This window comes from Azospirillum formosense (genome assembly GCF_013340925.1).
GTDB classification, from domain to species: Bacteria; Pseudomonadota; Alphaproteobacteria; order Azospirillales; family Azospirillaceae; genus Azospirillum; species Azospirillum formosense.
The window spans coordinates 1-40,590 of the sequence record NZ_WHOR01000016.1 but is presented as its reverse complement, the minus strand read 5'-3'; the positions used below and the strand labels follow the sequence as shown (position 1 = coordinate 40,590).

General features: G+C 64.3%; 48 protein-coding genes and 1 pseudogene. 11 read left to right on the top strand and 38 right to left on the bottom strand.

Annotated features, from left to right (window positions below):
* Window positions 1-419: transposase (locus tag GBZ26_RS04125; protein ID WP_211104573.1), on the top strand; the 419-nt coding region annotated here is incomplete at its 5' end.
* A gap of 504 nt (window positions 420-923) precedes the next feature.
* Window positions 924-1,673 (top strand): hypothetical protein, encoded by a 750-nt coding sequence (locus tag GBZ26_RS04120; RefSeq protein ID WP_174437719.1) that lies wholly within the window; start codon window positions 924-926, stop codon window positions 1,671-1,673.
* A gap of 262 nt (window positions 1,674-1,935) precedes the next feature.
* Here the strand turns inward: GBZ26_RS04120 and GBZ26_RS04115 are convergent, their stop codons facing one another.
* Window positions 1,936-2,487: a hypothetical protein gene (locus GBZ26_RS04115; RefSeq protein ID WP_211104572.1), complete on the bottom strand. Its 552-nt coding sequence runs from the start codon at window positions 2,485-2,487 to the stop codon at window positions 1,936-1,938.
* Between the two features lie 545 nt (window positions 2,488-3,032).
* On the opposite strand from GBZ26_RS04115, the gene GBZ26_RS04110 reads away from it, so the two are divergent.
* Window positions 3,033-3,719, top strand: a complete 687-nt coding sequence (locus GBZ26_RS04110; protein ID WP_174437718.1) for a hypothetical protein — start codon at window positions 3,033-3,035, stop codon at window positions 3,717-3,719.
* Window positions 3,720-3,859: 140 nt separating this feature from the next.
* Here the strand turns inward: GBZ26_RS04110 and GBZ26_RS04105 are convergent.
* Window positions 3,860-4,640 (bottom strand): annotated as a pseudogene (locus tag GBZ26_RS04105) (IS5 family transposase); the annotation flags it as partial.
* 588 nt (window positions 4,641-5,228) lie between these two features.
* Here GBZ26_RS04105 and GBZ26_RS04100 point away from each other — a divergent pair.
* The 4 genes from GBZ26_RS04100 (at window position 5,229) to GBZ26_RS04085 (ending at window position 8,129) form a co-directional block, all read left to right on the top strand.
* Entirely contained in the window at window positions 5,229-6,638 is a 1,410-nt protein-coding gene (locus GBZ26_RS04100; protein ID WP_211104571.1) for a permease, read from the top strand.
* Between the two features lie 52 nt (window positions 6,639-6,690).
* On the top strand, window positions 6,691-6,939 hold the full coding sequence (locus GBZ26_RS04095) for a thioredoxin family protein (protein ID WP_174437716.1): 249 nt from the start codon (window positions 6,691-6,693) through the stop codon (window positions 6,937-6,939).
* Window positions 6,940-7,372: 433 nt separating this feature from the next.
* On the top strand, window positions 7,373-7,597 hold the full coding sequence (locus GBZ26_RS04090) for a DUF4160 domain-containing protein (RefSeq protein ID WP_174437715.1): 225 nt from the start codon (window positions 7,373-7,375) through the stop codon (window positions 7,595-7,597).
* Between the two features lie 49 nt (window positions 7,598-7,646).
* On the top strand, window positions 7,647-8,129 hold the full coding sequence (locus GBZ26_RS04085) for a DUF2442 domain-containing protein (RefSeq protein ID WP_343207282.1): 483 nt from the start codon (window positions 7,647-7,649) through the stop codon (window positions 8,127-8,129).
* Window positions 8,130-8,192: 63 nt separating this feature from the next.
* Here the strand turns inward: GBZ26_RS04085 and GBZ26_RS30835 are convergent, their stop codons facing one another.
* From GBZ26_RS30835 to GBZ26_RS03950, 27 genes are all read right to left on the bottom strand, one after another.
* The gene (locus GBZ26_RS30835) at window positions 8,193-9,041 is read right to left on the bottom strand and encodes a glycoside hydrolase family protein (RefSeq protein WP_174437714.1); all 849 of its coding nucleotides are present in this window, start codon (window positions 9,039-9,041) and stop codon (window positions 8,193-8,195) included.
* A gap of 4 nt (window positions 9,042-9,045) precedes the next feature.
* Window positions 9,046-9,282, bottom strand: coding sequence for a hypothetical protein (locus GBZ26_RS04075; protein WP_174437713.1), 237 nt, complete (start codon window positions 9,280-9,282; stop codon window positions 9,046-9,048).
* Window positions 9,283-9,363: 81 nt separating this feature from the next.
* Window positions 9,364-9,879: a gp53-like domain-containing protein gene (locus GBZ26_RS04070; RefSeq protein WP_174437712.1), complete on the bottom strand. Its 516-nt coding sequence runs from the start codon at window positions 9,877-9,879 to the stop codon at window positions 9,364-9,366.
* 12 nt (window positions 9,880-9,891) lie between these two features.
* Window positions 9,892-10,158 carry a hypothetical protein gene (locus GBZ26_RS04065; protein ID WP_174437711.1) on the bottom strand — a complete coding sequence of 89 codons (267 nt, stop codon included), beginning with the start codon at window positions 10,156-10,158 and terminating at the stop codon, window positions 9,892-9,894.
* Between the two features lie 16 nt (window positions 10,159-10,174).
* A complete protein-coding gene (locus tag GBZ26_RS04060; protein WP_174437710.1) occupies window positions 10,175-12,082 on the bottom strand; it encodes a hyaluronate lyase N-terminal domain-containing protein in 1,908 nt (635 codons plus the stop codon).
* Between the two features lie 22 nt (window positions 12,083-12,104).
* Window positions 12,105-12,797, bottom strand: a complete 693-nt coding sequence (locus GBZ26_RS04055; protein WP_174437709.1) for a YmfQ family protein — start codon at window positions 12,795-12,797, stop codon at window positions 12,105-12,107.
* The gene (locus GBZ26_RS04050; RefSeq protein ID WP_174437708.1) at window positions 12,785-13,843 is read right to left on the bottom strand and encodes a baseplate J/gp47 family protein; all 1,059 of its coding nucleotides are present in this window, start codon (window positions 13,841-13,843) and stop codon (window positions 12,785-12,787) included. The genes GBZ26_RS04055 and GBZ26_RS04050 overlap by 13 nt, the downstream gene beginning before the upstream one ends.
* Entirely contained in the window at window positions 13,836-14,282 is a 447-nt protein-coding gene (locus GBZ26_RS04045) for a phage GP46 family protein (protein WP_174437707.1), read from the bottom strand. Before GBZ26_RS04045 ends, GBZ26_RS04050 begins: the two co-directional genes overlap by 8 nt.
* A gap of 3 nt (window positions 14,283-14,285) precedes the next feature.
* The gene (locus GBZ26_RS04040; RefSeq protein ID WP_174437706.1) at window positions 14,286-14,825 is read right to left on the bottom strand and encodes a phage baseplate assembly protein V; all 540 of its coding nucleotides are present in this window, start codon (window positions 14,823-14,825) and stop codon (window positions 14,286-14,288) included.
* Window positions 14,825-15,979 carry a phage baseplate assembly protein gene (locus GBZ26_RS04035; RefSeq protein ID WP_174437705.1) on the bottom strand — a complete coding sequence of 385 codons (1,155 nt, stop codon included), beginning with the start codon at window positions 15,977-15,979 and terminating at the stop codon, window positions 14,825-14,827. Before GBZ26_RS04035 ends, GBZ26_RS04040 begins: the two co-directional genes overlap by 1 nt.
* Window positions 15,976-17,208 (bottom strand): DNA circularization protein, encoded by a 1,233-nt coding sequence (locus GBZ26_RS04030; protein WP_174437704.1) that lies wholly within the window; start codon window positions 17,206-17,208, stop codon window positions 15,976-15,978. The genes GBZ26_RS04035 and GBZ26_RS04030 overlap by 4 nt, the downstream gene beginning before the upstream one ends.
* Window positions 17,209-17,210: 2 nt before the next feature.
* Complete coding sequence (locus GBZ26_RS04025; RefSeq protein WP_174437703.1) at window positions 17,211-19,181, bottom strand: phage tail tape measure protein; 1,971 nt, start codon at window positions 19,179-19,181, stop codon at window positions 17,211-17,213.
* A 170-nt stretch (window positions 19,182-19,351) separates the two neighbouring features.
* Window positions 19,352-19,657, bottom strand: a complete 306-nt coding sequence (locus tag GBZ26_RS04020) for a phage tail assembly protein (protein WP_174437702.1) — start codon at window positions 19,655-19,657, stop codon at window positions 19,352-19,354.
* Entirely contained in the window at window positions 19,654-20,016 is a 363-nt protein-coding gene (locus GBZ26_RS04015; RefSeq protein ID WP_174437701.1) for a phage tail tube protein, read from the bottom strand. Before GBZ26_RS04015 ends, GBZ26_RS04020 begins: the two co-directional genes overlap by 4 nt.
* Before the next feature lie 15 nt (window positions 20,017-20,031).
* Window positions 20,032-21,522: a phage tail sheath subtilisin-like domain-containing protein gene (locus tag GBZ26_RS04010; RefSeq protein WP_174437700.1), complete on the bottom strand. Its 1,491-nt coding sequence runs from the start codon at window positions 21,520-21,522 to the stop codon at window positions 20,032-20,034.
* Window positions 21,523-21,711 (bottom strand): DUF2635 domain-containing protein, encoded by a 189-nt coding sequence (locus GBZ26_RS04005; RefSeq protein ID WP_174437699.1) that lies wholly within the window; start codon window positions 21,709-21,711, stop codon window positions 21,523-21,525.
* A gap of 11 nt (window positions 21,712-21,722) precedes the next feature.
* Window positions 21,723-22,277, bottom strand: coding sequence for a hypothetical protein (locus GBZ26_RS04000; RefSeq protein ID WP_174437698.1), 555 nt, complete (start codon window positions 22,275-22,277; stop codon window positions 21,723-21,725).
* Window positions 22,278-22,279: 2 nt separating this feature from the next.
* Complete coding sequence (locus GBZ26_RS03995; protein ID WP_174437697.1) at window positions 22,280-22,612, bottom strand: head-tail joining protein; 333 nt, start codon at window positions 22,610-22,612, stop codon at window positions 22,280-22,282.
* Window positions 22,613-22,680: 68 nt separating this feature from the next.
* Window positions 22,681-23,703 (bottom strand): major capsid protein, encoded by a 1,023-nt coding sequence (locus tag GBZ26_RS03990; RefSeq protein ID WP_174437696.1) that lies wholly within the window; start codon window positions 23,701-23,703, stop codon window positions 22,681-22,683.
* Between the two features lie 20 nt (window positions 23,704-23,723).
* Window positions 23,724-24,104, bottom strand: a complete 381-nt coding sequence (locus GBZ26_RS03985) for a head decoration protein (protein WP_174437695.1) — start codon at window positions 24,102-24,104, stop codon at window positions 23,724-23,726.
* Between the two features lie 12 nt (window positions 24,105-24,116).
* A complete protein-coding gene (locus GBZ26_RS03980; RefSeq protein ID WP_174437694.1) occupies window positions 24,117-25,148 on the bottom strand; it encodes a head maturation protease, ClpP-related in 1,032 nt (343 codons plus the stop codon).
* Between the two features lie 3 nt (window positions 25,149-25,151).
* Window positions 25,152-26,669 carry a phage portal protein gene (locus GBZ26_RS03975; RefSeq protein ID WP_174437693.1) on the bottom strand — a complete coding sequence of 506 codons (1,518 nt, stop codon included), beginning with the start codon at window positions 26,667-26,669 and terminating at the stop codon, window positions 25,152-25,154.
* 2 nt (window positions 26,670-26,671) lie between these two features.
* Entirely contained in the window at window positions 26,672-26,896 is a 225-nt protein-coding gene (locus GBZ26_RS03970; RefSeq protein ID WP_145701212.1) for a hypothetical protein, read from the bottom strand.
* A 2-nt stretch (window positions 26,897-26,898) separates the two neighbouring features.
* The gene (locus tag GBZ26_RS03965) at window positions 26,899-28,857 is read right to left on the bottom strand and encodes a terminase gpA endonuclease subunit (protein WP_174437692.1); all 1,959 of its coding nucleotides are present in this window, start codon (window positions 28,855-28,857) and stop codon (window positions 26,899-26,901) included.
* Entirely contained in the window at window positions 28,787-29,512 is a 726-nt protein-coding gene (locus tag GBZ26_RS03960) for a hypothetical protein (protein WP_174437691.1), read from the bottom strand. The genes GBZ26_RS03965 and GBZ26_RS03960 overlap by 71 nt, the downstream gene beginning before the upstream one ends.
* A 230-nt stretch (window positions 29,513-29,742) precedes the next feature.
* Window positions 29,743-30,501, bottom strand: coding sequence for a hypothetical protein (locus GBZ26_RS03955; protein WP_174437690.1), 759 nt, complete (start codon window positions 30,499-30,501; stop codon window positions 29,743-29,745).
* A 162-nt stretch (window positions 30,502-30,663) separates the two neighbouring features.
* Window positions 30,664-31,473 carry a DNA-methyltransferase gene (locus tag GBZ26_RS03950; protein ID WP_246653931.1) on the bottom strand — a complete coding sequence of 270 codons (810 nt, stop codon included), beginning with the start codon at window positions 31,471-31,473 and terminating at the stop codon, window positions 30,664-30,666.
* A 267-nt stretch (window positions 31,474-31,740) separates the two neighbouring features.
* Between GBZ26_RS03950 and GBZ26_RS03945 the strand changes: the two genes are divergently transcribed.
* Complete coding sequence (locus tag GBZ26_RS03945) at window positions 31,741-32,094, top strand: type II toxin-antitoxin system PrlF family antitoxin (RefSeq protein WP_174437689.1); 354 nt, start codon at window positions 31,741-31,743, stop codon at window positions 32,092-32,094.
* A gap of 84 nt (window positions 32,095-32,178) precedes the next feature.
* Window positions 32,179-32,652, top strand: a complete 474-nt coding sequence (locus tag GBZ26_RS03940) for a type II toxin-antitoxin system YhaV family toxin (RefSeq protein WP_174437688.1) — start codon at window positions 32,179-32,181, stop codon at window positions 32,650-32,652.
* Here the strand turns inward: GBZ26_RS03940 and GBZ26_RS03935 are convergent.
* The 7 genes from GBZ26_RS03935 to GBZ26_RS03905 all read right to left on the bottom strand — a co-directional run bounded on the left by GBZ26_RS03935 (window position 32,649) and on the right by GBZ26_RS03905 (window position 38,108).
* Window positions 32,649-33,647: a site-specific integrase gene (locus tag GBZ26_RS03935; protein WP_174437687.1), complete on the bottom strand. Its 999-nt coding sequence runs from the start codon at window positions 33,645-33,647 to the stop codon at window positions 32,649-32,651. The genes GBZ26_RS03940 and GBZ26_RS03935 overlap by 4 nt on opposite strands.
* Window positions 33,648-33,680: 33 nt before the next feature.
* Window positions 33,681-34,058 (bottom strand): hypothetical protein, encoded by a 378-nt coding sequence (locus GBZ26_RS03930; RefSeq protein ID WP_174437686.1) that lies wholly within the window; start codon window positions 34,056-34,058, stop codon window positions 33,681-33,683.
* Window positions 34,055-34,312: a hypothetical protein gene (locus GBZ26_RS03925; RefSeq protein ID WP_174437685.1), complete on the bottom strand. Its 258-nt coding sequence runs from the start codon at window positions 34,310-34,312 to the stop codon at window positions 34,055-34,057. The genes GBZ26_RS03930 and GBZ26_RS03925 overlap by 4 nt, the downstream gene beginning before the upstream one ends.
* Before the next feature lie 113 nt (window positions 34,313-34,425).
* The gene (locus GBZ26_RS03920) at window positions 34,426-35,247 is read right to left on the bottom strand and encodes a hypothetical protein (RefSeq protein ID WP_174437684.1); all 822 of its coding nucleotides are present in this window, start codon (window positions 35,245-35,247) and stop codon (window positions 34,426-34,428) included.
* Between the two features lie 22 nt (window positions 35,248-35,269).
* Window positions 35,270-35,566: a hypothetical protein gene (locus GBZ26_RS03915; RefSeq protein ID WP_174437683.1), complete on the bottom strand. Its 297-nt coding sequence runs from the start codon at window positions 35,564-35,566 to the stop codon at window positions 35,270-35,272.
* Window positions 35,567-36,366: 800 nt separating this feature from the next.
* Window positions 36,367-37,536, bottom strand: coding sequence for a reverse transcriptase domain-containing protein (locus GBZ26_RS03910; RefSeq protein WP_174437682.1), 1,170 nt, complete (start codon window positions 37,534-37,536; stop codon window positions 36,367-36,369).
* Between the two features lie 5 nt (window positions 37,537-37,541).
* Window positions 37,542-38,108 carry an SLATT domain-containing protein gene (locus tag GBZ26_RS03905; protein WP_174437681.1) on the bottom strand — a complete coding sequence of 189 codons (567 nt, stop codon included), beginning with the start codon at window positions 38,106-38,108 and terminating at the stop codon, window positions 37,542-37,544.
* Window positions 38,109-38,475: 367 nt separating this feature from the next.
* Here GBZ26_RS03905 and GBZ26_RS03900 point away from each other — a divergent pair, with 367 nt between their 5' ends.
* Both GBZ26_RS03900 and GBZ26_RS03895 read left to right on the top strand, forming a co-directional pair.
* Window positions 38,476-38,715, top strand: a complete 240-nt coding sequence (locus GBZ26_RS03900; RefSeq protein ID WP_174437680.1) for a hypothetical protein — start codon at window positions 38,476-38,478, stop codon at window positions 38,713-38,715.
* Window positions 38,716-38,771: 56 nt separating this feature from the next.
* A complete protein-coding gene (locus tag GBZ26_RS03895; protein WP_174437679.1) occupies window positions 38,772-38,924 on the top strand; it encodes a hypothetical protein in 153 nt (50 codons plus the stop codon).
* Window positions 38,925-39,370: 446 nt separating this feature from the next.
* Here the strand turns inward: GBZ26_RS03895 and GBZ26_RS03890 are convergent, their stop codons facing one another.
* On the bottom strand, window positions 39,371-39,922 hold the full coding sequence (locus tag GBZ26_RS03890) for a hypothetical protein (RefSeq protein ID WP_174437678.1): 552 nt from the start codon (window positions 39,920-39,922) through the stop codon (window positions 39,371-39,373).
* Window positions 39,923-39,930: 8 nt separating this feature from the next.
* Window positions 39,931-40,110: a hypothetical protein gene (locus GBZ26_RS03885; RefSeq protein WP_174437677.1), complete on the bottom strand. Its 180-nt coding sequence runs from the start codon at window positions 40,108-40,110 to the stop codon at window positions 39,931-39,933.
* Between the last annotated feature and the right edge of the window lie 480 nt (window positions 40,111-40,590).

Sequence of the window (40,590 nt, the reverse complement as noted above, 5' to 3'; positions counted from 1 at the left end):
CGGCCTTCACTGCCACCTATCTGGGGCGAACCACGGCCAACTGGCTCGATTTCCTCGGCCGCGTCGAAGCCTGGGTCGATCCAGCCGTCGAGCGGGTCTATGCGGTGCTGGACAACCTGAGCACTCATACCGCGGTGGAGGTGCTGCTGTTCAATCTGGCCCATCCGCGCTGGGAGTTCGTCTTCCAGCCCAAATACGCCGCCTACCTGAACCTGATCGAGCCATGGTGGAAGGTGCTGCGTTCCCTGGCCTTGAAGGGACGCCCCTTCGACGCGTGGGCCGAAATCGAGCAGGCGGTGGAACAGGCCACCGCCTACTGGAATGCTCATAAACACCCATTCATCTGGGGGCGCCGGCGGCGCCACCGGGCGCCAAAACGGTTCGGCGTCGCCGCCCTCTCAAAGGTCGCCCTAATTTAGCGGATGCACCACTAAGTATTTGATTTGAAAGGAATGGCGGAGGGGATGGGATTCGAACCCACGATAGGGGTTTGAGCCCCTATAACGGTTTAGCAAACCCATCCCCGAAGCCGCCCCACCCCACCGAAACCCACTCAAAGCCATTGTTTCTGCGGACTTCGACTAACGCAGCGCGCGCAATACGCGAGAACGAACGCGGTTCGCGAGGGCACGGGAGTCGGCACAGTTTCTCCCACCATGTTTACCATCGGTCTCACAAACCGTCATCTGTCACCCCTGACGTTGGGAGGGGTCAAGGACGGTAATGGACAGCATCGAACAAACCATTTCATTGCGCATGCGTAACGCTTTTTCCGCATCAACCGATGAGAAACTGAATTTGAAAAGAACAATGCAGAGCATATCCCTGTATGCGCTGGAAAAAATGACGCATACCAAACGCAGGGTACGTATGCTAACTAATATGTCAACGTTGGAATCAATATCAAGGTTAGGAAAGAAACAATGGCGCGTGACGTTAAGCCAGCCATACTAGCGGCTTCAGTTATTTTGCTTTCCGGTTGTTTCGCAACAAGCAAAACAGACTTCAAAGACCCAAATGAAACCGCAATCGATTTCACAAAAAGATTATCAGTTGAATTTTCCAACAAATTAGACAAGGTGATTAATAGCACGTTATCGAGCTCGCCGGTTGATAAAGGTGATTATATAGAAAAGAGCGGTTATTTCTTTGCGGTTTCTGCTGGTTTTAATGGAACAAAAGATGCTTTTTGGGATTTCTGCAGATCAAAGGGCGGTAACATGAGCGGAGACTTCTGCGTTGACAAAAATAATAGTGTAATTTTTATGGCAACACTTAAGCCAAGATTGAGCAAAGTACCAGACGGAGTTGATTATACAGTTGCACAGCCTAAAGATCCCGCAGGCTCCGCTACCTTGAATGCCATGGTTGCAAGCGCGAAGAAGGAAACCGAGCAGGCAAATGAAACTCGGCGGATGGCTGTTGAAGCGATCCGAAGAGATAAGGAAATTGAAGAAGCAAGAGGAATGGCCCTCTATGCCAAAACCGGTCGAGGGGATCGAATTTGCGCATCCTCTTCGGTATATTACCAGGAATATTGGGGGTTTGTTGAAGATAAAGCCAATGGAAAATACAAAGTCATGATAAAAGGGGCAAAAAAATATTATGACATGAAGCACTTTCGTCCTGATGAACTTACCTGGGTAGATCCGCGCCAATGGGCGCCCTGCTAGCAAGCGCAGCAGGATCTACTAAATTTTGCGAAACCATCGCGTCCGCTCCAGCACCCTCAAGCGAACTCTGGAGCGGCGCGTGTTCTGGCAAACCCACCGCAGAAGCCGCCCGACACCACCGAGAACCTCTGATACCAGGGGCTTTGAACGCAGTAACTGCGGAATTCCCTTTTGGTACACAACGTGATTCCCTGCCGGCTCGCGGAGGGAGGCGTGCATGGTGGCGGTGGCGATCAGAAAGCTTGAAGGGCCACCCACTACGTCAACTCATACCCGCAGCTTGACGGTTCAGGTCCCAACGGCCAGCCGCCGGCGTTCCGGATACCAGGATGTGAATTTGATCGCTCTGACGAGAGCGAGAATGGTTGCGATTATGCTGAACCGGGGGCGGAAGCCAGGGGATGTAAAGCAGGGCCAAGTCAGCGATCACCAACACAAAAAATGCCAAGGCCCAAGCCCCTGTGATAACGTAATTGGTGCGAATGAAGTCGGGGCTGTCCCACAAATCGGGGGCAACGTGTTCCCGCGCGTATTGCAGCGTGAAAGGGCGATGCAGCACGATCAGCAAAAGCCCTGCATCGACAAGCAGCCGGACTCCTATAATCGACTGCGTCGGCCCGCCCGCCATGGTGTAGAGCGCCAAGCCGCCGAATAGCACCCCAGTACCGACTTCGAGAATTTTTGGCTTTTTGCCGGGTCTTACCCAGTCGCGCAGGAGCAGGGCCGCCGATATGAGGGCGCCGGCAATCAGCCCTTCCATCGGCCCGACTAAACGGTCCAGGACAGCAAAGGTGATGAAAGGGAAGAAAGCCAAGAGTATTCCCATTGCAATCTGGGTTTACTGAGGACGATTTCAAGTCGATTGCTAAGAGTGCCTATCAAAACCCCCGCTGTGCCGAGCAAAATCAATGGCTTGAGCCCATGGAGACGGGGTTTTGATCCGCGCTCTAAGGACATCGGTCTGGATGTAGCGAAGTGGGATGCAGATCGATCATCAAATTACTTGAAAGGCTTGATAAAAGAAGACATGGAATTGGTTTCTAAACTGAGGATCAGCGGAGTGCCGTTTTTCTTTGGATGGGTGCCATTGACAAAATATGCTCTCAATTCGCAGGGTGCGGTGACTGAAGAGAGCTTCGAAAGTATTTTAAATGAGCTTCGGAGCAATAAAGCTATGCGAATCAGGTAAGCTTCAAGAGGATGATAAGTAAGCATCTAAAAAATTAGGTATCTAAGGATAGAGTTCCCCAAACCGATAAAGCAAACCGTTGATTTTTTCAATACGGAGCACGATAATCATCTGCGTCGCAATATGCAGCAGATAATTGCTGCTCCGAGCTTCCAAATCCAGGATAGGAGATGGCGATGAGCGGCGTTTCAAACAATTTCGCTTCAAGCCCTGAGTTGAGTCGTGGTGTATCGAAGCTGTATGCCCAACTCCGGGAGGATATGCAGAAAAATGGTGGGTCCGTTCGAGGAGGATTCGAAAGCGCCTTCACAAGCGCTGACGGCCTCGTGACGGTCACCTTGAGTTCGGAGGCGCTAAGCTCTTATGGCGGAAAGTCCGGTGATCTTGGGCTTCACATGAAGGTGCTCACGCGGTCTGGCACCGGCCCAGACGCTGCGACGTCCGAAAGCAATGCGATGAGTGACGCCATTCGCAACGTCGATGACGTCGCCGCTCACGAAACAGAAGTACAACACAATATGGGGAAAACGGAGTTTGTGGACAACCGTGGCATAGGCAATCAAGCGCTTCCGCAGATGTCTCAAACTTTATCGGATAAAGCGGATAAACTGTTTTCAGCGGCATCCGAAGAGTCTCCTCTGAAGCAAAAACTACAAAGTTCTGCCACCTCCAACGGATCGATCATCGATATGTTGAAGGCCCGGAGCGAGGACGGTGCACGCCTTGCCGAGCATCTGAAGAAGAACCTCGATGATTCGAAGGCAAACCGTTCAGAAGGGGGAAATAATTGGGTTAATCAACCGAAGCCAGGGCAAGATAATAAGGAAATATTTAAGCCTGTTGACCTAAAGGCATAATTCGGCATCGGCGGCGAAACGTTTTATTAAGGCTCTGAGCCGGAGGTTGCCGATTCATCATAAAAACAACCGTCATTGTTTTTGTGAAGCACTGCTATCCTCCGGCGTCGCGGTCTGAATCTAGGTTTTGTCGCCAAAGCTCGTAGCCAGACCATGACGGAAGCGATCTGGACGAAGGCAAGGTAGTGGGCGTCGAGCTTGTCGTAGCGGGTCGCCACGCGACGGAACTGCTTCAGCTTTCCGACCAGACGCTCAACGAGGTTCCGCCGCCGGTATAGCGCGGTCGAAGTCTGGATTCCTCGGCTGGTCGGCGCGACTGGGAATGATCGGCACGATGCGCTTGCGGCGCAACACGTCGAGCAGCCAAGCGGTCGAGTACGCCTTGTCGGCGATCACCGCATCTGGTTTCCAGCGCGGGCGCCCACGTTTTCCGCTGCGCAAGGCGCCTTGCTCGAACAGTGGGCCGAAGCCCAGCAGGTCGTGGCGTTCGCCACCGGTGAGATGCAGCGCCACCGGCCGTCCCTCGGCGTCGGCACGCAGGTGCAGCTTGGTCGAAAAGCCACCGCGCGAACGGCCAAGCGCCCGCTCGCCCGACGTATGACGTGCCCCGGCGGCATGGGCGTGGGCGCGGATCACACTGCTGTCGAGCAGGTGCGCATCCCAGCCCGCGTTCGGTGCCATGGCGCGCAACTCTGCAACGATGCGGCCCCAGATCCCGGCAGCCGTCCAGCGCTGCAGGCGACGCCACGCGGTGCGCCAATTCATCACATCCTCAGGCAGGTCACGCCAGGGCGCCCCGGTGCCGGCCAGCCAGAGGACTGCTTCGAGATTGCATCGGTGATCGAGTGAGGGCCACCCGGTCCTGGGCTTCTGGGGCGGAAGCAGGGGCAACAGCCGACGCCACATCGCGTCGGTCAACATGGTTCTGATCGGCACTCGGACCAAATGCGATCAGATCGGCTCTGCGCAAGTCCCTTTGGCGACAGAACCTAGATCGTCCCCAATTCGTCGCGGAGATGGAGAACGGCATTGCCCTTGGGAAAGGCGGCCCGCGCGACGGTCGCGGTCTGGTCGGGCACCGGCGAAATGGTCTGCGGTTTGAGCGACATGATCAGCCCTCTGCTTTGAGGATGTCGCCTTCAACAGCCGCCGTTCCCGTACCGTACCGAGGCCCCGGAATTCCCCAACAGTGTCCGCTGCTGAGGCTATTAGCGCACTCGATAACTGTGACCAGTAACGCCTGAAAGCGGATCGGAACAATCATCCGGACAGGATGCCTTGCTCGTCGAAGCGCTTCTGACCGCCATTTCGGATTTCGCCAAAAGGACCTGCTGCTACCCAGACCTATCATCCGAAATAGCCATCCTGGTTGACCCCCGTGGTTGACGTGTGTCAGGGCGGTTAACGCTCCACCACGGCATACTATTTCCAGACCTCGCTAAACGAAGGGAAGGCACCATGGAGACATCCACCCTTCCTGTTCAGATTGTTCAAAGTGGACTTGGCAGCTTGGCCACCTATCTGGCCGCTCATGTGCTGTTGTGCCTCGTCCCGGCATTCTTCATCGCAGGTGGTTTGGCCGCACTGATACCCAGATCGGCAATCACACGCTATCTGGGGCTCGGCGCGCCAAAAGCCGTCGCTTACCCGGCGGCGGCGGCCGCGGGAAGCCTGCTGGCCGTCTGTTCGTGCACCGTCGTCCCGTTGTTCGCCGGCATCTACAAGAAGGGGGCCGGGCTGGGACCGGCCGTCACCTTCCTATTCTTCGCGCCCGCCGCCAACATCTTGGCGCTGACCTATACGGGCGCGGCGCTGGGCGCAGAATTCGCGGCGGCGCGCCTCGTGCTGTCTCTGGCCTTCGGTGTGGGCATTGGGATGATCATGGCGCTGATCTTCAGCGAGGACGACCGCGTCCACGCCAGCGAGGCCGACAGCAGCTTCGCCGGGAGCGATCGCCTGCGACCCGCCTCCTTCATGCTGATGGTGCTGTTGGTGGCGCTGCTCATCGCCGGAACACTGAAGGTCGACATCCTGCTCGACAGCTACGCCAGCGTCACACTGCCGATCCACGGCATGGACGCGTTCGAGGCGACGCTGCACCGGCTGATCCCCTTCGACTCCGCGAAAGGTGAGGAAGGAATTGGCGCGCAGGGGGTGATCCTTATCCTGCTGCTCGGTATCATTGCGGCGGTGGCGCCCCGCGGCCTGGGACGGGTGGACGAGGGCTTCAACCGCTGGACTTGGGCGGCATTGGCGCTGGTCATGCTGACCCTGGCGGTCGCCGCAGTGGGCATGCAGCCGCACGCCAATGGCGTCGCGCTGCACCTGACCGGCAAGCTGGTCGGTGTCCTGGCGACAATGGCAGCGATCGCCTGGGTCGCGCATCGCTCCATCGATCGGTTCGAGGTGCAGCAATGGCTGTGGGAAAGCTGGCGCTTTGTCCGGCAGATCTTCCCGCTGCTGATTGTCGGCGTCTTCGCGGTGGGCGCACTGCGCGTCTTCATCCGGCCGGAGTGGGTGGAGGCGATGGCCGGTGCCAACAGCGTGCTCGCCAACCTAGTGGGCGTCGTCTTCGGCGTGTTCATGTATTTCCCGACCCTGGTCGAGGTGCCAGTCGCGCAGATGTTCTTGTCGCTTGGCATGCACCCGGGGCCGCTGCTCGCATACCTGATGGCGGATCCCGAGCTGAGCCTGCAGAGCATCCTGATCACCGCCAGCATCATCGGCCGCACGAAGGCCTGGGCCTATGTGGGACTGGTCGCGCTGTTCAGCACGGCGGCGGGCCTGACCTTCGGCGCTTGGAAGGACGGAACCCGTTTGTGGCTGCTCGGTGGATGGCTTGTCGTTTTCCTTGTGGCCCTTGCCGCAGCCCTCTACGCCATCCATCGCCGGAACGGTCCGATGGCGAAGGCCGCCTGACCAAGCAAACCGCTTTTATCACCAACCATTTACCGGAAAGGAGGATCGAGCCATGCACGTCAAAGTCCTTGGGCCGGGCTGCGCCCGCTGCAAACGCCTGGAGGAACTGACACGGAAGGCGGCGCAGGAGACCGGTATCCCCGTTGAAATCGAGCACGTCACCGATCCGGCCCGATTCATCGACTACTCGGTCATAATCACGCCGGGCCTCGTTGTCGAGGAACAGGTCAAGATGTCCGGCCGGCTGCCGCGCCCGGAGGAGATCGTAGCGTGGCTGAAGGAAGCCGCCAGTAGGCGATAAAGGAGGCCAACGCCGAGGCCCTTCGGATTGTCGTTTTGGAATTCGCCAACGGTGTCAGTTGCGGGCCAGCATGGCGGAAAAGGTGGCCAGCACCGAGAGCCGGTGCTCGATCTCCTTCATGCGGTTTTCTTCGTCGGGTGGCATCGGAACAAAGCTAGAGCACGAGAGGCGCGCCGTCCTCGGCGATTCCGCCGGTGGCTTGGCCGCGAACGGCTGTGAACGGTCCCTTTGTCAGGGACCGCTTTTTTCGGAAAAGCCGTTGAACCAAACGGCTTTTTTCGCGGGTGTCGGCGTTACCGTCAGCGCATCGAAACGCCCGACAAGTGGCAGAACGGCGACGCTCCTTTCCCATCCCGCGCACTGAAAACACAATTTCTGTGTTTACATCACACAATTATTGGGGTGGGTTTAGACATCAACGACGGGGGACACGATGGGCAAGCTGGCGACGATCGGAAAGGTGACCATCCGGGTCTTCGGCAACGACCACCTCCCGCCGCACTTCCACGTCAAGGGCACCGACTTCGAGGCCCTGGTGGCCATCGCCGGCGACCTCCCGACCGCCACCCGCAAGGAGGTCCTGGCCTGGGCCACCGCCAACCGGGACGCCCTGGTCGCCGAATGGAACACCTGGAACCCCACCATCCCCTTCGCCTGAAAGGAGGCGCGCCATAATCCCCCCGACCCTGCCGCAAGGCCCCCGCACGGTGCCCCGCTTGACGGCGGTGGCCACCGCCCCCGGCGCCGTCCTGCTGGCTACCTGGGACGACGGCCGCCGCGACGCCGTGGATCTCTCGGGCTGGCTGGAATCCGGCCACCCCCACTTCCACCGCCTGCGCGACCCGGCGCTGTTCGCCACCGCGGCCCTGGCCGATGCCACCACCGTGGAGTGGGGCGGTGACGAGGACTTGGCCATCGACAGCCTGAACCTCGCCCTGCTGGCCGAACAGCAACGCCCGTTCGGCGCGGCGGAGCTGGCGGCGTGGCAGCAGCGCCTCGAGCTGTCCAACCAGGAAGCCGCGGATCTCGTCGGGGTCCACGTCAATACCTGGAGCAACTACCGCACCGCCACCACGCCGGTACCCCGCGTCGTCGCCATCGCCTGCCGGGCGGTGGTGGCCGACCCGCTGCTGTTCGCCGCCCACTACCGTCCCCGCCGGCCCGGGCGCCCGCCGGCGGCGGCGGAGTAGCGCAGGCGGGAATCCGTGCGCGGTGGCGTCCGGACCCGGCGCCACCGCGAAACGTAATCGCACTCAGCGGCTGGAGCGCAGCCGCTCCCACACCTGAAGCCCCAGCGTGACCAGCAGGCCGCCGCCCAGCAGCAGGGTCGAGACGCTGGGACCGGCGCCGATCGCCTGCACCGCGGCAACCGCGCCTGCGACCTGACCCTGCGCGGTGGCCACCTGTTCGGCCACCGCTTGCACCTGCGCGGCGGTGCCGGCGACCTGCTGGGCCAGGCCGACCGCCTGTGCCCCAACGTCGCCGACCGGCCCCAGCGCGTCCAGCAGCGCGGCGACGGTGCCCAGCCCCAGGGTGGCGGTGCCGGCCAGGGCCGGGGCGGAGCGGACCAGCGGCACCGGCACCGGCGCCGCCTCGACCTTCTGGGCGATCGGCGCCGGCGCCGCTCCCGCCGGGACCGCGGCGCGCCAGTCGCCGCCACGAAACAGCGCCTCCTCGGCCGCCCGCCGGGTGACGAGGCCGGGCAGCTTGACCTTCTTGCCCTTGACGGTGGCGTAGACCCAGCGCTCGAACTGGCCGGCGGCGCCCTCGATGTCGCCCTGGTTCAGCAGACGCAGCAAGGTGGACCCCTTGAAGGCGCCGGCGCCCAGGTTGAAAACGAAGGAGGCGAGCGCGCCGCGCTGCGCGTCGGTCAGCGGCACCGTGACCAGCTTGGCCACATCGGCGGCCGCGGCGGCAAGATCGCTGGCCAGCAGCCGCTCGGCCACCGCGGCGGTGATCACCTCGCCTTCGCGGACGCCCTTGGTGTGGCCGTAGCCGATCGTCCACACGCCGGCGGGGCAGCGGTAGGCTGACAGCTTCAGGCCCTCGAAATGCTGCACCAGCCCGGTGGTGTCGGGGTGCAGAGCGGGAATCGTCGACATGGGATCACCCTTTCTTGTGTCGCAAGTTTTCGAAGAAGGTCCGGACCGCGGCGCGGCTGCACAGCGGGGTGTCCGGGTTCTGGCGGCGCCAGTCACCGACGGCGACGGCGAGACGGACCAGCACCAGCAGGAGGCCCAGCACCGCGACGGTGAGCTGCAGGCCAAGCGTCAGGTTGGCCGCCCACACGGGCAGAAGGGCCAGCCCGCCGCCGGCGGGGTAGTCGATGGCGCGTACAGACATGCGGCCCTCCTGCGGGCGTAAAAAAAGCCGCCTCTCGGGGCGGCCTTGGGTCGGTCGGGCTGGAGTGTTGTCGCGGGCCGGTCAGATACCCAGCGCGAACCAGTTGGTATTGATCGCCACCCCGCCGTCGGTGGACGGTCGCCAAGCGAAGAATTTGAAGTCCACCAAGGTCCGCGGCCCGTCGGTGGCAAAGACGGCTTGTGAAGGGGTGGGGTCCGAGCCGTCGATGGGGGTCGGCAGCACGCAAAAAACCGCTGTTGTAAACGGCTTCGGAAACTCTACCGTAGTGTAGCCGACCGCGTTGGACAGCACGGTTCCCCACTGAATCAGCAGGCAGCCGGGAAGGGTGTGATAGCCGTTCCCGGTGTGCGACCAATCACCGATCCGCAGCAGCGTGGCCAGTTGGTTGAACTTCGTCGGGTCGAGCGCAACGCCGCCCGCTTCGATCGTCTGCGCGATCTCCTCCTGCGCCGCGTTGAACCACCCGGCGTTGAGCGAGGTTGACGGGGTGCCGGTGATCGGCGAGCCGTCCGTGAAGCCGTGGCGGCCCGGCCCGAACAGGTCCTGGGCCGCATGCGGCGTGTCGATGCGTTTCATGGTCCGGGTCCTTCAGCAGTCTTCCGCGCCCGCGAAGTCGGGCAGCGCCTTCAGCAGCGCGTAGGCAGTGGGCAGATCGAGCGGCGCGGCGCTTCCCCATGGGACGTCGTAGGTGGGGGTATGGCGCGGCGGTTCTCCCTCGTGACGGTCCTCGCCGTCGCGGTACGACTTGACGCCAAGCCGGACGAGCCGGTCATCAACGAAGAGATGGAGCCCGACGACGCGGTGATATTCCGCGCTCGTGCCCTGCGGCGTCGTCACTTCGAGTTTCAGTGCCATTTTGCGTTCCACTTCATCAGTCGATGACCGCAAGCTTGCGGAGGTTGCCGCTCGAGTCCTTGATTTCGATGTAGCCGGTGACCGGCGCGTCGGCGGTGGCGGTGCGGGTGCCAAAACGCACCCGCCCGTTTGCGCCCTGTGGCGCGAGAGCGAGATCCACATGCCCGTCGGTGAAGCTCTGCGCGGCGAGGACCGGGGCCGCGCCGGCGGCCCCGCCCACCGCGGCGACCCATGAGGCCCGCTGGGCGTCCAGCAGGACGCCGTAGCCGGCGCCGGACGGAAAGAGGGCCAAGTTGCCGTTTCCCGTGCCGGTCATGGCGACGACCGCGTTTCCGCCGGGAGACGAGCCCTTGAGCAGCAGGCGCAAGGTCGCGCCGGCCGCCGTGCCGACGCCAACCTGGACGCTGCCATCGGTGCCGAGGATCTGCACCTCGCCGGTCAGCGATTGCAGCGTGAGGGGACCGGCCGTCTGATACGTCACCGTGTCGCCAAGGTTGCCCTCCCGGACGCCGACCGGCCCCAGCGCCTGCAATTGGATCGCGCCCAGGAGGTTTCCGCGCACATCGTTCTTGCTGACGATGTAGCCGCTATGATTCGTGCCGCCGAACTCGATGCCGTACTTCTGGGTGCTGGCGATGCTGGCCGTCGGACCGCAGCGGGCGCCGAGGATCGTGATGTCACCGACGTAATCGCCGACGTAGATGCCCGAGTAGACCCCGACCGGCCGCCCGAAGTTGGGGGCGCTGTTGCCCGCGAACAGCCCGCCGATGACCCGCGTGTGGGTCGGCGTCGGGGAGCCGATGATGTTGAGGCCGTGCCCCAGGTTGGTGACGCAGACGGCACCGTGGATTTCGGTGTCTTCCACGTCCCCCACGGTCCGCATGCCGTCGCGCGTCATGGCGCTGCCCCAGCAGCCGATCAGGCGCGTGCGGCGGATGACTGCCCCCGCGGCGGTGGCATCGAGCAGCCAGCCGTCGCCGTTCATCGTGGTCATGCCGACGCCATCGGCAAAACAAATCGTCGCGAACAGGTTGTACAAAAATCCGTCCGCCGGGGGCTGGAGCAGGTACCCGGTCTTGTGACTGGTCACCTGAATGCCGCTGAGCTGGTACGTGTCGCCGCCCAGGAACTTGAAACCGGCGCCGGTGTTCGTGGCGAGCCCGAACAGCGACACCCGAGACGCCGAGGACAGGCCGGTGTTGGGACCGAACACCACGCCGTCGAAGGCGAGCTGGTTCAGAATGCAGCCGTGAATTTGGCTCTGCGCGCCGCCGAAGTAGACACCGGACCAACCCCGGAAGGAGTCGACGTTTTCGACGCGCATGTTGCCGCCGGGAGAGGCGAAGTTCAGGCAATAGCCGCTGGTGTGACCGAGCGGCGACTCCATCATCAGATCGCGGATGGTCAGGAAGGAGCCCGTCAGCGTGAACAGGTCGCCCGCGCCGCCCTTGTAGATGTGCGTCGCCCTGCGCCCGTCGCCCACCATCGTGACGTTGCTGGCGTCGCTGATCACCGTGCCGTTGACGACGTACCGCCCGCCGGGGGCGCGGATTTTTGCCCGGCCACGGGCTTTCGCCGCGTTCCAGGCTGCCTGGAATGCCGCGGTGCAGTCATAGGACGACGTTCCGGCGCGGATCGCCGCGTGATAGCCTGGCGGGACAAACACCAGCACGTTGATGGTGTCGCCGAGCCACTCCTTCATGGCGCGCGGGTAGATGGCGCCGGCGACCGCCGCGGCGAGCGCCAGTTCCGACCCGTCGCCGTCCTCGCGCAGCAGCGGGTAGCCGCCCAGCTTCTCGCCGTCGTGGACGGTCACCGTATTTTTGTCCGTGTCGACGATCGTCTCGCCGGGCTGGCCGGCGACCAGGGCGAGTTGCGCCGTCGTGCCGCGCAGCCGCGCGACCCGCTTTACATCAGCAGTCATGTGCGTGGTCTCCTCCGGCCGCTCAGCCGAGCGTGCCCCAATCCTCGATGTCTTCCGCCCCGCCCAGGTCGGCGAGCGTGCCCCAATCCTCCGGAGCGCCGCCCAGCAGCAGCCAGTCCTCATCCGGCAGGTAGCCGAACAGCACCACCGTGTGCGCCGGCGCTGCCCGGCGGATCACGCACTCCAGGACCGCGGAGCCCCAGCCGCGAATGGCTTCGTCGCAGCCGCCGGTCGCCGTGAAGCTGACCGCGCCGGCCCCGACCGGCACGTTGAGCCGCCACGCGTGCGGCCAGCCCGCCCCGGCGGTGTTCAGGGCCGCATCGCAAGGTGAGCCGACCGTGAAGGCGGCGTGTTCGGTGATGGTGCAGCCGGGAAAGCCGAGCGCGCCGGCCAGACCGATGAAGAAGGCCCAACTTTGCCCGCCCCGGCCGGTGAGCTGCGCCACCAGGCGCGAGCGCCGATCCGCCAGCCCGGCCGCAGGGCCGGTGCAGGCGTCCGGCAGTCCGGCCACCCGCTCCCACGCGGGAAGCATCTCCAGTGTGGCCCGCGGGTCCGCCTCGCCCAGAAGCGCAAGCGCCCGGTTGTGAACCCGCGCCAGCCCGTCGGCCACGCCGTACAGCAGCTCGTCGTCCGCCGGCCAGGCCGGGCCGGTCGGCCGCAGCCCCAGCAGCAGGGCATAATAGTCGTCGGGGCCCGCCTGCATCACGCCAGCCATGTGATCACCCCCAACTGTGCGATGTGCCCGGCCGGAGACACCACGTCGGCGGCCGGCGCCACCAGCTCGTGGCGGAACTCGCCGGCGGCCTGCGAAATCGCTTCGCGCAGACGCGACAGGTACAGCGTGCCGCCGGGGATCGCCTCGCGGGCCAGGAAGTCCTGCAGCTCCGCCGCCGCCGCGGCGCGGGTGGCCGCGCTGTCCGGGGTGAGGCGGATCGACAGGGCCACCGGGTCGGCCACCGGCGCGAAGGCCAGGACGGCGGCCGTCACGGGCCGCACCTCGTCCAGGTGCGCCTGCATCGCCGCGACATCGGCGGGGGTCGGGATGATGCTGGCCCGGCCGTCACAGACGAAGGCCACCCCGACAGAGCCGACCCCCTGATGATGCGCATAGACCCAGGCCCGGGTGACGCCCGGCACCTCCAACGCCCACGCCACATAGTCGGCCGCGGCGCCGCCGTGCGGCGGTGTGCGGATGCGGGCCAGCAGGCGCGCCAGCAGATCGGCGTCCGCCTCGATGTCGGCGCCGCCCGAGACATCGACCACGACCGCGGTGGACTGGGCGCCGGCGACCGGGCTGACCAGGGTCAGCCGCGCGCCGGGCGGCAGGTTGGACGCCGCCCCCACGGCCGCGGCCTGGACGGTGGCCATCGCCGTCCCGCCGATCGCCGCCACGTCGGCGGTGACGGTGTAATCCGCGCCGCCCCCCGGCCGCTGCAAAACCGTGCCGGCCGGCACCGTCACGCCCGCGGCGGCGGTGATGCTGACGGTGCCGGCGGCAGCCGTGGCCGCCTTGCGCGCCACGCCCCACAGCGAGGCGTGACGTTCCAGCCATGCGGCGTCGGCGGTGTCGGGAAGGATTTGCCGGGCCAGATAGTCGATGTAGCCATAGACGCTGTGCAGAGCGCCGCCCAGGACGCGGGCCTGCACCTCGCCATCGGCGCGGCGCAGCAGCTCGTCCAGGCCAAGCCGGGCCAGCAGGTCGGCGCGGGTCTGTTCGATCAGCTCGGGCAAACCCGCCCGGGTGAAACCGGTGTCAGCCATTGGCGATCGCCTCCCAAGCGTCGTCGAAGCGGAGATCCACGGGCGTGCCGTCGCGGCGCCAGATGCGGCAGGTGAGCGTCAGGCCGTCGGTGCCGCGGCGGTCGGCGGTCACCTCGACGCGCTGGGCCACCCCGTCGGTGACCAGCCACGCCAAGGCCTCCTGCGCGTACTCGCGGGCGCGGCGCGCCGTCTCCGGCAAAAGCTTCTCGCGCGACAGCAGCCACAGCCGGGAGCCGATGCGGTCACCGGTCACGGTCGGGTAGGTGTCGCCCCACCAGCCCATCCGGCGGTCGGCGGGCAGCACGTCGCCGGGCTGGGCCCGGCCCCAGGTGAACAGGGACATCAGCACGGCCCGGACGAGCGGGTCGCCCGCGGTCTGGTCAAGCGACAGCGTCACGCCGTCGACGACGACGGCACGGTCCTGCACGAAATAGCTCATGGGCTACATGCCTTGGTTGGGCGTCGCGGTGCTGGCGCTGCCGGGCTGCACGCCGCCGTGGGTGTGGCCGTCGTAGGTCTGGCGCATCTCCGCCATGGTCCGGCCGCCGGTGTCGCAGCGGTCGCGCACCTCGCCGGTTACCTCCAGAAAGGGCGTCTCAACCCGGAGCTTCGTGGCCGCCTTGATGACCAGCTCGCCACCGCGCTTGATGCGGATTTCGTCGCCTTCATCGGTGTAGACGCACACCTCGCCGGGCGCTAGGTCGGCCGGGCGGTATCGCGGATCGGACACCACCGCGGCGATCCCGTGCGAACGATCCCCGCCGACGAACACCACCAGGGCGGTGGCGCCGGCATGGGGGTGCGCCGTGAAGCCGTAGGGTTCGGCGTGCTCCACCCCATCCTTGACCTCGCCGGCGAGGAGCGCCACCTGCACGCGCTGCGCCCGCCCCTGCCCCACGGCGGTGACCAGGGCGCGCGCCACCACCATCTGCAGGCCTCGCTTGAGCGGCGCCAGCAGCTTTCCCACGCTGCGATGATCCATCAATCGAACTCCACAATGGGCGGGGTCAAGGTGGCGCCCGTCTTGCCCTTGCCCTTGGCTTGCGGCGTTTCGGGCAGCAGCTCGTAAGCCGCCTTCGGCGCCACCGTCAGGGTGGTGACGCTGCCGGACTCCGACAGGCTGTAACCGACGGCCGAAATCAGCATGTCCAGATCAAAGCCGATGATCGGGTCACGCACCCGCACCAGCTCGTTGGGGACCCAGAGACGGCCGTCGGCTTGGCGCCAGCCCTGCACGGTGTAGCTGGTTTCGAAGCTCTTGCCGGCGCGGTGGGCCGCCTCCCAGCGGGCGCGCTCGCGGGCCGTGCCGCCGTCCGGCTGGCCGTCGGCGACGATCACCAGCACGCGCTTGCGCCTGATGCCGGTGTCGGCCTGCACCGCCATCACCTGCGAGGTGGCGGCCGCATCCCCGGAGATGGCGCCGATGTCCGGCCCGTCACCATCATCGCCGGCGTCCTCGTCCTCATCACCGGCGGCGCCGTCCGCCGTCCGCTGCCCCTTGATGCGGTATTCGGAAAAGCGGTCTTTGCAGTCCAGTGACGCCGAGCCGGTCAGCAGGTTTTCCCCCACCACCAGATCCGTGGCGGCGCGCGTCGAGCCGGCCCGGGTCAGGACGAGCCGCCCTTCGGCGTCGTCGGTGGACAGCAGCGCCCGCAGCTTCAGCATGCGGTCGACGCTCTCGAACACCGATTCCCCCTGCTGCACCTGGTGGTCGGCGATCGGCGCCCCAGTGTCCACCGCCGCCAGCACGGTGACGCCGTAGGGCGCGGCCAGCTCCGCCGCGATCTGCTCGACCTTCCGCCCCTTGAACTGCCCGGGTTCGTGGATCGCCGAACAGTCCACAAGGTCGGCGGTTTTCGACCGGCCCTTGACGCTGACGGTCACCGACTTCGCGTCGTAGCTGATCGGCGTGCCGTCGACGTAGCCGGTCAGCACCAGGTCGGCGCCGATGAAGACCTGGCAGGCGTCGCCCGGCGCGATGCGGCGCGGGACGTCGGAGCCGGGCCAGCGGTCGGTGACGGAGAGGTCGAAGTCGCGGGCCTGCCGGTCGATGCCGGCGGAGATGCTGACCGACTTCCAGCCGCCGAAATCCGTGCCGTTGACCAGCAGCCGCACCAGGTTGCGATCGTCCGTCATGTCAGCACCTTCAGCGGCGCCGGCGGCACGAAGCCGGGGTGAGCCACGCGGTTGCGGGTGACGATCTCCTCGCCGCGCCCGGCGTCCTCGTACAGGTCGTAGGCCAGGACCACAGCGGGCTGCACCGCCGTCGGCGTGACGGTGGCCAGCCGGGCGGCCCCGGCCGAGCGGGCGGTGAGGTCCTGGACCACGGCGACGCGCAGATCCGTCAGCGCCCGGAACGTGTCGTCAGGGACGTCGGGACGCAGGGTCTCGGCGTCGATCCGCGCCGCCAGCTCGTCACGGGCCGCGATGACTTCCTGGTGGACCGGCCAGTCGGCGGCGGCCGACACCTCGGCGGCATGCACCAGGGCGGACCGGCGGACCAGGGCGGCAAGGGCGGTCGAGTTGGTGGCCTGTTGCTGGCGCGCCGGCGTCGCCCGGGTGTAGGCCGGAGCCGGCGCCGTGTAGGAGGCGACGTGCAGCAGGGCGGCCAATGGCCGGGCCGCCGGGCTGGAGCGTGCCACGCCGGTCCAGCCGGTGGCGGCCGACGTGGTGGCCGAGCCGCCGCCGCCCGTGGCCGTAAAGGACCGGATCAGCCCCAGCACCCGTTGCGCGAGCGCCCACGGCGATCCGAACAGCCGGTCGGTGTCACTCAGCAGGCCGGACAGCAGAGAGGAGCCGCCGGCCCCGCCACCTCGCAGGACCCGCTCCGCCAGGCTGACGGCCTTGGTCAGGTCGGCCACTGCGCCTTCGCGGACGAAATCGGCATAGCCCGCCACACCGAAGGCTTTGGCGAAATCGCCCGCCGAAGCGGTCGACAGGGCGTCGGCCTTCAGCTTGGTCTGCGCGGCGCTGTTGACCTTCGCCGCCGGGAAGGACAACTCCCCGGCTTCGACGAAGGACAGGCTGAAGCGGCACATGCCGCCCTCGTCGGCGGAGTGGGCGACCCGGCATTCCCCGTCAGCCGCCACCCGCAGGGTGCCGAAGTGCGGGTGGACCAGCTCGCCCGGCCCGGCCTCCTCCAGCGCGGCCAGCAGGCGGTCCCGCTGCGCCATGTACTGCGGCCCGATGACGTAGGCGGTCAGGGTGACTTTGCGGGTGGCCCGCCCGAGGTCCTCGACGAACGGCTTGTCGCGCTGCGGGTATTCGTGGAGCTGGACGCGCCGGCCCGCCGCCAGTTCGTCCCCGTCCACCTTGAAGGGCACGCCCCGGAAGGAGGCGGGCCGAAGCTGATCACGCCAAGCCATGGTCAGAACCCCAGCGCCAGGGAGCGATAGCCGACGTCCGGGTTGAGAGCCACGCCCTTGGTGTCGGAGCGTGTCTCGACCCGGGTGCCGGGCGGAGCGCCGTTGATGTTGATGTCGACCGCGCCGCGGAGCTGCTGGGCCTGCGCACCGGCCGCCAGGACCGGGCTGGCCCCGGCGCCGGCCACCGCCCCACCGGCGGCCGGCGCCGCCGCCACCGACAGGCCCAGCGTGTCGGTCACCCACGACGGCAGGGCGCCGGTCAGGGCCGCCAGCTTCGCCTGCAGCGCGCCGGCGATGTCGACGTCGAACAGCGACCTGATCCAGTCGGACACCTTGGAGAACACCCCGGCGATGGCGTCGCCCCACCCCTGGAACCAGCCGAGCAACCCCTGCCCGATCGTCTTCAGCCCGTCCATCGCCGCGGCGAAATCACCGGTGAAGACGCCGGACAGGAAGGCCATGAACCCGCTGAACACCAGCTTGATCGCGTCCCACTGCCCGGTGAACCAGGCCGACACCGGCCCCCAGTTGTCGTAAAGCAGGTAGGCGGCGCCGGCGAGCAAGGCCACCGCCGCCACCACGGCCCCGACCGGGTTGGCGGCCATGGCCAGGTTGAACAGCAGCATCGCCCCGCGGGCCGCCAGCAGCGCCCCGCGCAAGGCGAGGACGACGGGGGCGATGGCAATCCGCGCCGCCAGCACCCCGAGCGCCCAGACCAGGCGCAGGACAGAGCCCAAGGTGGACAGGACGGCGCCGCCCAGCAGGGTGATGGCGGCGCCGGCCACGCCGACGGCGCCGGCAACGGCCACCATGAGAAGGGCGTATTTCGTCAGCTCCGGGTTGGCCTTGGCGAAGGCGGCCATCTGCTCGATCAGACCGCCCAGCGGCCCCATCAGCTCGTTGAGCGTCGGCAGCAGCGCGTCGCCCAGGGTGATCTTCAGCGCCTCCCAGCGGTTGGCCATGAGCTGGATGGCGTTGGCCGTCGTCGCGGCGCGGGCTTCATACTCCTTGTTCATCGACCCGCCGAAGCGGGTGGCGTCGGACACCTTGGCGATGTTCTCGCGCAGGTTCGGCAGGTTCTTCAGCAGCGGCACGATGGCCCCCAAGCTCTCCTTGCCGAAGATTTCCGCCATGACGCTCGCCTGCCGGTCCTTCGGCAGCTTCTCGATGGCCGCCAGGACCTTGGTGAAAGCGCCGGTGGCGTCCTTCTGCATGGCCTTGGACAGCTTCACCGTGTCGATGCCCAGCGCCGCGAAGGCCTTCTTCTGGCCCTTGGTCGCGGCCTCGCCGGCCGCCATCGCCAGGATAAAGTTTTTGGTCGCGGTTGCCGCGACTTCGGACTCCACACCGACGCCCGAGATCGAGGCGCCCAGGGCGGCGACATACTTGGCCTGGACGCCGCCGACGTCGCCCAGGGCGCCGACCCGGCGGATGACGTCGCTGATCTGTGCGGCCTTCGCCGGGCCGGTGTTGCCCAGGTAGTTGACCTGGTCGGCCAGCTCGCGGACTTGGTCCTGGGTCATCCCGAAGGCGACGCGCCACTTGGCCATCATGTCGCCGGCCTCATCGGCGCTGAGGTCGAAGGCGATGCCCATCTTCGCGGCGTCTTCGGCGAAGGTGGCCAGTTCCTCCCGCGCGATGCCTGACTGACCGGCCGCCGCGACGATCTGGCCGATGCCGTTGGCCGCCATCGGCAGACTTTTGGACATCGCCAGGATGTCGTCCTTCATCTGCGCGAAGCCTTCCGGCGTGTCGAAGTCCACCACCTTCTTGACGTCGGCCATGGTGGACTCGAAGTCGATCGCTGACTGGGCGATCTGCTGCACGCCGAAGGCCGACGCCAGCGAGCTGCCGGCGGTGCCGATGTCGCCGAACCGCTTGGTCATCCCGCCGATCGCCCGGTTGATGCCCTTCATCGGCCCGGACACCCGGTCGACAACCGAGATGATGGCTTTGAGGTTGAAATTCGCCATGCCCGCCTCCGACGCAGCAAGGGCGGCCACGGGGCCGCCCTATTGCTGTTTCAGCTCCTTGCCGATCCGGATGGCCTGCGCCTCGTAGAGCAGCATCCGGGAGATGGTCAGCGCCTCGATGTCGCAGGGGCCCATGCCCCACGTCCAACCGACGTCACAGAACCGTTCGATCAGTCCTCGTTCGCCGGGGCCTGGTCCGCCAGCCCATCCGTGAAAAAAGGGATGATCGTCATCATGCAGGCCTGGAAGTCCGGAGCGCCCAGTGCCTTGACGCTGCTGGCCGGGATGCCGCCCAAGCGGCTGATGTACTTGCCGCACACGTTGGCGAGCGGCGTGAACGAACCGTCGCCGCTCATCTGCAACGGATAGCCGCAGGTCATGATGTCGTCGCCGTTGGGCTCGCGGAACGTCAGGATGGTGACCTCCTCGCCGTGGGCCTTGATCGGCTTTTTCAGGGTGACGGTGTTGTCGCTCATCGGGATTCCTCGCACTTCATGCCTTCGAAGGTGACGGACACCTGCCCTTCGGTGGTGTCCAGCTCATGCCCGGCCTTGGTCCAGGCGTTGCGCAGCACGTAGACCTTGCCGGTGGCCAACTCCGCGGTGACGGTGGCGTCGGTGATCGCCCGCAGGACCTCCAGCGACAGCCCGTCGGTGTCCGAGATGTCGGCGGAGATGGATGGCACCCGCGGCGTCTCCTTGTAGCCGTGGACGCCGTCCTGGCCGGCGACGCCTTCGCGCTCGATGTCGTCCGGCGACACGGTGAGGGAGCCGCGCAGGGCGTACTGGGTGCCGTCCACCTTCAGGTAGCAGACACCGGCGACTTTCTTGCTCATGGGTCAGGCCCTCCTTCAGGCCGCGTACTGCAGGCGGAACTGGACCAGCACCGCGAAGACGCGGAGCTGGTTGACCAGGTCGGGCGGGTACAGGACGTTGAGACGGTTGGGGTCGCCGGGGTCGCGCTCGACCATCAGGTTCGCCTTGAAGGCAGCGAGGTTCTCCACCAGCCCCAGCGTTTCCATCTCGGAATACTGGGCGATCAGCTCCGCCTTGATGATCCTCGGCGTGACGATGGCCTGCCCGGCGCCGAACGCGGTGCCGTCGTTGGCCAGCTTGTGCCGGGCGTACTTGGTGGTGATGACCGAGCGCAGGCGGCGCAGGACGGTCGCCAGCGTGGCCAGCGTTTCGACGTCCAGGAAGGACGGGTCGGGCTGGCCGTAGGCGTTGACCTGGTAGGTGGTGATGGCCCGCTCGATGCGGACCGTGCCGTCGGTGCCGGTGGAGAAGGTGGCCACCCCGTCGAACAGCAGGATTTGCCGCTCCGACATGGTGAAGCGGGCGGACACCGCCGGCGCCAGGACGCCGACGAGCGGCAGGGTCTGGAGCGGCCGGGCCGGGTCGATGCGAAGCGATTTCGCGGCCTGCCCGGTCAGGGCGGCGGTCCACTCCCACGGTGGCGTCGGACTGCCGGCGTAGCCCAGCACCGTGACGTGGGGATCGTTGCGCGCGTTGCCGAAGGTCGAAAGGTCGGACACCGTGCCGCGGCGGGCCGCGAAGACGTGGCCGTAGAGCTGGCGCGACCACGCCCACCGGCCGGTCTGGTCTCCCATAAGGTCCTTCAGGGCGTCCAGGCTGGCGGTGTCGGTGTAGGGGCAGGCGATGAAGTCGAAGGGTTCATCGCCCAGCGCCGCGATGCCGGCGGCCAGGGCCGGCGCGGTGGCGCCGTTGGCCATCGCCGTGACGGCGACGGTCAGGCCGGCGGGGATCGCCTCGCCGCCCAGCGCGCCCAGATAGTTGACCCGCACGTCGATGTCGTTGCCGAGCGGCCCCTTGTTCTTGGCGGTCAGGGTGACCGCGCCGGCGTTGGCGGTGGCGGTCACCGGCAGGTCGGCCGCCGCGGTGATCGCCGCGGCGAGCGCGGTGGCCACCGCTGCGGCGGCGTTGCCCGACGCCACCGCGACCTGCAGCCGCTGCCCGGCGATGTAGAGGGACAGCGCGCCGGCGGCCGTCGCCGTGCCGGTCAGGGTGACGGTGCCGGTGGCGGCCACCGCGGCGCCGGCGTCAGCGACGGGCAGGCACCAGATGGCGCCCATATCGTCGTTGCGGCGGTACGCCGCGACCATGCGGGCCAGGACGGAGCCGGCGCCGAACAGGGCGCCCGCCTGGTCGGGGGAGGACACCAGGACCGGCACGTCGTTGGCGGCGGTGCCGGCGGGGAGCTGCTGCCCGATCAGCAGGGCGCGCTGGTCCTGGACGAAGTAGCTGGCCTGCGAGCCGTCCACCTCGGCGTGGAACAGGGGCAGGCGCAGCGACGGCGGGATCTGGGTGAAGGAAACGGACATTTACAGGCCCTCCCCGTCCGTCGGCACGGGCAGGGCGGCGACGGTGGGCCGCCCGGCCCGCACGACGTCGCCGTCGGCAAGCCGACGCATCCAGTATTGATTTTCCGGCACCTCGGCCCCTTCGGCGGGCAAAGGCTCTCTCGTCTCCGGGTCGCGCACGAGCGCGCCGGGCTTGGGCTTCACGTACATGCGTGACTCCGTCAGGTGGGGATGGTGAAGACGCCTTCGGCCTCAAGCCGCCCGTCGGGGCCGGGAGAGGTCAGGTTGGGGTCGGCCGGGTCGATGCAGTCGACCCCGACGCGGGTGGCTTCGAAGGCGTCGGGAACAACGGGTTGCCAGATCGTATGAAACTTCCCGGAGATCCCGATCAGCGCCAGCACGAGGGGGTGACGCCCCTCATCGTTGGGGATGATGCGCGTCTTGACGCTGCTGATTTCCTCGAACTGGGCCACCCACTCGGCGTTGGTGAGCAGCCGCTCCAGGATCGCCTTGCACAGCGCGTCGAGGGCGTCCTCGGCGTCCCCGTCCTCGCTCGCCTTCATCCGCACGTCGATGACCATGGTCAGATCGTGCGCGAACTGCGGCGGGGTGCCGCCGCGGCGGGTCATGTCCTCGTCGTAGGTGTAGACGAGAATGGTCGGATAGGTTTCCCCGACCTGGGGCATGAGGCGGGTCGCGTAGACCCGGTCGCCGGCGGTCGTGGCGCCCTTCAGCAGGGCGACCGTGGCCGCCCGGATCTCCGTGCGTTCCAGCATCGTCAGGAATCCTTGAGCAGCACCCGGGCCATGCCGTGCCCGTCCGGCTGGACGTCCCAGACGCGGCGCACCGTCCCACGGACCACGAAGCGGTGGCTCTGCCCCAGCTCCACGCCGACGGGCAGATCGGCCAGCCGGATCAGGAGCGACGGCGAGACGTCGGAGATCTCGGCGCCGTCCTCGACACGGATGCTGACGAAATTCTCGTCGTAGATGCCATCAACGGCCTGATCATCGGCGCCCGGTCGGCGGAAGAGGACCTCGCGTCCATGCGCCCGTTCGCCGAACTCGTCCAGGCAGGCCGCGTTGATGTCGTCGTCGGTGTCGTCGAACATGGGGGCCTCCAGACACGCGAAAGGCCGCCCGAAAGCGGCCCCTCGCGTTGGTGGTCGGGCAGTCAGGATCAGGTGCGCTTGCCCTTGATCAGGGACTTCGGGCGCGTGCAGTACTGAAGCGCGTTCATCTGCACATCGAGGTTCCGGCCCTTGCCGTTGGGCATCGGGAACTGCTTGGCGTACAGGCGCTGCCCCATCGTGTTGACCGTTTCCTCGTAGTCGGCCGGGGCGTAGACGGTGCGGAACAGGCCGGGCGCGCCCTGCGGGAAGATGTGGCAGTCGTCCGCGCCGATGAACGACGTGTCGCCGACGGCGCCGCGGTAGTTCTCCCACACGATGCCGCCGAACTCGAACGCGCCGTAGATCTTGTCGCCGTTGGGAAGCACATAGCCCTCCCGGAGCACCTGGGCCATCGGCGTGCCCTTGTAGGACTCCACGACTTCCGGGTGCGCCAGCAGATCGTCGAAGAAGGCATCGCCGCAGAAGCAGTGGATGCCGGTGTACGGAACGCCGTCCAGGTTCTTGGCGATGGTGCGGGCAACGGCCGCGCACTTCTTTCGCAGCACACCCTCGGCCGGGCTGGCGTTGTCCAGGTCAAAGTCCACGACGGCCTCCTGGGCCACCTCGAAGGCGGCGAACAGGTTCAGCGTCGAGCCGTCGGCGTAGGTCACGATGCCCTTGATGGCGCCGATGCGGGCGTATTCCTCGGTGGCCGCCATGGACTGCGAATGGATCGCCATGCGCTCGGCGACCTTGCCCTGGACGGTCTCCAGTTGGCTTTCCGATCCCCAGGCGCGAACGTTCTGAACCTCCTCCGCCATCACGGCGTCGTTGATCTCGAAGTGGGGGACCACGAAGGGCCGGGCGACGCGCTTGCCCTTGTCGATCGTCTGGCCGGCGGCGCCGCGCGGCGACGGCTTGACCAGCGACAGGACGCCGTTCTTCTCCTCGACCATGATCATGGTGGTGGAGACGGACGATTCGGCGAAGATGCCGAGCTGGCCGATGCGGCCCGGCACGAACTTGATCTTGTTGATCGCGTCGGTGAGCGAGCGGACGCTGAAGGCGTCCTGATTGAAAACGTCCAACATCCCAGGATGTCCTTTCAGCGTTAACGGGCGATGATGCCGACGACGGCGAGCTGGGCGATCTTGGCGGCCCGCTTGGCGGCGTCGTTCACGGTCTCGTCGTAGGTCAGCAGGGTGGTGTTGACCTCGGCGAAGCGGGTGATGGCGGCGGCCGACACGTCGGCCGCGGTGGCGTCCACAGGGTAGAGCAGCACCGCCACGGCGGTTTCGGACCCCGTGGCCGGGTCGGCGGCGGCGGCCGTGGCCGGCTCGTATTTGCCGGACGCGGCGATCTTCCCAAGAACGGTGCCGGCGGCGAGCGGGCCGGCACCGGAAACGATGGTGACGACGTCGCGGGAAATGCTCCGGTTGCCCTCGGACAGGACGAATTCGGCCGCGTGGCGGCCCTCGGTCAAAGCGGCCATGATGATCTCCGGTTAACGCGCGGTGCGCTGGTTGACGGTGTTGATGGCCTTGTCCCAGCCGTTGGCCTGGGGCTGGCTGTTCGGGCGCGAGGTGTCGGTGACGACCGACTCGTCGCGGTCGGCGGCGGCCTCGTTGGCGATGGCGCAGGCCGCATCCACCGTCAGGCCGGAGGCGACGGCGGCGATCAGGTTGCGGGCCATGTCGGGCCGGCGGAAGCGCGCGCAGGCGTCCTTGACCTTGCGGGCGTCCTCGATCCGGCGGGTGACGTCGGCCTCCGTCGCCGTGCCGGTGAGCAGGCCGGCGGTCAGCTCGGGGAACCCGGCCTTGGCGCAGAGGTCCGCGATCTGCCGGGCCTCGGCGGGCTTGGCCTGGTCGGAGGCGGCCGGTGGAGGCGCGTCCGGCGGAGGCGCCGGTGGCGGCGGGGCGAGCTTGGCGGCGATCGCCGTCGGCACCTTGGCGAAGCGGGCCGGGTCGACACGGGCGAAGTTGGTGGCGTCCACCGCGTCGGTGACGACATCGCAGAAGCCCAGTTCCTTCGCCTCCGCGGCGGTCATCCAGGTGCCGCCGTCGGTCAGCAGTTCGTCGAGCTTGGCGTCGTCCAGGCCCGTCTTGGCACGGTAGGCGGCGATCAGCGACTTGCGCATCTGGTCCATCACATCCGCGGTCTCGCGCAGATCCTCGGCGGTGCCGGACGCCCACCATGAGACGTTGTGGACCATCATCATGGCGTTGCTCGGCATCTCCACCGTGTCGCCGGCCATGGCGATGACGGAGGCGATGCTTCCCGCGAAGGCGTCGATCTTCACCGTCACCTTCGCCGGGTGCGTCCGCAGCAGGTTGCCGATCGCCAAACCGGCGAAGAACTCGCCCCCGCCGCTGTTGATGCGCACGGTCAGGGCGGTGACCGGCCCCAGCGCCTTCAGATCGTCGGCGAAGTCCTTCGCCGTGACGCCCCAGTAGCCGATCTCATCGTAGATGTAGATCGTGGGGGGCTGTTGGCCGCCGCCGTCGGCGGCGGCCTTGATGTCGTACCATTTGGCCATGGCTCACTGTTCCTGCTGGTGGGGGTCCGGATCGTCGGGGGACGGCGCCGGGTGGTTGCTGGCCAGCCCGTGGCGGGTTTCCCGCGCCTGGTCGGCGGCGCGCTGCTCGTCGATGGTTTCGATCTTGTCGCCGCGCTCGTCGGCGATCGCCTTGCGGGAGTTGATCCCGATGGCGAGTTCGGTGCCCAGCGCCTCGATGTCCTGCTTGGGGTTCAGGTACTCCCAGCGCTGCGGACGGTTCTCGAACCGCTTCAGATCGGCGTCCGTCAGGCCCGGCGGCACGATCAGGGCCTGCGAGGCGACGGCCAGGTCGATGAAGCGGGTCCAGACCGGGCGGTTGAGCTGGAAGCCGACGAGCTGGTGCTGGTACATGCCGACCGTGCGCTTCAGCGTGTTGAAAGCGGCCCGGAAGGTGCGGTCGTTGGTCTTCTCCCAATCGCCCGACACCTCTTCGTAGATCAGGTCCAGACCGGCCGAGACGGTGCGCAGCGCCGAGCGCTCGAACGCCTCGTCGGCGCCCGCCGTCTCCTGCCAGTTGGTGAACTCCACCTCCTCGCCCGGCTCCAGGTACTGCATGGTGCCTGGTTCAAGCGCGACCGCCGGCAGATCGCCAAGCTGCGCCTGGACGTTGCCCCAGGCCCGGGCCAGATCGTCCAGGTCCATCGTGCCGTTGACCGCCCGCCGGACGAAGCCGACCAGCATCGTCAGCATCTGCTTGCGCAGCAGCGAGGCGTCCTTCCAATCGCCCAGATGCTTCAGGACGGTCACCACGACAGCCAGCCAGGGCAGACCGCGCAACTGGCCGGCCGGAGCGAGGCGGAGATGGCAGACGTCGGCGGCGTCCACCCGGGACAATTGCCCGATGTCGAAGGAGTCCCCCAGCCCGACGTCGCCGGGGTGTTGCCGGTGCATCCAATAGGCGGCCCGCTGCCCGAGCCGGTTGCGCTCGATGCCCTGCAACACCGGGTTGCTCCCGTTCGGGGTGGCGTAGCCCAGCGGCACCTGCTCCGTGGGAATGACCTGCAGCTGCAACGGCACCGGCAGGGCATCGGACGGGCGCCGGGTGCGCAGCCGGATGAAGGACTCGCCCCCTTCGACCATCTCGTCGACGGCCTGCGCCTGCAGCCCATAGAAATCGTAGGCACCGTCCGCGTCGGCGTAATCCGTCCAGCGGTCCCACAGGGCGTCGATGGCCTCCCGCACCGCCGGATCGGGGCAGAGTGAGCGCGGCACGATGCCGGTGCCGACGATGTGCGTCCGGTACAGCGTGCGGGCGCGGCGGCCATGCGGGTTGTTCCGCCCGAGGTCGCGGGAGCGGCGCACCAGCTCCGGCGCGCTCGCCTGGACAATGGCGTTCGGGCCGGCGCCGGTCGCCCGCCACCCTGCGAGGCGCCGGCCGGTCGACGCGCCGTTGAAGGCTGGAGCCGCCGGGGCCTCGTTGGTGGGCGCCGCCGGGGCGTTCGCCACCGGCAGGTAGAAGGCGGTGCCCTTCACCCGGACCCTGATTTCCGCGTTGCGCATGGTCAGTATCCCGAGCGCGGGGTGACGACGAAGCTGCGCACCGGCCGGGAGGTCCCGTTGGCCAGCTTGGCCGCGGAGATCTCGCGATCGATGACGCCGAGGGCCTTTTCGGCCTGGCCCAGGTCGTATTCCACCGTCCGGTCGCCGGTGGTCACCCGCTTGCGCAGGCCGGTCAGGCGACGGATCAGGGTGGCGCGCTGCGCCTCCAGGTCGGACAGGGTTGCCATGGTCATCGTCCTATGCGGGCAAGGTGGCTGGAGCGGCCGACCTTGCGGGCGGGTAGCGTGGTGGAGGTGGCGGGTTTCTCGGTGTCCGGATCGAGCGGGCGCAACGCGTGGACCTGCATCAGCTCCGCGGCGGCGGCCTGCATCATCTCGCAGTCGAGGTAGTGGTTGTCCTTGGACAGCCGGACCCAGGTGACTTCGCCACTCGGCTTTACCACTCGGTTCTCCGCGACGATCTGCCGGCAATAGGCTTCGGTCACGTCCGCCGGGAGGTGCCAGCCGCCCGGTTCGCCGGCCGGCCAGTCGAGACGCCCCATCACCCACGACTTGAAGAAGTCGCTGTCCAGGTGGTGGAGGATCACACCCGCCCGCTTCGCCGCCTTGCCCTTGGCGTTGACCGCCGCCTGCGCCGTGCGGATCGGCGTCGACAGCTTTTCCTGTCCCTTGATCGCCCGCACGCGGCCGTTGGCGTAACGCCGGCAGAAGTCGTAGACGGCGTTGGTCGGGCGGCGCCAGCGGTCGCCCGGACGGTAGCCTGAGTCGATCAGCGCCAGGTCGAAGGGCTGGCCGTCGTGGCCACCGTCGACCAGCTCCGCCAGCTCGTTCCAGACCTCCGGCCGCTCCGTCTCGCCGGCGATCTGGTCGGCCCGGACCAGCCAGCTTTCGTAACGCGCCCCCCAGCCGCGGATGACGTAGTAGAGCCCGAACTTCTGCACGTCGACGGTGAGGGCGATTTTCTGCACGCCGGCCGGCGCTTCGCCCATCCGGTAGTCGATGGCCCGTCCGGCAATCTCCTCCCACGGCTTGGCCGGGCCGCCACCGGCGCTGCGGAACAGCTCGCCGAAGCGGGTGTTGATGACCGTCTGCAGCCGCTTGGTGTCGCCCGAACGCCGGGCCCGGACGAAGTCGGCGGCGCGGTCACCGATGCTGACGAAGGGCGAGCAGAGGCCAGACACCCAGAACGAGACCGTGTCGCCGTCGAGATCCGGGCCGCTGATCGTGCCGTCCTTGGCCACCCGCTGCCCCGGCGCCACGAAGACACCGCGCGCCAGCATCTGCGGCTTGTGGTGGTTCTCGATGACCAGGCCGGCCGTGTTGACGTCGCAGTCCGGGTTCGGGCAGGCCAGCCGGGCCGTCTTCTTGGCCTGGGCCGGCGTGTCGCCGGACCACTTCAGCAGGCTGAACCGCGGGATGAAGAACTCGCCGCAGTGGGGGCACGGCCAGGCGTATTCGTGGCGCGTTCCCTCCTGCCACAGCTTCCAGGTGGCGCTTTCGATGTCCTCCGGGTCGCCGACCTTCCAGTGGATCAGCCCGGTGTCGGAGTGCCGCTCCTCCTCGATGTTGCCGATCAGCGGGGTGGAGGTGACGCCGAGGCAGAAGCCGGGGTAAGTCTCGCCGCGCGCCCGCGCCAGCTCGACCGGGTCGCCTTCGCCCTTGATGTCGCCGTCCATGCGGTCGCGTTCGTCGACGAACACCAGGCCGGCGGGCTGGCCGGCCAACTCGGCGGCGGAACCCGCCCAGCCCAGCCGGATCTCCGCGCCGGCGACGATCTTCATCGTCTTGCGGTTGGCCTTGCCCCACCGTGTCTTGACGAAGAGGGTGGGCGAGGTGCGCAGCATCTCCGTCAGGCGCGGCTCGATCACGTTCTCGACGAAGTTGCGCGACGGCCCGAAGTAGATGATCGGCACCGGGGCATAGTCCTGGCGTTTGCCGATGACGTTGAGCACGCCGGTGCTCTTGGTCATCTGCGAGCCCATGACGAAAATGACCATGCGCCAGCGGGGATCGTCGAAGGCCCGCATGATCGGGATCATGTAGGGCACCCGGTCGGGGCGGTAGGGACCGGGTTCCGCCGACTTCGCCGGCAGCACCACGTTCTCCTTCGCCCACTCGTCAGTCCACCGCTTCTTCGGCGGCCGGATCGTCGCCGCCGCCCGGCGCAGCAGCGCCGCTACGTTCGGCAAGGACCGCGGCACGCTCGAAGGCTTTGGCGACGGCGGCAAGGGCGGTGCGGTGTTCATCGCGCATCAGTCCCTCAATCACCGCCGCATCACCGCCGGTCAGCTCGGCGAGCTTTCCCGCGGTGCGGCCGGCCACCCCGTCGAGTCCCTGCCGATAGAGCGTGTTGGCGGTGTCCCACGCTGCCTCGACCTCGCCGCGGGGGATGTGTTCGCGGTCGTGGGCCATCGCCTCGCGACGCTTCAGCTCGCCGGCCCAGAACTTGTCGATCCGGTTGACGGTGTTCAGGTCGCCGATCTGCGCCAGATCCATGCTGGTACCGTCGGCGAAGGTGACCGTGGCGCCTGACAGATCGTCCGCCGGCGCGGAAGCCGGCGGTGCGCTCTCCGTCCTGGCGGGCTTCGCCGGCTTCCCCGCCGCCTGGTCGACCTTGGCGGCTTCCGCGTTGATGACGGTTTTCCGCTGCTGGGGCGGCGTCACTTTCGACCGCGGCTTGGTCTGGTCGAGGTTCTGTTCCCGCCACCAGTCCGCTTCCTCGGGGTCGATCATCCCGGCGTGTGACGGCATGCCCCGGGCGCAGTAGCGGCTGATCTGGGATTTGTTGACCCCGATCCGGGCCGCGTAGTCCGTCTTGGACAGCAGCTTGTTGCGTGGTGCCATCGTTGCGTTGCCCCCGGCACCCGGCGCAACAGGCCGGCCAGCCCGGAAGAGCTCGCCTTTTCTGCGCGGTTTCAGTACGTTACGTGGTGTTCTTCACGCTCCCGGCGGGACCGCAACACGCTGTTGCGTTGCGTGCGGAACCGAAAAATCCACGGACAGCGCCGCTCGAACTACCCGCACCGCCCGAGGTCGCCAGGGGCCCCCGGCCGGTCGGCGGAGCGCGCTCCGGTTCACCGCCGGAACCCTTTGGCCCGCGACGCTGCCACCGCCTGCTCCAGCGCCGCCCGGAACTCCGGAGCCAGATGCTGCTTCACCACCGCCGCCGTGATGCGGTCGAAGGGGAAGCGCTTGCGGTAGGTCGGGGCCTTGCGAACGAAGAACAGGACGGGCTGGGCATCACGCCCCTTCGCACCGGCCCGCTTGTAGATGCCTGGGGCCAGGCCGGGATTGCCCGGCTTGGCCGCGAAATACTGCTCCTTCCGCCGCTTCCCGCGACTCTTGCGGGTCTGGCTGCGGTTCTGCCCGCGGTCAGCGGCAAAGGACCGGATGTGCGACAGCGCCTTGGTGAGCTGGCCCCGGCTCATGTTGCCGAAGGCGTCCAACTCGGCGTTGTCACCCGGCATGGCGAACCAGCCGCTGGGCAGAATGCCGGCGGACTGCAGCAGCCGCTCGAAGCGCTTGGCGCGGCGGGGACCACCGTCGACCTGGGGCCGCAGGTACTTGGTCGCTGGTGTGCCCTTCGCGGCGAAGTCCTTGAAGCCGACCTCGGCGAACAGCTTCGCCATGCTGGCGCGGCGGACGAACATGGACCGCATGGTGAAGGGCGTGGGCCGGTCGAAGATGCTGGGCAACTCGGCCGTCAGACGCTCCTTCACCATCCCGGCCACCTTGTTGGTGGCGACGACGGCGGCCCATTTGGCGTCACGTCCGAAGGTCTGCATGGCCCGCTCGAACTCGCGGGCATCGCGGCCGAAGTCGATGGTGAACATGGGGAGCCCGTCAATTTGCCGATACCAAATCGTTCACCGGTGAACGGTATGGCCGTGGTCGGGCAGCTCTGAAACCGGTGCAAATAGTTCCACACCAGCCAATGGGCGCGGCCGATGGCGACAAAGTGCGCTCCATGGCCCCCTCCGGGAAACGATCAAGGGTTATGCGGCGAGATCCGCGTTCAGCTCGGCGAGGCGCTTCCAGCCGGCATCGAAATACCGCTGTTCACGCTCCACCCCGAAGAAGCGGCGTCCGCGCTTCACCGCGGCGGCCCCGGCCGAACAGGAGCCGAAGAAGGGGTCGACCACCAGCCCGCCGACCGGACATGTGGCTTCGATCAGTTCGCCCAGCAGGGCCTCCGGCTTCTCGGTCGGGTGGAGGCCGAAGCGCACCGGCGGGTGACTCAGCACGTTGGGCGTGCGGTGGTTCAGCGGCTCGCGACCGACACCCTTGGTGAAGTGCAGGATAAGCTCGTGCCGGTTCCGGAAGTGCCGACCCATGCCGAGGTGCACCTTGTCCCACACCAGCAGGCCGGCGCGTCGAAGGTCGGCGCTTTCGATGGCGTCGGCGGCCTCGCCCCGCAGGGCCAAGCCGCGCAGTTCATCCGCCGCCACCGCATCGGCCAGGCTGTCCATCATGCGCCAGTCGATGAAGCATAGGAGGTGCCCGCCGGGCACCAGGATGCGCTGCCATTGCAGGGCACACTGGCGGATCAGCGACATGAACCCGCGGGTGCTGAGGCTGTCCGAGCCGAACCACCGGTCTCGTCCACCCTCCTTCGTGCCGCGGGTCATCGTCTTGTTGTAGGCGGTCTTACCGGCCTCGCGGGTGGCGCCGCTCGAATAAGGCACGTCAGTCAGCACCAGGTCGACCGAGGCGTCCTGGAGGTCCTGCATCCGCTCGATGCAGTCCCCCAGCGCCAGCGTGGCACCGCCAATCGTCACGAAGTCGGGCATGCGTTTCTCATTCATGGTATGGCTCCGCGTCCATGCCGGCTCAATCGCGTTGGTGGGCTAGGTGGTGATAGGCGTCGCCAGCTCGGCACCATGAATGGCGCCGAGAGAGCTTCTCAGTCGGGCTAATTATGATGTTTCCGGGTGAAGGGTTATCGGTTTGCCGGTTCTCCCATCGGAACCGAAGTCAGCTTAGCTTGCGATAATCCCATTTTTCGCAAGCTAACCCTTGCCGAAGGAACGTTGTACGTATATCTATACGTTCACCCAAGGAGGGGAACCGAGATGACCAAGCTCGCTTACAACGGCTCGATCACCACGACCGGCGCATCCGAAGCGATTCGCTTGGATAAAACCCTATTCCGCCAACATCCCGAGTTCCGCCAGAAAGCCAAAGTTGAGGCTCATGTGATCGGACGCGGCACGCTGCTCGTCCATCTTGTTGATGACGGCCAAGATCCAGAGAATCAGGAAGACCCAATGGTCGCTGCCTTTCTTTCTTTCATCGAGCGCGACGCCGTGGCGCACCCGGAGCGTATCGCACCGCTGTCCGCGTCCAAGGTTGCACGCGCTGTTGAACTGACCAAGAACGTCACCGTCTCTGACGACGATGTCATTCCGGACGACATCAGCTTCTGACCTTCGTGACCACAAGGGCCGGAACGGCAACGGAAGCCGTTCCGGCCTTTTTCGTTCCTCTTATGCATGCCGGATACCGTGGCCATGTCTAATTCACCTTTCGATACTCGCCATGGCTGGCAACTCTACATGCACCCGGCGTTCAAGGGACGCTATGACACCTTGGTGGACAGCGTTGAGCGTTTGAAAGTGGCCGATGCTGAGGGTTATGTTTCGCACCCTCAGGCCAAGTTGCTGAAGCGCATCAACGAACTCATTCTTGATGAAATCCCGAGCAAACCGGGCGACCCCAAGTATCGCCAGGGAAAGACACTAGGCAGCGCCTACAAGGACTGGTTTCGGGCAAAATTTTTCAGCCGTTTTCGGCTGTTCTTTCGCTACAGCACTGACCAGAGAATTATTATCTTCTGCTGGCTTAACGACGAAAACACTTTGCGCCAAGCTGGCTCTGACACAGACCCCTATGCTGTGTTCGCAAAAATGATCAGAGCTGGCAACCCTCCCAATGATTGGGAGGAACTCATAAAGGTCGTAGTGGGCGAAACAAAAAAGGTCTAAAGCCCGAGAGCGGCGGAACTAGATCCGTCGAAGACAGTGGCCCGGCGGATGTAAGCGCGCGTGGTGTCTGCCTTCTTGTGGCGGAGCTGGCGTTGGATGGTTTCCTCCGCAGCACCGGCCTGCGCCGCTGTCGTGGCGTGACCGGAGCGCAGCGAATGGCCCGCCACGCGCTCCGGATCAATGCCGGCGGCGGCGGCAGTGCGTTTCAGCATGTCCACCGCCGCTCGATCGGAGAGGCGCCCGGCGCCCGTTCGTCCATGACGGTTGACCGACCGGAACAGAGGCGCGCCGGCCGACGCGGCAGACGCCTGCATCCAAGCCTGTACCGCCAGCACCGGGCATGTCGCCTTGTGTCGCCCGCGGGCGACCCCAACAAGTTGCCCCTGCCCTTCCTGGTCGGTCTTCGACCGGACCAGGTGCACCAGGATGCCCTGCGAAGTCAGTTCGATGTAGCCGGTCCCCGCCCCGATCCGCCCCACGTCCAAGCCCATCAGTTCCGACCGGCGCAAAGCCGACGCGAAGCCCAAGAGGATAAGGGTACGGTCACGCAGACCGGCGACGGTGGAACTGGGCACGGTGGCCAGCATCGCCCGAATGTCATTGGCGACGAGGGGGGCCTTGCCCATTTTCGCCGTGCCGATCGTCCGCTTGATGCCGGCGAAGGTGTTCGCGATGGCCGGGTGCTTGGTATCGAAGCCCTCGCCTGCCTGACGGTGGGCGAAGGCCAAGGCTGCGAGCGCCTGCTCCATGGTGCTGACCGTCCGCCCTGCCGTGGCCAAGTGGGTGAGGTAGAGCCCCACCGTCGTCGGTGCCGCGGGCATCGGACCGAAGCCCGTTTCCCCGCACCAGGTGGTGAAGGTCCGGAAGGCCTTGCGGTAGGCCAGCCGGGTGTTTTCAGCGATGGCCGCACCGGCGAAATCCGCCGCCTGTTCAGCCAGTGTTTCAAGGTCGGCGACAACGGCGGAACCGCCGGAAAACAACGCGGGCAAGGCCATCGCAGCCCCCCAATAAGCGCCCTTATCGGTGGGTCAGATCAGCTCGAAGGCCGCGGTTTCAGCGGGTTCCCGGAGGATGAACCCCTTGGCCGCCAGCACCGGGGCGATCTGCCCGAAGGCCTCGTCCCACAGGAGCCGCGCGCGGGCCTCACGGTCGCGCGTCGGATCGGGCGCCGACCGGCGGCGGCCGTAATGCCCCAGCACCGCGAGGTGATCCCGCGTGAACTGGCCGCGGCGGTAGAGCTGGTCCACCGCATGGGCCACATCGAGCGGCTGGCAGGGACGTAGGATCGGCTCGGGTGCCCGCTGCACTGGCACGCCGTAGACGCTGCCGGCCACCATGCGGCAGGTCCACAACCATGCCTCCTCGGCATTGACGAAGGGCACGACGGCGACATGCTGTCGGGTCATTGGTTGCTCCTAGCGATCTCGCGGGCGTCGGTGAGACGGCCGACGGCGTAGGCGCGCAGCTCGTCATAGAGAGACCCGCTGTCTTCGAGCAGGGGGAGCACCCATGGCACGGCGACCCATTCGTCGCCCATGCGGATCTCCACCCGGTCGATGCTGGCTTCCCAGCGCCCGCCCCGGTACTGGATGCGCGCGTCGTATTGCCGCTCCGCCGACCCGAGGGCGAGCGTCAGCACGGTGTCGTATTCGCATCGCATGATGCACCTCGGAAAACACGAAGCCCGCCGCGGCGGAGCCGGGCGGGCTGTGTGTGCACCCACGTCGGGCACTGTCTGCAGTCAAGTAGTGAACTTTATTCCTAAATAATAGGTTAACTATCCTTTCTGGAGACCCATGGTGTCGCCGGGGCGGCAAAGCCGGTCACCCGATAATCGCGCAGCGGCAGATCCACCACCGCTCCCAACACCCGCATCATGCCGGCATGCCACGCGGCGTAGTCCTCCCGCGCCTCCCGGATCTCGGCGTTGCTGGGCGACAGCTCCACCGCGCTCCACCGGACCACCACCTGACGTGATCCATCGTCCATGGTGCGATAGGTGAAGCCGGGCTCGGCCTGCTGAAACTTGCGGCGGCCCCGGCTGTCCAGGATGCCGACACCGCGGGCGATCATGCGGCGCGCCACCGTGGACAACGGCGGCAACGACTCCCATTCGCTCACCACGACATGGCGCCGCCCCCCACCTCGGGGCGCCGTGTTCTTGACCGGTACGAACCGCTGGCGCCCCAGGTTCCAGCATGGGCGTCCACCTTGGCGCGCCTGGTCGAGGACGAGCCGCCGCCAGCCCTTCAGGTTGCCGAAGGCCCGGTCGATGGCTGCCATGACCGCCTCGGCGTCCGGATGCAGACGGGGCGCCACGCCCCGAATTTGGCCGCCACTATCCACGCGCGTTCCGGCGAGGCCGATCTCGGCGACGCGGACGCAACTGTCCACACCCCATCCGCCCGACCCGTCGAAGCCGCCGGTCGGGCGGCGCCCCCGCCGAATAGCCACGGCAGCGGCCAACTCGACCGCATGCAGGCTCACGCGATCCCGGTCGGCCTTCTGGGTGCGGATGGCCCACGCGACCAACTCTTCGAGGTCGATGGCGCGGCGCTGACGCACGACAGCGCCGGTGGGGGCGGGAACGGCCACGGCAATCTCCAGCGGATGACCGTTAGGCGGCGATTGCCGGCTGGATGGTCGCAGCACACAGACGTTCGATGCCAGCGGCGAGCGTGTCCAAAGCCGCCGCAGGGATCATCGCGGGATCGTTGCGGTAGGTCAGCAGGAAGCGCCCCTTGGCGATCAGGTCCTCGGGCGTTTCGACTTCCGCGCAGGCCAGGACGTGTTCCAGATTGCCCAGCATGCAATCCAGGTCGTCCGGCGCGACCGGTTCCTGAGCGGCGCAACACGCGGCAAGCCGCTGGTAGGAGGCTAGCAGTGAGGGCAAGGACAAAGCGGCGATGCGCATGGGTCGGCTCCGGCGTTCGGGAGCCCAGGCGCGGTGCCATGTGATGGTGTCGGAATGCGGGGCCAATGTCATCCTGGCAATGCCACACCTGGGTTTAGGACTTTTGCCCTGGTTCGCCTAATTATTCCTTTCGAGTGGAATGCCCATAAAGTTTGTCCCATCTTTGTTGCTGAGATGCCGACTTTGTCGCGTCGAACTCGGCTTGCTGTTCCGCCAGGAGTTGGAGATGGACAGTATCAATCGCGAGGTCCTCATCGCCATTTCACTGGACCGATGAGCCATCCTCCCCGATTTCAGGCCTACGGAATACAGCGTCGTCGCGCAGTTCGGCGATGTCGTGGACCGTTATCCAAATAGCCAGATCCACCCGAACTTTTTCGCCCGTCATCCAATGGAGCTGCAAGATGCGTCCCTCTGGTTCGGCGCTAACACTAGCGACTTTCGGAATGGGCCGGGAGACTTGAGTATGCCCCATTTCGTTATTGATCATAGGCTTCAACACTTGGTCAGGAGGTAGGAAGACGGCTCCATTTAGCATCTATTAATCCGAACTTGGTTGAGCGTTTGGTATGTAACCGCAGAGTATCTCGGATCGGATAGTGTACAAACACCAGTGTCTGTCTGGAATGGCACACTAAGAAAATGATTCCAACACATCTCGTTCCAATACGGCCACTTCCTTCCTAATCGCTTTGTAGAACTCTGAGCGAACAAACCCCTCCCCTTTCCTCATTATGTCTTGCTTTGACAAGCCTGTTAGAATAGACACCACATCCGTCATGTGATCTATGCCGGTTTCATCAAAATTTGGGACGTATTTTGTAATCTTGCCATTGAAGCGTAGTTCGTGATATGTTTTTATAAAGGTTTTTTTGCTTGCCCAATAAGTTACCCCTTCCGCTATCTATAATTTTATTTCTAACCAAACGATCAAGCCGCGCGAGCTGCCTAGTATCTTCTGACTGAAGGAAGAAAAACATCCATCCGTAATTCTTACCTTCGAACCGACACCCTGTAATTCGAAGATTTAGAAGCCAAGTAAATTTGGCATCATACTTAGCATCCCCTGCTCCAGTTCTAAACCTTGAGAACAAAGATATTATCCCCGAAATCATTTTTCGAAGAGAAGACTCCCTAACAGATATTATTGAGCTTGACAGATGAAAACCAAGGTAATCTACGCCCCGCTGAATATTGCTAATACAGGATTTACTGCCATCACCGAGTTCATGACATTCTAGATGACGCTCATTCTTAAGACGCCACTTCACTTCGTTAAAAACATCTTGAGCATGAGAAAATGATTTGCATATAATAAGTATATCATCCACATACCTATAGTATTTGTGGTTTTTTCTAATGACAGAATCAAATTCAAGAAGATATATGTTTGCAAGAATGTTAGAAATACTTAATCCCTGAGGAACTCCCCCTTCGCCTGGCCTAAATGTCGGCGTCGTTAGAGCCTTTTCTATTAAAGAAATTGCCTCAGCCTTCCTTACCTTTTTGCTTATATCTTTAATAAGAAGATCCCTATTCACAGATGGGTAGTAATCGCGAACATCAATCCTGAGAAAAGCAGCATTCTGATCGCTGGCGACAAGCTGCTCTTTAATACTCTTGATGTAGTCGTGAGGCTTCCGCGTAACAGCTTCCGGATAAACTTCGGCTAAAAAGTCGCAAAGCGCCCGCAAAGTAAGCCTGTCGCGAACAGTTGGAATTGATAACATTCGGGGAGCCTTTAACGGACCCTTTGAAATCAGCTTTTCCCTGTACCGTGTAAATTTATAAGTACCATTTGCAACTTTCCTTGAAATCAGATCAACTTCATCTATAGCGCGATCTGCAAATTGGCTTGTACGAACGCCATCCCTCCCGACAGTTCTAGTCTTTGAAATCCTTTCTTCGAATAGATACTGAAGATTGGATTTTTTAAACTTCTTGCAGAATATTTGATACGGCTTCGGCATGTTAATCAGACGACCAGCGCATACAGAGATGCGGCAACAACGCCAAACGGAATTAGATAGCATAAAGAGAAAAAAGAAACTCTTCTCATGATATAGCTCAAAATTACCCAGTATCCCGGAGTAATCCTATCATTACTCCCAGGGCATTTGATGGCATCCCTCATTTTGAAGTGGCGTTCAAATACTAGATCAAAGTAATCTCGATCAGCATGGTTTGGGTAACATTCCAATGCAGCACTATACTTACTAGCCATCTCGCTTGCAGGCATATCATCCTCAATTAATCTTTGGAGCTTTAAATAACACTCTCTATGTCTCGCTGCTCTCTCCCCAAACTTAAATCCATAAATAATCAAGGTTGCCGCGAACAGCAGCAGCGAAGACGCAACATTGATTTTTGATAGACCTGGAACAACAGCGCCTATTTCATCAGGGTAAATAGATGTAAGCAAAAGGACAACTGACACTGTGTTAATCATGATATGCGCGGCCAAATCGTACGACAAGTACCGACGCTCGGAAATCATTCTAGTTTTAGATGTAATCCAAATACGATCGCGTACAGCCGACATCTCACACCTTTAGAAAAGTGCGGGCGCAAATTACTGAATAGCTATTTCCTACATGAGGAAAGCACATGGGCTAGAGTTTCCCCTGGTCACTAAGCAAGGCCCCCCAAAGGAAGCCAGCAGCACCGATCCGGCGCTACTCCGCCCGCACTTCTCCTATACTAACGATAGAGGTACCCCAGTGCAAGCGGTTCGCGAAGGATAGGGGAAACCTTCTAGTCGTACAGTTAAGCCTGTGAGCCTTGAAGGCGTAAGCTGTTAAGAGCGCGGACTAAAACCGGTCCGAAGCTGAGACGTATCAACGTCTTAGGGTTACTGGGTCGGGGTTCTGATAGGTGTTCAATGGGAGTCTCCACCTTCGGAAACTCCCATGATCGTTGCCCTGGATGTGTTGACGGGTTGGCCGTCCCGGCTTGAGGAGCTGTTCGGCCGCATTTCCAGTGAGGTCGCGCGTGCCAAGCTGCTCGACAGTATCCCGGCACCGTCGGGCGCATTGACTGTCCTCTACGTGCTGGCGGTGCACGGCAATGAAATGCTGAACGCCCTGACCGCCAAGCGCGAGTTCCTTCGCCTCATGGCCTCGGCCGACTCGTGCCGAAGGATGGCTTAAAGCGGCTGAGCGCCGGTGTAGGTGCCAATCGGCTACGCTACTACGATCGGGCCTAGTTGCGCCTGTTCCGCTTGCAGGAACCGCTGTGGGATCACTGGCTGCTGATCCGATGCGACCGCAAGGACCACGTTGACAGGACCTACTACGTCGCCTTCGGGCCGATGAAAACCACCTTGCCGTACCTGGTGCGGGTGGTCGGGCGGCGGTAGGCGATCGAGAAGTGCTTCGAGATCGCCAAGCGGGATTGCGGGTTGGCCAATTACGAGGTCCCTAGCTGGCACGGCTGGTATCGGCACATCACCCTCTCGATGCTGCCACTTGTTTTCCTTGCCGCCATGCGCCTGCGTCTCATTACGGAAAGGGGCGGCAGCTGAACGCAATTCGAGCCGATTGCCTACAGCATGCCGGAGATCCGCCGCCTCATCAGCACCCACCAGAGGCAGTGCTCACCCGGACTCCCCCTGATCCTCGGTTGGTCGGTGTGGCGGCAAACGCATCAGGCCGTCGCACATGCATATCAATGTGACAACCAGATCATGTCCGGGCAACCTCAAATATAGGAACGACATAATTCGATATACATCGACCATGGGTAGTAAATATCTGTCTACGGCCAAACACAACCAATTACAAAGACGATTTATTCTGGGAACTCCTACACCATTCCAAGCTTTTCGGGAGATATCCGAGAATTCACGAGGTCGTGTAGCATTTCTCTAATTTTATCGCACTCCATAGATGTCGATTTGTCCTCATCACTTAGTATAGGGACATTAAATTTCCATTGGCTTTCACTTCTTGAAGTCGCAATAACTTCAGCAGGACCCGCAATCTTATTTATTAGAATAGATAGACGCATAAATGGTTCGTCGCTACCAAACAATATTTTAAATTTCGGCTGCTGCCTCCACAAATTATCCAACGCTTCATTTGCAGAATTTATTCTATAAAGAACCAAGTATCCTAGAATGTAAATAGAATCAATTTCGACGCCTCCATTATATTTCTCTGATATTTTTATAATTTCTTCACGACTAGGATGTGCTGACGTCGTTGTTTTTATAGCTCTAAGAGCAATATCAAAATCCTCCAATACATTCATTGCCAAGTCAAATGCCACTCCTTCCCGACGAAGGTTTTCTTGATCAGCAGCAAGCTTAAACTTCCTTTCTTCAATATTGATAGACGCACGCTCGAACTGCGACATGCCCCTAACTATTGCAAAAATGGCAGCCCCCCCACAAGCATGGCGCCAACACCACTTCCATAGTAATAAACAAGCTCAGCCTTCTTCTCAACTGTTGACCAAATTCCAAACATAAAAACCGCCGTTGCATCTATTACATAGAGAAACGCTATGCTCAATAAAATAGACACAAAGGCCTTGAAGGGCATTAGATTATTCCTCTAATTGAGCATACCGCACGGTCGTATCTTGCGATATACAGAAAAGAATTAACGCCATCCCTATCACAAATTTGAGCATTTTCCTATATTTTTTGAGTTATACTTTTATTAACATTATCGTGTGGTTAGTTTCTGCCACCGCTCAAAGCGCCGCAGTTCGGGCAGCGGTATCGCTCCCTCGCGGACAGCAAAGCGGATCAGGGGCAGCATTTGGACCAAGTGTGTTGTTGTGAAGCTCAGCGATGTGCTCGGCCAGAGCCGCAACGGTTGCGTCATCCAGCCCAGTGTCGCAATGAGGGTCGAGCACTAGCAGGGCGCGGAAAAACGAACATATTCTGGCCTTTTTCCCCCGCTTAGGCTTGAGAATGGGGGTTCTGAAGCCCGTTTTTATCAGAATGGAGCGTCTTTTCGCGCTCCGCGGCTGCCGGAACCGCCGTTCAGGCGGATTGCGGGCGTGATTATGCCGCT

Excerpts from the sequence above, each read along its gene's own strand:
- GBZ26_RS04120 (WP_174437719.1), top strand. The coding sequence starts at position 924 with ATGGCGCGTGACGTTAAGCCAGCCATACTAGCGGCTTCAGTTATTTTG.
- GBZ26_RS04110 (WP_174437718.1), top strand. The coding sequence starts at position 3,033 with ATGGCGATGAGCGGCGTTTCAAACAATTTCGCTTCAAGCCCTGAGTTG.
- GBZ26_RS04095 (WP_174437716.1), top strand. The coding sequence starts at position 6,691 with ATGCACGTCAAAGTCCTTGGGCCGGGCTGCGCCCGCTGCAAACGCCTG.
- GBZ26_RS04090 (WP_174437715.1), top strand. The coding sequence starts at position 7,373 with ATGGGCAAGCTGGCGACGATCGGAAAGGTGACCATCCGGGTCTTCGGC.
- GBZ26_RS30835 (WP_174437714.1), bottom strand. The coding sequence starts at position 9,041 with ATGTCGACGATTCCCGCTCTGCACCCCGACACCACCGGGCTGGTGCAG.
- GBZ26_RS04075 (WP_174437713.1), bottom strand. The coding sequence starts at position 9,282 with ATGTCTGTACGCGCCATCGACTACCCCGCCGGCGGCGGGCTGGCCCTT.
- GBZ26_RS04070 (WP_174437712.1), bottom strand. The coding sequence starts at position 9,879 with ATGAAACGCATCGACACGCCGCATGCGGCCCAGGACCTGTTCGGGCCG.
- GBZ26_RS04065 (WP_174437711.1), bottom strand. The coding sequence starts at position 10,158 with ATGGCACTGAAACTCGAAGTGACGACGCCGCAGGGCACGAGCGCGGAA.
- GBZ26_RS04060 (WP_174437710.1), bottom strand. The coding sequence starts at position 12,082 with ATGACTGCTGATGTAAAGCGGGTCGCGCGGCTGCGCGGCACGACGGCG.
- GBZ26_RS04055 (WP_174437709.1), bottom strand. The coding sequence starts at position 12,797 with ATGGCTGGCGTGATGCAGGCGGGCCCCGACGACTATTATGCCCTGCTG.
- GBZ26_RS04050 (WP_174437708.1), bottom strand. The coding sequence starts at position 13,843 with ATGGCTGACACCGGTTTCACCCGGGCGGGTTTGCCCGAGCTGATCGAA.
- GBZ26_RS04045 (WP_174437707.1), bottom strand. The coding sequence starts at position 14,282 with ATGAGCTATTTCGTGCAGGACCGTGCCGTCGTCGTCGACGGCGTGACG.
- GBZ26_RS04040 (WP_174437706.1), bottom strand. The coding sequence starts at position 14,825 with ATGGATCATCGCAGCGTGGGAAAGCTGCTGGCGCCGCTCAAGCGAGGC.
- GBZ26_RS04035 (WP_174437705.1), bottom strand. The coding sequence starts at position 15,979 with ATGACGGACGATCGCAACCTGGTGCGGCTGCTGGTCAACGGCACGGAT.
- GBZ26_RS04030 (WP_174437704.1), bottom strand. The coding sequence starts at position 17,208 with ATGGCTTGGCGTGATCAGCTTCGGCCCGCCTCCTTCCGGGGCGTGCCC.
- GBZ26_RS04025 (WP_174437703.1), bottom strand. The coding sequence starts at position 19,181 with ATGGCGAATTTCAACCTCAAAGCCATCATCTCGGTTGTCGACCGGGTG.
- GBZ26_RS04020 (WP_174437702.1), bottom strand. The coding sequence starts at position 19,657 with ATGAGCGACAACACCGTCACCCTGAAAAAGCCGATCAAGGCCCACGGC.
- GBZ26_RS04015 (WP_174437701.1), bottom strand. The coding sequence starts at position 20,016 with ATGAGCAAGAAAGTCGCCGGTGTCTGCTACCTGAAGGTGGACGGCACC.
- GBZ26_RS04010 (WP_174437700.1), bottom strand. The coding sequence starts at position 21,522 with ATGTCCGTTTCCTTCACCCAGATCCCGCCGTCGCTGCGCCTGCCCCTG.
- GBZ26_RS04005 (WP_174437699.1), bottom strand. The coding sequence starts at position 21,711 with ATGTACGTGAAGCCCAAGCCCGGCGCGCTCGTGCGCGACCCGGAGACG.
- GBZ26_RS04000 (WP_174437698.1), bottom strand. The coding sequence starts at position 22,277 with ATGCTGGAACGCACGGAGATCCGGGCGGCCACGGTCGCCCTGCTGAAG.
- GBZ26_RS03995 (WP_174437697.1), bottom strand. The coding sequence starts at position 22,612 with ATGTTCGACGACACCGACGACGACATCAACGCGGCCTGCCTGGACGAG.
- GBZ26_RS03990 (WP_174437696.1), bottom strand. The coding sequence starts at position 23,703 with ATGTTGGACGTTTTCAATCAGGACGCCTTCAGCGTCCGCTCGCTCACC.
- GBZ26_RS03985 (WP_174437695.1), bottom strand. The coding sequence starts at position 24,104 with ATGGCCGCTTTGACCGAGGGCCGCCACGCGGCCGAATTCGTCCTGTCC.
- GBZ26_RS03980 (WP_174437694.1), bottom strand. The coding sequence starts at position 25,148 with ATGGCCAAATGGTACGACATCAAGGCCGCCGCCGACGGCGGCGGCCAA.
- GBZ26_RS03975 (WP_174437693.1), bottom strand. The coding sequence starts at position 26,669 with ATGCGCAACGCGGAAATCAGGGTCCGGGTGAAGGGCACCGCCTTCTAC.
- GBZ26_RS03970 (WP_145701212.1), bottom strand. The coding sequence starts at position 26,896 with ATGGCAACCCTGTCCGACCTGGAGGCGCAGCGCGCCACCCTGATCCGT.
- GBZ26_RS03960 (WP_174437691.1), bottom strand. The coding sequence starts at position 29,512 with ATGGCACCACGCAACAAGCTGCTGTCCAAGACGGACTACGCGGCCCGG.
- GBZ26_RS03955 (WP_174437690.1), bottom strand. The coding sequence starts at position 30,501 with ATGTTCACCATCGACTTCGGCCGCGATGCCCGCGAGTTCGAGCGGGCC.
- GBZ26_RS03950 (WP_246653931.1), bottom strand. The coding sequence starts at position 31,473 with ATGAATGAGAAACGCATGCCCGACTTCGTGACGATTGGCGGTGCCACG.
- GBZ26_RS03945 (WP_174437689.1), top strand. The coding sequence starts at position 31,741 with ATGACCAAGCTCGCTTACAACGGCTCGATCACCACGACCGGCGCATCC.
- GBZ26_RS03940 (WP_174437688.1), top strand. The coding sequence starts at position 32,179 with ATGTCTAATTCACCTTTCGATACTCGCCATGGCTGGCAACTCTACATG.
- GBZ26_RS03935 (WP_174437687.1), bottom strand. The coding sequence starts at position 33,647 with ATGGCCTTGCCCGCGTTGTTTTCCGGCGGTTCCGCCGTTGTCGCCGAC.
- GBZ26_RS03930 (WP_174437686.1), bottom strand. The coding sequence starts at position 34,058 with ATGACCCGACAGCATGTCGCCGTCGTGCCCTTCGTCAATGCCGAGGAG.
- GBZ26_RS03925 (WP_174437685.1), bottom strand. The coding sequence starts at position 34,312 with ATGCGATGCGAATACGACACCGTGCTGACGCTCGCCCTCGGGTCGGCG.
- GBZ26_RS03915 (WP_174437683.1), bottom strand. The coding sequence starts at position 35,566 with ATGCGCATCGCCGCTTTGTCCTTGCCCTCACTGCTAGCCTCCTACCAG.
- GBZ26_RS03910 (WP_174437682.1), bottom strand. The coding sequence starts at position 37,536 with ATGCCGAAGCCGTATCAAATATTCTGCAAGAAGTTTAAAAAATCCAAT.
- GBZ26_RS03905 (WP_174437681.1), bottom strand. The coding sequence starts at position 38,108 with ATGTCGGCTGTACGCGATCGTATTTGGATTACATCTAAAACTAGAATG.
- GBZ26_RS03900 (WP_174437680.1), top strand. The coding sequence starts at position 38,476 with ATGATCGTTGCCCTGGATGTGTTGACGGGTTGGCCGTCCCGGCTTGAG.
- GBZ26_RS03890 (WP_174437678.1), bottom strand. The coding sequence starts at position 39,922 with ATGTCGCAGTTCGAGCGTGCGTCTATCAATATTGAAGAAAGGAAGTTT.
- GBZ26_RS03885 (WP_174437677.1), bottom strand. The coding sequence starts at position 40,110 with ATGCCCTTCAAGGCCTTTGTGTCTATTTTATTGAGCATAGCGTTTCTC.